Here is a 54736-nt window from a genome sequence, read left to right as displayed (position 1 = left end):
CATATAACTCATATAACCCGAGTTAGGAAATAGTCTTCCAGATTTCGCTTACCTGCCGACTACTACCCACTTTTCGGATAGAGTTTGCGCTCATCATACTTTGCACCGTCACGTCTACCCAATCCCGCTTACCCATAATTATCTCTTCTTCATATTAAGTCTCTAGTCAGCGACAATCAAACGTTTAGCTTGACCAGGATCTCTTAACTATCTATATTCTGCATATGCATCCATGCATATGCAGACAACGACACGTAAACGGAAGGCAACATGCAAATTCAATGCACCTGCTCAAAGCTTCGCCAATTAACCCGCAAAATGACGGTCATCTACGATCATCATCTTGCGGCCAATGCACTGACGATTGGGCAGTATTCATTAATAGCGCGTATCGGCAAATCTGGCCCGATTGGCGTCATTCCACTGGCGATCAATATGGGGATGGATCGCAGCACCATGAGTCGGGCACTGAAGCCGCTTATTAGCGCGGGCTGGGTACAAACGGTCGATTTGCCGCTGGCGATGCTAACTGATAAGCGCTCGTTCGGCGTCACGCTTACCCCCGAAGGAACGAGCAAGTGGAAAGAGTCCATGCAAAGCTGGAACAAAGCGCAGGAAGAAGTCACAGCAATATTAGGCGACGAAAATCATCAGACGTTACTGCGCCTGATCGATGATGCTAATGATAAATTCCAATACTCTTGATATTATATGAACAACACTATACAAGCCATTATGTTACGCACACGCTTTAGCTATGTGTGGATTGTGGTTGGCATCACTTTTTTGGTACTACTTGCTGCCGCAGGAATCCGCGCTACACCTTCGGTCATGATATTGCCGCTCGAACATGAGTTCGGCTGGACCGTTACTACCATTTCTTTTGTTATCTCGGTCAATATTGCGCTATACGGGTTGATCGGCCCGTTTTCTGCAGCAGCGATGCAACGCTATGGCATTCGTCCCATTGTATTGGGCGCTCTGGTATTGCTCGCGGTCGGCACCGCCCTGAGTACCTTTATGACGATGCCGTGGCACATGGTATTGGCGTGGGGTATTTTGGTTGGCGCAGGGAGTGGCGTTGCTGCTAACACGCTAGCCGCAACCATCGTCAGCCGCTGGTTTGAGACCCGGCGCGGTCTGGCGATGGGTTTGTTGACGGCCAGTTCAGCCACCGGGCAAATGGTATTTTTGCCGTTGATGGCGTATATGGTCGAGCATTTCGGCTGGCGTTCGGTCGCGATATTAGTCGCCACGGTTGCCGCCATAGCAATCCCTTTGGTGGCGATATTCTTGCCTGAGCGTCCACAAGATATCGGCCTGAAACGGTATGGTCAGCTTGAAGAACTTCCCCATGAAAACACCGCCACATTAAAAAACCCCCTCTCAATTGCTTTCGATGCATTACGCAAGGTGGTCAAGGTCCGTGATTTCTGGCTATTGTTTTTTAGTTTTTTTATTTGCGGCATGAGCACCAATGGTTATATCGGCTCGCATTTCATTGCGATGTGCGGCGACTACGGTATTACGGCAGTGGGCGGTGCCAGCATACTTGCCATGATGGGATTGCTAGACTTGGTAGGAACCACTATGTCGGGCTGGTTATCGGACCGATTCAATCCTCGCGTGCTGCTGTTCTGGTACTACAGTTTGCGTGGTATAGCGCTGATCTTTTTGCCCCATGCGTTTGGTCTTAGTTATTATGGCTTGCCGATCTTTGCCATATTTTATGGTCTGGACTGGATTGCCACCGTTCCGCCAACTGTCCGTCTGGCCAATGACGTCTTCGGCAGACTCGCCGCGCCTATCGTATTTGGCTGGATCGTCGCCGGACATCAATTGGGTGCGGCGACCGCCACGATGCTTGCCGGGACTTTGCGCAATAGTTTAGGTACTTACACGGCGTCGTCGATGATGATGGGTGCAGCTTGTCTGATAGCCGGAGTGCTGGTGTTAAAAATTAAGGGGCAACGGATTGACGGCGGTTTAATTACACCCACTCCTGCTACAGCGTAAAGCAATCGATAAGCTCATCAAGAAGCTTATTAATTAACGAGCTTATTAATTAACAAGCTTATTAATTAACACGTCAACGATTTTGCTCGCGACTGATCAATGCCAGTAAAGTATCGAGACGATTGTTGTCGCTAGCAATCGCCAGACCCTCGGCAAATAAGGGCGCGGTGAGGTTAGTCAGGACAGTCCCGCTTGGCATCTCAACTGCCAGTCGGGCACCGCGCTCCCAGGCCAGCCTGACGGTTTCTGACCAGTGCACTTGCGTTGCCATATTATTTGCCAGGTCGGTAGCAATCAGTTGGGGGGCGAATAGTGCACGCGTGGCACTGGCACTCAGATACGATCTGACCGGACGCGTGACCGTTATCGTAGAAAACGCGTCTTGCATCTCGAGCGCTGAAGCGTCAAATAGTTCACAGTGTGACGGAACATTAACCGCCAACCGCACGACCTGGGTCGCACCGGAAGCCAATGCGGTTGTCATCACATTCTGCATCGCGTCTTCGGCACCTGAAACGACAATTTGGCGTGGCCCGTTCAAATTTGCCAGATACACCGGTGTGGCCGTTGAATGGACTGTCGCGATAATGGCGGCGAGTTGATACCGATCCAGGCCATTGATCGCCGCCATCCCATAACCTTGCGGATAGGCGTTTTCCATCAATCGCCCGCGCCGCTGCACCAAACGCACCGCATCGGCGTAATCCAGCGCACCAGCAATCACTGCCGCCGGGTACGCACCTATCGATAACCCCGCGACCATGTCCGGCGCGGCGTTACTTGCGATCAGGACTCGCGCCATAGCAACGCCAGCAATCAACAGACAAAGTTGCACCGCATAAGTGGAAGTGAGTGCCGCGGCGGTATCAAGCAGCAACGGGTCGACGCCGAGAATACTGCCGGCTTGCTGCAACGTATGCAGTACTTCAGGCGTTTGTGGCAGCGTATGCAACATGCCCGGACGTTGTGCGCCCTGCCCGGGAAACGTAAATAAAACGCTCATCGGATTGGGCGAAAAGGGGGTTGATGAATTTTGGCCCACGGATCGGCAGTCAGGATCGGACCGGTGTTGGTTTTCAGTAAAACCGAGTTCCGACCGCTGACCCACTCTGCAAACGCAAACCCGCCATTGCCGGTGTCGATCTGCATATCAATCCGACATAAATGAGAAACAAGTAATGTTTTCAATAATTTCACCGTTGCAAGAGGCAGAGGAGAGCTGGCGCGCACAACAAGATCCAAATCGCTCGCATCATGCAAAACCGGCAAGCCACTTGCCAGCGCGAAGCCAACGCTGCCGGTCGGTCCCCAACACAAACCCATCGTGTTAAGCAGCGGTGCAATATTCACCAGTGCCTGAACGGCGGGAAATACATCGTACTGCCCGTGTAATTTCCACGCTTCTGCACTCACCAAAAATTCTGGTGGCACGCAGTGCGCTACGGCGTTGACGGACAACAATGCCTTGAAGCGTTCGCTGCGCGTTTGGCCGCGCAGCCCGACCGGTAACCATTGCGCATCATCAACCTGCTCGCGACGCATCACGACAGGCGCGGCAACCAGCCACTCAGGACTTGCCCAAGCTGGCAATGGCAGTTCTGAAATCAAACTTTCGACGTCCGTAATCCATAATAAGTCATGCGGACGTAGAACCGTTTCTATCGCATCGTGAGGACGGTATTTATACATCAAAGAGCCTTATAGGCGTCTGCGATCAATAAAGAAGGGGAAGCAAAACGCTGCCCCGTCGTCAGATATCCTAACCGCCCATTATCGCTTTTGTAGCAAAATACAATAACGATGGTCCGAGCAGGCAACCGATGCCGGTATGAAATGTCGCTACCAGAGCGCCATAGGGGACGAGTCGCCGATCGGTTGCTGCCAGCCCGGCTGAGACGCCACTGACAGTGCCCGCAAGGCCACCGAATACCATTGCAGATCGCGGTGTTTTAAGGCCGAGAAAGCGCGCGGCGATAGGCGTTCCTACCATGACCATGATGGCCTTGAGTAATCCGGTGGCAATGCTCAAGGCCATCACGTCGGAACTCGCACCGATCGCAGCGCCCGTAACAGGGCCAACGATATAGGTCACCGCGCCTGCACCAATAGTGGTCATGCTGACCGCGTCAGAATAACCGAAAGCATACGCGACGCTGGCACCGACGATGAACGGCACCAGTGTGCCCAGCAACAATGAAACCACACCAATCATTCCTGCCCTGCGGGCCTCAGTGGCCTGGACCTCAAATGCAGTCGCGACGATAGCAAAGTCGCGCAACATGGCGCCACCCATCAAGCCGATTCCACCAAAAAGGGAAATGTCCGCCAGGCCTTTTTGCCCGCCGGTGTGAATACCGCCCCAATAGGCCAGCACCAAGCCAATCAAAATCGCAAACGCCGATCCATGCACGCGTCCGAAAGTCAGCTTGCGGGAGATGAAGCCAGAGAACATGACGATGATGCCAACTACTGCAAACGCTGTAATCAAGCCATTTTGCTGTAAGGCTTTTTGAAAAATTTCTAACATGATGTCCCCTTAAGCCACTGTAACTGGTTCAATTGCAAATGGATCGCTATCGGTCTTAGGTTCCATCCGATTGATCACCGCAATAAAGCATGCACAGAGCGCGACTGCGCCAAATGCAGCGATTAATGCTACCGGACCGCCGCGCAAGGCGGCGACCACATTCTGTTGTGCGGCCATCGCCACTACGACAGGGATGTACATAGCGGCCCAAAATCCTACTCCCGCCTCGGTGGGCTTAGGTAGCAACCCGCGCGGTTGCATATATAGTCGGGCAAAAATCAACAGCAACATGGCGATACCGACGCCCCCGACGTTCGTTTTAACGCCAATCATGTGACCCAGCACATCGCCGAGAAAAATGCCGAGAAGGTGGCAGATGGCCAGTAGAGCAGTTCCATAGATAATCATGTTTGTCTCCTAAATATTTTTAGTAATTTAAATATCAGCTTCAGTATTGATCTGAATTAACTGGACGTATTGACCTGAATTTACAGACAATATTTTTTAATCGAATTTCACTTATGCATACCGGTGTCTGCTCCCAGTTCCGCACGGTCCTCCTTCCATTGGGTGCGCAACATCTCGCGCACTTTTGCTGAGGCTTGTCGGTTTTTTGCACCTAGCCTGCCACTAAGATCACGCGCAGTATCGGTAGCAATGCTGTCGAACGCCGCTTGCAGGCTCTCGCGCACTATCTGGACTTCGCTGGCGGGTGGATTGCCAGGATGTTGCAGCGTCAGGCTTCGCCACAGCAACCCCAGCGATGCATAACTCTTGATGTCATACGCCATCGGCGCAATCCGGGCAGCAAACGCCTCCATCGCCTCCTCGGAGCGCAGAGTAATTCTTGCGGCAGAAGCCTTGCCCATTGCATGCACCATGACCTCTGGATCGTCGATAGCAATTAACCGATTGGCCTGGTAACCGTGCGCCAGAAACGCGCCAGACATGGCCTTGCCAACGATCAAACCGATAACTGGATGTCCTGCAAGTCGGGCGCTGGCGTAAGCGCCTGCCGCACCCGCTAACGCCTGATGTATGCCATAGGCTTCTTCACGTCGACCATAGGCCTGACTGGCCACATCGATCACCGCAACGATGGGCGTTTTGACGTCTCGATCACGGTCGGAATCAATAAGCTCCTGCACCGCACGCGCGAGTTGCCATCCTTCCACTAATCCGACCTCGCCGTTACGCGCCCGAGGAAATCGATTTTGCGGGTCGGGGATGACGGCTATATAGCGCGCGGGCTGTCCGGCAAGTTCAGCATCTGCCACCAACACCGATGCAGCGTAACCGGGATTTACTGGTGCGCTTACCGATCCGTTACTTGTCAGCTTGTTAAACCAGATCGCACCACGGCTCGGTTGCCTTGATTCTCTTTCTGAATCTAAATCTGCGTTCATAGTGACAATCCTTTTTGATAAATAGCGCGTACCGCCTCTGGCGTCGCCTGCACACTGGCATCGACCTCGGCCAGCGCGGCAAGAAATTCCGGATACCGATCACTGCGCTCTTTAACGGGCAATCCACGTTGAATAAATGCGCGCACGGTGTCGCGCATCAGTGCGCTGTCGTCTTCAATGTAAGCATCGGCCAGACCGGTGCGGTGACGTTGCTCACCGCCGGTAAAACTCCAGATAAACGGTCTGTCGCGCGCGTCATATTCGGCGATCCCGGCTTCCTGCTCAATCACAGCGGGGCCATTCAGCCCTATCCGCGCATCTTGTGTCACGACCACGTAGCTGCATAAGGCGGCGGCAATCGACATTCCGCCAAAGCAACCTACTGTACCCGCAGAAATCCCGATTACCGGCTGATAGCGACGCAGATCGACAATGGCTGAATGAATATCGGCAATCGCCGCCAAGCCCAGATTAGCTTCCTGCAAACGCACGCCGCCAGTTTCAAACAGGATCACGGCACCCGTCGGAATACCGTTGCGATTGTCTTCTGCCGCCAACTCCAGCGCACCAGCGATTTTGGCACCGCCTACTTCACCGAGGCTACCACCCTGAAACGCGCCTTCAATAGCCAGCACCAGATAGGGTTGCCCGTCGAAAGTGCCCTTCGCTACTACGACGCCATCGTCCGACTGAGTCACTACGCCTTGCATTGCCAGCCAGGGAGAAATCATGCGATCAAACGGGCCGATCAATTCGCGCATCGATCCGGTATCAAGCAACGCACGCGCCCGGCTGCGCGCTGTCAGCTCGATAAAACTGTCACGCTTAAGTAATTGTTGTATGTTCATTTGAGGCTTACCTTAATTTATGCGCGTTATTCAAACCAGTCGGAGTTCTTCAAACGCTTGCTCAATGCGTAAACGGACGACCCCCGGCGTCGCACCAAAATCGTTAATTTCGATATGCATGGCGGGCAAAACCGTGGCCGTAAAAATACGCCGCAATAGCGCTTCCCAGACATTTTCCATGCCGTCTACCGAAGTGTTGACGTGTATCGTGGTGATGCCGGTGTGATGCGCTGCATGCTGCGGCTCAATTAATACTTCCAGATCGCCCGAACCCACCACTCCCGTCAGTACCCGCGCTGTCGCTGGCGCACCGGCGGCAAATTCATAGGATATTTTTTCCATTTAGTTGTCCTCTTTTTGTGTCAGGTTCACACTTGAATTTCTTTAGTCAATCGATCAAGGAATAGAGCCGCAGCCAGCAAGTCCGCAGCGCCACCGGGAGAAACATGCCGCGCCAACAGATCATCCTCGAACACCTGCAGGGCCGCATTTCCTTGCGCACTTGCTGCACCACCCAGCTTCAATATTTTTTCGGCCCCGGCCTGGACGGCTAACAATGCGGCCATTCCGCCGCGCGACAATATGCACGTATCATCCAGTTCAGCGATGACGCTGAGTAAAGCGTTAAGCTGTGCGGCAAGTTCGCCCTCGCCGTGCTCGCGCCAATGTTTTAAAGCCGGTAGCGCCACACTGATGACATGCGGAAAACCAGCCTGCGCTTGAGCACGAGCCCCGCCGACGCCGTAAACCTGACAAGCGCGTTCGCCGTTATTGCCAGTAATGATCGGTGCAAACTGATCAGGGCATCGCGCCAGAACCGCCGCGCGCGCCGAGACAGCGGTAGCGGTTAATGCAGATTTATCCTGTGCCGCGGCAGTGACCAGCAAACCGAGCGCCCAGATCGCGCCACGATGCGTATTTACGCCTTTCGTGGCTGCCATCATCTGTACCTCACCAGCGCGACCTAAGCGACCGATCTCTTCGCGCAACTGTTGAGTATTCGGGATTGTCTGGCCAGCCTGCGCCATCGCCCAAAAAGTCGGGTGCAATGCCCATGCCGAATGACACATTAACTCCCAGCTAAGATCGTGATGTGCGCCGCGACTACGCAGGTCCACCAGACCGGGCTTTGGGGTCAGAGTAACCTCATCGATCAAGGCGGCTACCACCATGTCTGCAAGGCGTTCAGCGTACGATTTGAGCGCTGTGCCGACTTGGGCAATTGCGTTACTTTCCGCCCGATTCTGCAAACAGTCAAACGCAACATTGGTCGTCATTACCAGCTCCTGAATTTTGCAGGGGGTTCATACAAACCATCGGACCAGGTCACCAGATCGGCCACGCTCTTAGCTGCCAGCAACGAGCGGGTTGCCTCATTACGATTGACGCCCATATCTTCCGGCAGAGCAATCAAACCATCCTTGCGCAATTTTGCGGTGCTGGCAGGATCGTGATGCATGCCTATTGGCGTTACCCCGGCGACCGCAGCGATCATGGCTTTGCGCTCTTCGAGCGAGCGCGCTTTATATAAATAGGCGATACCTTCTTCGGTCAGTACGTGGGTGACATCGTCGCCATAAATCATGATCGGTGCAATCGGCATGCCCGATTCTTTACCTACCGCCACGGCGTCTAATGTTTCCACAATAGTTGGCTGACCGCCGCCTTGAAAGGTCTCTACCATTTGCACGACTAATTTTTTACCACGCGCCAACGGATCATCGGTTTCAATTAAATCCAGCCACGCCGGAGTAGGATGACGGCGACCACCGGGATCATGTCCCATGTTCGGCGCACCACCAAACCCGGTCAGGCGTCCGCGGGTGACGGTGGAGGAATTGCCAAGGCCATCCATTTGCAGAGTTGAGCCGATAAACAGATCGACCGCGTACTGCCCGGCCAACTGGCACAAGGCGCGATTGGATCGCATTGACCCATCCTTGCCGGTAAAAAACACGTCCGGTCGTGCTGCAACATAGTTTTCCATACCCAGCTCACCACCAAAGCAATGCACGCTTTCGACCCAGCCAGACTCAATTGCGGGGATCAGGGTTGGATGCGGGTTCAGGGTCCAGTTCTTGCAAATTTTTCCTTTTAGCCCTAGCTTCTCGCCGTAAGTAGGCAAGATCAGCTCAATCGCCGCAGTGTTGAACCCAATCCCGTGGTTAAGCGATTGCACCTGATGACGTTCATATACACCACGGATCGCCATCATCGCCATCAACACGTGCACGGGCTTGATCAGGCGGGGATCGCGGGTAAATAAAGGTTCGAGAAAAAAAGGCTTATCGGCCTGCACCACAAAATCGATCCACGACCCTGGAATATCGACCCGTGGCAAATCGGCTGGATCATCCACGATCTCGTTAACCTGGGCGATCACGATACCGTCGCGGAAGGCCGCAGCCTCGACCAATGCCGGGGTATCTTCGGTACTCGATCCGGTATACAGGTTGCCTTGCCGATCCGCTTTAAAACCCGCCACCAACACGACGTTAGGACACAGGTCAACATACAGTCGCCCATATAACTCGACGTAGGTATGAATTGCCCCAACTTCCAGAATGCCATCCTGCAATAACTGTGAGATGCGTAAACTCTGCGCACCGGCAAAAGCAAAGTCGAGCTTGCGGGCAATCCCGCGCTCAAACAAATCAAGATGCTCTGGCCGGCTAACACTTGGCATGATCAAGTGCAGGTTATTCACCTTGGACGGATCAATTTGCACCAGTGCACGGGATAAAAAATCTGCCTGTTTCTGGTTATTTCCTTCCAGCACAACTCTGTCGCCGCTGGAGATCAAGGCCTGCAGCGCTGCAACGATATCGGCGGTTCTCAGGACCGGACCGTCGGCCAAATGGGCAATTGATGCCAGGCGCCGGTGCTTTTCAGTACGGCGTTTGCTCCACTGCGGGTCAAGCTTTCTTTGGGCTTGCATTTTTTCTCCGGCATTCAGTCATCGTGACGAGTACATTAAAACCAACTGCGTGCTACTTCAATCAACCTTAACGACAGTTTATTAACTTCAGAGTAATGATTTAGCGTTAATATGCCTGGTGAAGCCACTGCGGCAGCTGTCGCAACATAGAAAATATAAAATAACGCGCAAAAGGGACAAGGGACTTTGTATGGCGATCGACGAGGCGATAACACTCAAAAAGTTAGAGGTTTTTTTAGCTTTTATGAAACTCAATAACATGGCACGGGTCTCCGAACTGCTTGATCAAAGTACAGTCAGCGTGCATCGCTCTTTACATTCATTGGAGCAAGCGATGCGCTGTCCATTGTTCAAGCGGGATGGCCGCAGCCTCATCCCTTTACAGAGTGCCTATATATTAGCTGAATACGCGCAACAGGCCATCAATAAAGTCGAAGAAGGCGTGCGCAAGGTGCATGAAGCGGCGGGCTTTAGCGCCACGCGACTGAAAATAGGATCGCTCTACTCGCTCACATTACGCTGCATTCCTCAGCTAATGATCGGACTAAAATTGCGTAAGCCTGCGCTCGATATAGACCTGACGCTTGGTTCCAATCGCGACTTGATCCAGCAGCTTGCAGATGGTCGGCTCGATGCAATCGTCATCGGTTTGCATGAACAGAGCAAGTTGAACAATCCTGACGATAATCAGGCGCTGGTTGCAGTTCCCTTATTCGATGACGATGTATTTTTGGCCGCACCGCTGCACTCGCCCTATGCGGGCCAACAACGCGTTAATCTAAATGACTTGCGGGACGAAAAATTCGTGACCCTGACTGACGGGTTTGTGACTTCGCAAGACTTTGCGTATTGCTTTGAACGCGCAGGCTTCGCGCCCAATATCAGCATGCGGGTGCAGGATATTTTCTCTTTGATAAATTTGGTCAGCGGCGGGATTGGCTACAGTTTATTACCAGGTCGCGTCGGCACGTTCAGTTCGCACATTGAACTCATTCCGCTGGAACCCAAATTTGGCGCGCGGCAACGGATTACATTATTGCTACCCAAGGCAAGGGAGCGCGACCCTAACCTGTTGGCGTTAACGGCAGAGTGCCGAATGTACGGGCGCAATGGTGGGAAAAGCGCATTTTTTTAAAGTACGAGTATAGGTATCGAATCGCGGCGCGTTGGTGAAGCGGCTCGCGATAAATCAGCCTGAATCAGTGAGATAAACCTCATTGTAAATAATTACACCAGTAAAAATCTAATTACGCAGACTGTAATCCGCCTAATAAATCAGGAAAGTACAAAAATGGACGCCAGCCAGCGTCCATTTTTATGTTGTACTCAATGCGAACTACTCACCAACCCCGTTTAGTCTGTTTGTCGCAACTTGATGATAATGCTCCGACAACTCGCAGCCGATCCAGCCATATCCATCCATGGCCGCAGCCACCAAGGTTGAACCGGAACCGGCGAACGGATCGAGGATAATCCCGGATGGTACGCAAATACGGTTGATTTGGCGCATTAACTCTGTCGGTTTGCCTGTAATGTGATGCTTGTCCGCACTCTTGACAACCTGGCGAATAACGCCGGGCAACACGCCGACACCGCGGTCTAGTGGCATATTGCCCTTGCTACCCCAGACAATATACTCACATTGCGCGCGGAAACGGCCCATAACAGGCCGCGTGCCTTCGGTTTTGTCCCAGACGGCGATACCGCGCCAGGAGAACCCCGCCGCCTGTAACGCATCGGTCGTCGTAGGCAACTGGCGCCAGTCACTAAACAGGCATATCGGCGCGCCTGGTTTCAATATTCGCCAACATTCCGAAAGCCACAAGATGCTCCAGCGTAAGTGGGAGCGTTGATCTCGATGGTCTCCTGCAAAGTCGTAAAAACCGCGCTGGCTATTACTTTGCACATATTTAGAGGTGGTATTGTTTTGCCGCGCGCCGATATGTAAGCCGCCGCTGGCATACGGTGGATCGGTAATGAGGGCGTCGACACTCTCGTCCGGTAGCGACTCAAGAAAAGGCAAACAGTCGCCCTGGTACAACTTATTAACTTTCAATTTGGCTAACTCCAATTTTTAGACGCTCCGAGGCGCTCTGAATAGAAACTCATAGTTCTCAGCTAAAAACCTACATCCCCCGCATCAAACACTCCCCGACCCACCGCGCGACTTGCGGCACGACGGCGTTTCCGGCAGCATGAGATTCTGCAAAGTTGGCCGCATCCAGTCCGGCGCAAAGCCCATGATCGTCAATCGTTCGCTGCCGATTAACCATCTGATCCCGGCGGTTAGCGGTAGCGATGAGGCCCGAACCGCTGATATTGATTTGGCCCGGGGCGCTTCCTGACAGAAGGGTAGGATGAGTCCATCCATCGATTTCGACGGGGTAGTCTGCCGGGCGCGGCGGGCCAGAAAAAGTGCCCACTGGTGCGGTGTCAGCCAGCAGCTCAAAGGGAGGATGTCGGCCACGACCTGCGACCATGAAAACCCGGCGGCGGCGCGTGGGGACTCCGAAATATTGAGCATTAAGCACGCGCCAGTATCCCAGATACCCGCATTCGGCAAGGGTAGCGACGACCGTCTGGAAGTCTTCGCCATCGTTGCTATTGAGCAGCCCCGTGACGTTCTCAAGCACCACCCATTGGGGCCGAAGCTCGTTAAGGATGCGGATAACTTCGAAGAACAGGCCGGTGCGGCTGCCTGCAAGTCCGCGCCGCTTGCCCATGGCGCTGACATCCTGACAGGGGAATCCTCCTGTGATAACGTCGACGTAAGGGAGGTTGTGAGCGCCGCAGAGTCGGACATCGTCGTATTGCGTAGCGTCCGGGAAGCGGCTGGCGAGGACCGCCCGGCAGACCGGGTTGATTTCGACTTGCCACACGGTTTTGAAACCGGCTTGTTCGAATCCGAGATCGAAGCCGCCGATCCCTGCGAACAGACTACCGATGGTGGGTTGTTGTTTGACATACATGAGGGCCTTTAGCATCTGGCGCTCTCTGGCGCTCTGATTCGGAGCTCGTGGCCCTCAAGTCGTTTAACGTGCCGCAGCGCGGACACTTGATACTGAGGTGCAGATAAATCCCTGAACCTAGCTTTTTCTGACAATTTCCACAGCGAATATCCTGCATTTTGTAAAAACCTTACAAAAATATGCTAGCCTTCGGACGCCTCCGGAGGTGGCGCGGCCCTGGCTGAGCTGGCAGGTACTGTCTGCTGGTGCGGGATGTGTACGGTGTTCGATGCACCGGACACGTCGCCGCGTCTTTTACTGAATACGTTACATCGGACCTACGACGCTCATAAACGTATAAATCGGGTCCGCCACAATCTCGCCTGATGCGTTGCCGCAATAGGCAAATAATTCGCAATAATCGGTGGAACCGTTGAAATGCTGCAGCTTCGCGCTACAGGAACCGGCAGAACCGATCGCCGCGTCGTTGCGGTTTCCTGCGATGGCGGCGATACCGTTTTTATACGCCATGCCGATGACCGGATCAGGAACGCCATCCTTATTGACCGTCACTAAAAATGTCACCTGATACCAGCCCGCCATTTTGGGCGTGAGCCGGTGCTCTTCCATCGAAAAACATTTGTCAGTATCGATCTCCACCGTGTCCAGGGCGACTTTGGTAAAGGTTGCAGCAGGCAGCGCCTGCGCCACACTCAACGACGCGCCAGCCTTGACCGCCATCGGGGTAAAGGACCGGATCCAGACTTTGCCGCTATGGATATATAAAGTCGGCCAGCCAGACGCATCCGGCTGATCGACTACGCGCACGCTCCAACCGGCCCGGGCCGTAAAGAACTCCCATCCAGCCACCACCGCCAGCATCGTGCTCCATCGCGCAAGCTGACCGGCCCGACCTTTCCATGCGCCGGTCGATGCGATCGGAATCAGATAGCAATCGCCATTGCGCGGTGACGTTGGCGGTGTAGCGGTCGTCGCGCTCTTCACGGTCGGTTGCACCAGCGCGTCCAGCCCGCGCCATAAGCGCATTAATTCTGCATAATGCTGTTCGCCAAACAATCCATTTTCTATCAGGCCCAGATTCGGCCCATTGGTTAAACTCATCGTGTTGATCCTCCTAATAAATCACCTAGGTCAAGCCCCAAACCATGGCGCTCAATCGTTACATCATGCTGTTGCAAAGACGCGATCCCATCGCGGGACGCGCTCAACACCAGACGGATATTTTGCAGGTAGCCATCAACCGCTACATCGGCCAGTTGATATGTCCATCGCGTCGTCATGAGTCCGGTCACGGTGCGCCGAAGCCTGGTGCCGCTATACAGTTTCAAAATATATGTAGTACCGGTTTCCGGTCCGATATTGCCCTGCAATGTGTCAATGATTTGATCCGCCTGCAGCAAGCGATCACGAAAACTAAACGACACCGTCAGCACACCCGCCACACTCGATGGGAAGCGCAAACCATTGACCAGCAGATTCCCGGGCGGATAGGGACGATACTGGCGCTGCACCAGCGTTAAACTATCGGTCCCGGCCAGCGCTTCCTGCAACACCGCCGACGAGGTGCGCGTCAGCAATCGCGCCTGAATTGTCATACCGGTCGCGTATTCGGTCTGATCCGTGCCTGCGGCATTGTCATAGAACCAGATCAACGCACCCGCCGCATGCGTCGCCGGTACGGTATCGAGACAGCCGCGTGCGATGGTGGCCATGCCAGTGCGCGGGTCAATCGCATCGATTCTGACAATCTCATCATCAATCATCGCCGCCGTTCCTACTTCAACACGGTTCAAATCCACCGCCCCCGTCAGCGAGATACTGGTGATGGATCGGTCCAGCACCGTGACCACCTTAGCCACAGGACAAAAGTCACCATTCCCACGATCAATAAATTTGCCACTTCTCCCTATCCGGTCCCGCAGCAAAAAACCCAGCGACAGCGAAGAAGGACGTTGCGCGAACGCGGCCAGATAACCGGCGCTGGCATCGATACTGGCCAGATTGGCAGGATCAAGCGCGGCGGCCAGTTCGCGATACGGCATTTCGATCAGGCGGCGCGTCACGATTGCCTTGGCACTCGTATCGGGCGCACTCCAGCCACTCGGTTGCACGTCCACATAACTGGTCGCTGGCAACCCAAACACATCCTGCACCGCAGTAATCGTAATGGCCGGATCGGTCAACGTACCGTCTTCCACCCGTCCGGCGCGCAGGATAATGTTTTCAAGTCCACGCGCCACATCACGAATCCGAAACACGCTTCCCGGCGCAATCTGGTAACCGCGGCGATCCAGCCGCACTCTGAACTTTTTGATAAAGCCACTCGCCGCACGCAAGTCGCGCTGCGCCACCCGTAACGCCAGCTCCGCGGTAGGAATGCCGGGATACTCTTTGGTAGCGCTGGCCGTGCCGCCGACAGACTGGATGGCCGCGTTGTTCTTTACCCGCACCTGTCCCGCGCTGTTATCGACAGGATGGGTAAACTTCACGATGACCTCGTTCGTGCCTGCGGTCTGCGCACCCGAATCATCGTCATCAATCGACAGCAGGCCGGAATCGTAATCAAACAGCGGCAACGTCAACGGATCGTAGTCATCGCGTATCAAGGTCAATTTAATCAGGCCGGTCGTGCGGTCGGTGTATAAATTACCGCCGATATGGTTGATGATGATTTGCGTAAAATTGGACAACGTATCTTGCCGCGTCCATTTAATGCACAATCCAAAACCTTCCTTGTATAGACAATCAGCCGCGGTCTTAAACGATGCATCGTCCAGTCGCGCCCGTTCCAGTCCACGCGCCCAGTCCCGGTTGGTCATGCATTCGTACAGAATATGCGCCGGATTCATTGCGCGGATCGTGCCTTTAGACATGCTGATCACCGCCCTGGACGGATACCACGGTTCGCCGTCCCAGCCCTTCAGCGCACGGCGCAAGCGAACGGTCCACGGCTTCGGATATTGCGTCATGCTGGTCACCAGACCATCGTAGAACAGCGAGCAGAATCCACGGAACGCCGGCACCAGCCCACCCAGCATTGTCGCCAACTCCGGATTCACCGCCTGATCGGATGCACCCATCATCACCTCCAGATCGCCGACAATCCCGCCTTCCTTTTCATCGCCGCCAAACAGGTACGGTTCATTCATAAAAATACGCGTGTTGCCGGTAATGCTGCCGCGCCAGGCTGTCCGGTCGGCGACTTTGATCTCGACGATTTCATCGACCGGACCACGGCACATGCCCATATGCAGGCCGAAATAATAGCGATACCCGACCGTCGTCTTTTTACCTTTACCCATGCGATAAATCGTCCGTGAGAACGACGGCTTTCGCGGCATGCGCGATCACCTGCAAGGCCAGCGCGTCGCCAGTCGCTGCCAGCACCGAAGCAGGCAGACCGTTTTTAACAAATTCCTGCCAGTCAAAACCGTAATGCGCAAACCAGCGTCGCGCACCCGATCCACAGTAGCCGGTACCGCCCTTAAAATCCGGCACCGAGTACAGATCGCGTACCGTGATCATCAGCGCGTCCGTCATCGCTTGATCTCCAGCGTCCGGTAGTTCCCAATCCCCAGCACCATCCAGTCGGTACTCCAGCAATCGCCAAAGAAGACCGCCTGTGCCGTGCCTTCATCAAATTGCGGAAAATCAAAATCTTCTACCGCTGCCGCTTTGGGCGTCGCCGGTTTAGGCGTCATCGCATACGTCACGATGAGCGAAATAATCATAATGGCCAGTTGCACGTACATAGTTTGTCCTTAAAAAATGGGGTCGCCCTGAAACGGCGATTTGCCCGGCATATGACGGATGCCGCCGTAGTTGACGCTGTTACCAAAACGGCTGTCGCACACCGCCATCACTTGCGTACAACCGGGAAAAGCGGTCACCGCTTGCCCCAGTGCAATACCGCTGGTGCCGCCCAACAGCATCAACTCGCTACCGGTATGTTTCTCTACACCACGCCGCTCAATCTCCCCCGCGTCGATTGCCCACTCGACAAAGCCACCACTAAAATAATCATTTTCAAAACGTGCAAACGCACCGGCGCTGATAGCGGCTCCGCTGGCGGACTGGACGATGGTGAGGGTTTTATGCAGATCGCGGTTGACCCGGCAGTTGCGATCAAATAGCGAGTGGGTACAACCGCGCTCGAAAGTCAGGTTCAGGCCCGGGCGGTCAAAGCTGGCCGTCAGTGATTGACAGATAATTTCGCAGCGGTCGGGCGCTGGCCACTTGACGCCGCTAATGCTGCCGACCCAGCACACCATCGCGTCGGACTCGCCAAAATGCATATCGCGTATCGTCAGCACAATCTCCGAGGACGGCGGCATGCCTCTGAATTGCTGGGCTACATCGAGGTTCCACGGTCCGGTGAGATTCAGCGCATCGGCGCTGGTTTCGCCAGTTTGCCGGATACCGTCGTCACTGATCGCGACCGCTTTAAAGACTTGATTTTGATAAGAGATATCACGGTCCGCGGTGCAGTACAGCCACCGTAAAGTACCGCGGCTGAAAGCGTAAAGACGGACGGGCTGGCCATCGCAGAGACTGCGTTCGCGTTGATCGAAACTCATAGGGGCGACATGGGCAAGTGCGTGTTTGAATACGCACATGCTACGGATTTGCGTCAGAGCACAATAGTGAACCGGTTCAACATTAGAGGGAAATTACGGGGACGCGAGCGCGCCCCAAAGAGGATTAACTATCTTCGCGAATACCGCGAAACACCGTCTGCACCTTGGCCACGCCATCGCTATCGGTCTCGTGCAATAGCTCGATATCGTCCTGATCCAACCGGCACAGCACCATATATGAGATGCGCGCCACATCCATCGGATGGGTCAGACGACCCAGCGGCGCATCAATCACCAGACGCTCCACGTCGTTACTGATTTCGGTGGCGCTGACGATACGTCGATACAGCACCGTGCCGTCAGACAACGACAGCCGAATGTCACGCCGTCCCGGCTGTCCCTTCGCAAAGCGCGTATAGCCGACGTACTCGATATCGATCGTCGTCGCATCAGGTGTTACGGTGGCCACCAACCGCAAGTCATCCGCATGCGTCGGTAACCACACAATTTTTTGACGGCCACGCAGTGCATACAACAGGCTGCGAAATGCCGCCTGATCGGCACGGCCATGCAATAACCAACGATACGACTGCACAACAAACGCCCTCTGCGCGGTATCGGTCACGTGCACCATGCCCGCGCTATTATCTAACTCCTGCACCAGACGCTGATACCCCGCAGTCAGTTCGTCACTCTCGTCCGGCAGCGCTTCCAACACGGGCACAGTGCGGTACAGCAATGCAGGAAAAATTTCCGGCCAGTCGCACGCCTCGGTCAATCGAAACGCCACCTCCAGCGACCAGGTCTGATCGGTTTGTCGCTTCGGGATAGGTTGCTGCACCAGTTGCGCGTTGCGCACAGGAAATAGACGCGACCCGGCTGGCCATGCTTGCATTGTCGGTCGCGCCAACGTCAGTGCAACGGCGGTAAGCCCAACAACTTCAACCGTCTCATAGATAAAAGCGTTATCCCCCAGCAATAGCGCCAAACCCCGCTCCCTAAAATCCCGATGCGTCGTATCACAACGAATCGTCTGCACACCCAACGCAAGATCAACCTTCAACCATTGCTGATCGTGCCAGACCGGCACCGCAAAAATACGGGCACCCCAGCCATACAGGGTCAAATCCAGCAATGCGCGTTCCCGGCGAGTCGCCAGCATCCTGGCCTCAAACGTACGCCGCGGCGACAGGCGAATGGCGCGGCGTTGTTCCGCGCCCGAAGGACTGGTCTGAATATCGGTCAGCCACGCCAACCGTTCCGTCACACCATCCGCCCAATCGGGCGTCAGCGTCCAGGCGATGATGCGATTCCCGGTAATCGGCAATGACGGCGACGGTACGCCCGAGAAATCCCATGTCAGGCGCATGTCCAGTACCGCCGGGCCGTCTGGCGTGACACTCACGTGCCAGATTTTTTCTTGCAGCGCCCCGAACAGCATCGGCAACGACCCGCTACCCACCGCAGTCACGCCGTCGTCCGTGCCACTGATACCGGTGAGCGTCTGCGGCACAAACCATGCGTTCCATACTTTAACGACGGAGGTCTGGGTAGACACCACATTGCCCAGCGCCAGTGCGGCAGGACGGATATGAATGCGGTGATAAAAATCGTCAACAAAGGAAGTCGTGGCCTGGGAAGCGATCATGCGCGGATTGGCATCAACCGGGAGTTTTCTGGTCAGAACACTTTTACCGATGGTGCCTGATGCAATTGTATAGGCAGGCCAGTAATCGACCGACAGGTCATGCAAGAACGCGCCAAGGTAAGCCGAAAACTCGCCACCTTGCGCCGATATGACGTGTTGCGCCGCGATGATCGCCATCTAAGCCACCACCTTATGATCCGGTGTAGCGGATAGCGTATCCCAGCGTTCCGGTGCCTTGTGCGCCATCGTAATCCGACGACGCGCCATTGCGCGATGTGATGACTTTTTTCATCCAGGGGTAAACCTTCCATCGGTCAGCGCCTAACGTGATGATATCGCCGGGGGCATGGTTATCGATGCGCACATGGCGAATATTGACCAGGTCTGCGACCAGCACAACTTTATTTTCTTCCTTAAATGGCTGATAGATCGGATACGGCAGTAGCACGGTTTCATCGTTCCAGGTGTTAGGGAGTAGCCGCAACAGACAGCGCACCCCAGCACTGCCAGAGGCCGTATTGATGTGGTAGAACGGTCCCGACCAGCCCCTGCCCTCCAAATCGGAATGGATGAAACTATTCCCGTAATTATCCTCATCCGGTTCAGGATCAAGCGGCACTTGAAAACCTTCTTCGATCCAAAATAACCCGGGGCATTGTGCAAATACTCTACCTTGGGCACTGGCATGCATGCTCACCTCACGGTTCCCGTTATAAACTTTGGTCGCTGCCGATGCAGAGAACCAGCCGCCCGTAGCAGAGGCAGGCAAGCTCTGCACATTGGACTTGCCAAACGCCAGATATTGATAGGAATCCACGTTGTAATTAATGACCACATAGACTTCATCAGGATCGTTAAATAAATAGATTTCATAGGTCAACGGGAATACCGGATCCGAGGCCGCATACCCCACACGCCGCATCGCAGCGTAGTTACCCGCCTGTCCGGTCAACGCGTCATGTTGATCAACACCGGTCCCGCCCCGGATCGCCAACGATTGCGGCACGCTCTTCGTATCGGCGACCAGCGAAAAGAACACGCCATTCTTCGACAGCACCGCCTCGCCTTTATGCAGCAACCAGCCATTCGCCACACACAGCGTGCAGATCGCTGCGCGCAATGCCTCCATCGTATTGGCGACACCTTTTATATAAGCCATCAGTGATCCAGTCGCAAAGCGTAATAATCGACAAAGCCGGTACGATGCGCATCCTCAATGACCACATGCTTCACACCATTAACGGTCGTCGTGTTTTCCACCGCATTGTTAAAGCCGCTGATAAAAAAGATCCCGTCCAGTTCGCCGTAAACATTCACGCCGTCAAATAGCACCACCGGCACCAGCGGATAAACGCCGCCCGTGTCCCGCAGCGTCTTATCGCGATCTCCCGCATTACCCAGCCAGTTCGGTGTGCCATTCCACGGATAGGTCCATGGCGTCCTCCATGCACCATCGACAAAGCGCATGTAAAAATTGGCGTTATTTCCCTGAACACCCTTGTAAGGCATCAACATACCGGTCTCAGAAAAGCGCGTCTCCGGTACGCCTTTTAGCATCCCGGCACAAATCACCGGATACGGATATTGCCCCGGCGATGCATACGGCAAAAACTTGCCCACATACGCCGACATATACACCGGCGTGCCAACCTTCAGCGCAAAAGCAATGCGCTGGCCGTTCACCGACAACCAATAATCGATGCGATTATTATGCGCAGGCACGCCAGACAAACGTACGCCAGGCTGGGTATCAAAGGTATTCCCCGGCACATAGCCGGTAAACACCGCCGCGACCAGATTGTAATAATCTTTCCCTTCATTCTGATAGGTACGAAACCCGACAAAAATTTCCTCCGCGCCTGACAAACCAATCCCTTTTAAAATCAGCTCACGATTGGCGGCCTCCGTGTCATAGCGCAATACCTCCCAGCCATGTGCAGAAGCAAAATCATGCAGCACCTGCAGCATGGCGTAGTGCGCCAGCTCCACGCTGTTATCAACAAAACCTACACTATGCGGCATTACTTGACTCCCAGAAGAGAACGAAATTTAGTCGGATTGCGCGTGATGTGCAGTGTGATCAGGCTCTCGCCTTTGGGTCCCCGTAACGCATCGGCAATCAGATCGTCATCCAGAATCGGTAACAAGCGTTGGTTGACCGTAACAGGACCACCTGCCGCAGCGGCGGGTTGCCCCATCTGATAGAGCGGTGCACCGGACCCAGACAAGCCGGGACCGGCACCGACTAGCCCGCCACCGGCATAGCCTCGCAAGCCTTGTAACGCCTTCATCCCGACCCGATTAAAATTGGATAGAAATGCCATCGCCCCGGGCTGGCGCACCACCTCCTGGCGGTTGACGAATTCGCCGCGATGGACGATCCCGGCAGGATCGTACTTGCCCCCGTGACCGGTATAGCCCCCATCAGAAAATCCGCCCGCCATCGATGCCATCCCGCCCACCGCGTTAGCAGTGGCCTGACTGGCTGCCGCAGCCGCCGCAGCAGTCAGGGCCGAAGCCAATACGGTGGCCGCCGCGGTGGTCGACGCCAGCGCACCCGTCGCGGTCGCGCTGGTGGTGGCCGTCGTCGCCATGCCTGCGGCCAGCGCTGTGGCCGCTGTTGTACTGGCCGTTAACGCCGCCGCATTCGCCGTATTGGCCGCGGTAGTGGCCGTATCGGACACCGCATTCATCGCCGAGCCCGCAACGTTGGTCGTCGCCCCCGCGTTACTATTGAACGCGTTCATGACACTGGTCTTGGCCGCACTCGCGATATCCTGCGCGGCCCATTGGGCTAAACCTTTGGCCATGTCTGCCAGTAATCCACGGATCACATCACCCAACGATTGCGTCCGCGTCGCCAGTCCTTCCAAGGCACTGGCAAATGCACCCTCAAAGGTCTTGCCAAACGCATCGCCGAGCGTGTTGGTGGCCACCCGCAATTGCGCGGTTTGCAATCGCAGGTTTACCACGCCATCGGCTAACTTCTGGTCCCGCGTGATGGCGGCTAACTCGGCCATTTTGGGAATCAGCGCATCCACTTCATTCGCGGTCTGTTGATGCAAACCAACCACCTGTCTGCGCGCCTCGATTTCAGAGATAAGGTTGGTCTGTAAATCGAGACGGATAGACTGCTCGCCACGAGCCTGATTGCCAAACACGCGCTGCACCTGTTGCTGCAGGTCGGCCAGCGCGCCTCGGGCGTTCTCGATATTTTCCAGATCGACCAGTTTCGCCATACTGGCGGACTTGTCGATATTCGGATTAGTCGTCTGCGCCAGATCGGATCGCAGTTGCCGGAACCGCTCGGTGATCCTGGCCGCTGTGACCTCGGCGGCGTTACCAGTGGCATGCAACAATTGCGCATCCAGATCGGCCAGTTCTTTCGGCAGACGATCATTGATCAGCTTTTGCTGTTTGGTCCGGCCTAATACTTTATCGAGCGCGTCAGCTTCGTTTGCCAGCGCCTGTAATTGACTGATTTGTGTAGGCAATAACGATGCGCCTTCTTTTCTGAACTTCAGCCACAACGCCAAGGCGGTAGCGCGCTGGTTCTCATTTTCTTTCGCGCCGCGTTCAATATTGTTTAGCTTCGCCTGTTCTGCGGCGATGCCCTGCGACAACGCCAACTTCTGACGCAAGAACGCGGTTTCGGATTTATCGGACCGGTCTTTGCCTTGCTGGTGGCCTTTGGGCGTCAGGCTTGCGGTGGTGCGTGCAATCAGCGCGTTGATGTCGGCCTGCGACTTACCTAGCAATTTCCCTTGGGCACGGATTTTAGCGGTCTCGTCGGTCAGTCTCTCGCGCCAGTTTTTAAGGCTTTCGGTGCGTAATCCCCACGACTTATCGGCATCGAATTGCTGGTCGAAATTAATTGCCCTGGTCTTTTGCGCAGTGGCCGACACTTCCTCAAAGCGCTGCATTTGCTGAAAGTAGAAGCGTCGATTCTCCAGCTTCTTGATCAGCGCGTTGTCTTCGGCCTTCCCACCGTCACCGCGGCCCCATGTATCGCGTGAGGATTCAGCCTGTTGAATCTGCGCATCGACTTGCGCGATCTTGTCGCCGAAGGTCGTATCGCGACCAATGGATTTAACCGTATCCCAGTAAGACGATGCAGCGGTGGTCGCGCTGTGCCAGGCACCTTCCAGATAGCCCAGGTTATTCACCATCGTCACGCCCAGGTGATCGGCCAGACGCAACGACAGTTCGCGCTGGGCCTCATCGGTGCGTCCCTGTTTTTGCGCGGTCTCGATATACCGATATTGCGCCAGCGACAAAAAGTGAAACTGCTGATTCAGCTTAAACGCCGCATCGGTCGGGTCAGCGAACATGCGTGCCAGATCGCCCGCCGCCTGCGTTGTCGTTTGATTAGTCGCCGCCGCATAGGTCTGCAAGCTCCGGGTCAGATTGCCAATCGTCCCGATGCCCAGCCGCCCGGATTGCACCATCGCGGTCGCCGCTTGCCTTGCAGCCGACACGTTAATACCGCTGACTTTACTCGCGCCTTGCGCCAGTGCCGTTACCTGATCGGCAGTCGCACCGGCAAAGTTACCGGTCGTCTGAATCGCCAGATTAAACGCCTTCGATTCTTGCGTGCCATCGTAAAAAGCTTTGGCCAATACAGATGCTGCCGCGCCAACCAACACCAATGGATTGAGCAGTAGACCGACCGCCACGCGGGTCAGACTAGTTTGCTGTGCCAATACCATCATCGACCCCGGCATCCGTGAAAAGTTACCCGTCATCGCTTCACGCGCAATCACCAATAACTCACGTCGTGCACCCACGGTCTGGATGCCCATTTGTTTCATCGCGTCGGACGCCTGCGCGCCGTGGCCGGACATGGCGCGCATGGCCTGATCTTCGGCTTTGGCGGCTGCCTTGGCGGCGGCTTCGTCACGATGCCACGCATCAATTTTGACGCCGATGGCCGCGGCGGCTTTTTGGGCCTCCCTGGTCAGACCGGCTTGTGCTGTGCGCATTGCTTCCAGTTCAGCGCGATTCTTCCCGAGCACGTCATATTGCGCCTGCAACCGCTGCAAATAGGCAGACGACGCATCCGCGGCCTTCGATGATGCGCTGGTTGCCTGAACCTGTACATTCGCCAGCCCGGAGTATTCCGACGCCATTTTGCCTAAAGATCGGCTGGCACCCGCTGCCGAGCGCGCTGAACGATCGGTGGCGGTACCCGATGCGCCGGTGGTCGCCGTCACGCGCTGGGTTGCAGTCACCACCGCATTGGCGGCTTGCTGGCGCTCCCGCGACGCACGCACCATTTCCCGGATACGGTCGGTGGCTTGCTGTTCTGATTCGCCTAATGCGTTGGTCGCTGCGGAAGCGGTCGCAGCACTATTGTTTAACGCATCGGTGCTGCCGCATACTTCGTTGATTTTTTGCTGGAAAGTATCGAACGCGGCGATACCCTGATCAAGATCCACTTTCAGGCGCATGGCGAGTTGAAGATGGGCGTTGTTTGCCATGCGATGTCCCTAATCAGTAGTAAGAAATTCGTGCAGTTGCTTCAGCAATGCATCCGCGTTTTTACCGCCACACAGCGCCGCATTTACATCCTCAATGCGGCGCGTGCGTTGCCGGGTTTCGCGTCGGATCGCTTGGCTAAAGTAGAGGTTTATTTGTCGCTCGGTGTAGTGGCCGATGCACCGGGCGCTGTGGTGGTGGGCGATGAGGGTGGCGTAGACTTCGCCCCATCCGACTGTGCCAAGGTCATTTCCTGCAACGCGTTTTCCTGTAACTCCACCTGGCGCCGCGACAGGTTGCGTTGCATAAAAAAAGAACAGTTCGCGCCCCACCACCACATCAGCAACGCCTGTCCGTCGCTGTCCGACAGCGCCCGGACCCATTCAACCTCTACATCCGCAGCCACCGCCGCCAGTTCGGTCACCGCATCGATATTGGCCGCAATAATCGCCAGCGCTTGCTGATAGTTGGCCGGTTGACCGGCTTTCATGGCTTCAAACAAATCATCGAGAAACGGCTGCATCAGCGGTCGTAACCGCATGCCTTCGACAAAGCCATATTCCCGCACGACGATATTGCGGCCATTGAGCATCGCCGTCCGCTCGGGATGCAGAATATCTATGTCATTGTCTGCGTTCTTTTTACGGCGGACCGGCTTATCGATTTTGCGCGCCATGACGGTCAGCCCTCCGGCAATTCGATACGCCCAAAACCACCCAGCGCAGAATTAGATGCATTGCGGGCATCAAACAACACGCTACCCTTGAACTCCAATGAACCGAAACTATCGTTAATCAGCGGCAACGTCCCGATCGGATCAAATTGGGCGCGGTACAAACTAACGCGAATGCGGCTACCGTCAACGGTATTAATGCCGTCCAGCACCAGATAGCGTTCCGGCGCGCCTTCTGTAAACATTGCCAGATTGACGCTGGCCGCGTAGGAATACGCCGCCTTGAAAGGCTCGACCAACCCGGCTTGCGTGGTGATATCGATTATCTCGACCATACCGTTTGCGGCACTATCAAGGCTATACGTGCTGTCCGGCGTCAGCGTCTTCGGTGCGTTAGGCGTGCTGTCCGTCAGCACCAGGTCGCTGATACTGGTGTGATCCAGCGCCACGACGTCACCGACCGTCAACGACGGCGGCAGCAATTCCCCGGTCACGGTACCGCCTGCAACGTTCGTGACCTGGCCGTACATACCCAGCGCCAGATTCTCGGGTGACACCGTTTCCATCGATAAGGTGATCGATGCTTTTTTAGCCTTCGACAACCGGGCAGCCGTCATGCGATTGCCGCTATAACTTTCGGTCTTTTCATCGGCATCGGTCGATAACGTGATTTCCAGTTTCCCGGCATCGTTGATCCAGCGCAAAGCGCCGGGCTTGCCGGAAGGAAGGCGCAACCCCATGTAAATTTTTCCCTGAAACGAGAAATAACTGTTCATTTATGTGCCTCATTATTGTGACTGGACGGTGCTTTGATTTTCTCGACGGGAAACGGTTGATCGATAATCTGCTGCTGCACCAGCCAGTCGGCGTCGGATGGATTGACCTCAATCTGCGCATTGGCCGCATACGCTACGCCGTCATGTGTATGCGGTTTATTCAGTGTTACTTTTTTCACGGGCTTTCCTAATCGGTAAAATTACGTTTGCGCCGCAGCGCCATCCCACACGGTCGTCACCAGATCCACCGCGTATTGCCAGTTACCTTCCATTTCCCCTAAGAAACGCTCGGCGACAAACTCCAGATCGCTCCGGCAACCACTCGGACGAAAGCCGCGTAACGCATCGCGCACGTCATCCAGCGCATCGACCGCGCCATCTCTGCCATTCAACTGACGCAAGACGACGGTAATCGTTAAGCCTATCGTTCGCGCTTGTGGTCGTGAGCATCCAGCCTTGGCAGGAACGTTCTGGCCGGACCTGACCAATGCATCAAACTGGCTACCGGGAAAGCTCAACAGCAACGCGCCTTTAGGGTGATTGAGGCGATAGGCGGCGGGGTTTTCAGGGAATAATTCCGCTGGCATATCCGGTATTTCTGCAATCAGTTTCGTCACCACGTCGTCCAGGATGGCGACGGTGCGCACACTCGACCTGGTCATAGGTCGAATCCTTTTTGCATCTGACTGAAACGACTTTTGCTAGCGCGCACCTTATATTTACCCGGCTCCTTGATCGCTTCGCCAGTCGGCAAGCCGATATGCAGGCGACCGTCCCGAATCTCCGCCAGTCGCGAGATGGCGCTGGCATAGGTGCTGGTAACCGCCTTGGGTAGCTCCGGTCCCTCGGGACGGCGGCAATACAACCAGTGGCGGGTCAGCGTCACTGCCACCTCGTTGATCATCGTCGGCACCGTGGGAATCGGCAACAAAAAGCGACCGCGCAGATTGGCATCGATCATCTCCTCGGCGGCTTTCACAGCGCGTTCAATGACCGCCAAATCAATCGTGGTCGCACGCGGATCGTCGTTCGATAAGGCAATCAATGTATTCTCCGGCATCGCCAGTTTGATGTCGTCAAGGGTGCAATAGCGCATGGTCATGGCATACGATCAGGTGGCGCTTAACTCGATCAACCCCTCCGGGCAAAGACACATCGCCAGCGGATTGGCCTGCGCTTCCAGGTCCCATCCCTTACCCAGTTTGCGCTCTTCCGCCTTCGCGTAAAACGGCAAGCCCATCGTATTCACGGTCTCGTTGTAATTGGCAGGGGCGTTATAAACCCGGAACATGTTTTGCGCGATCGGAAAAATGCGCGCCACATTAGCTGGCACAAAATCTTTACCAGACACCTTCACGTTATATTCGACAAACTCCATGCCGCCATGCACAAAACCGTTGCGCAGATCGCCACCCAACCGGTCCTGCGCAGCCTGCCAGTTCGCATACGCGGCCTTCACCGATTCATGCCCTGTCAACGCATCAAAGAAATCCGCCCCGCAAAATGCTTTGAAACCGGTAATGATCAGATGTGGTGTCTGTAGTTCGATATAGCGCTTTTGCTTAAGCAGACCGGCGCGTACATCCGTTTTAACGTCGGATAACTTGAGCGTATCGGTTTTTTTACCGATACCGAATTCGCTAAACAGGTCATAAATAACGGAGCCATCATGGTCAAGAATCTGACCAGCGATCGCGCCCATGCGCTGCCACTCGCGTGTGGCCTCCAGGCTTGCCTTCATGCCTTGCAACTTGTCGTTAATCACCGACGCTTGCCCGTTAATCGGTTGATCCGTGCCAAAGGCGGCAATATTCTGAATTTCAGCCGGTAGAATCTGCGCACTCACCGGCAGATGCGGGATAAGAAAGGTGCGACGCGAACGTTTTCCTTTTGCTGCGTGGGTCGGGTCTTCGCTACGGCTGATCGCCGGGACCAGACTGAGCCGACCTTCATACTGTTCAATTATCACTGACGTGGTAGTAACGCCTTTTTCAAGAAACAGGCCAGTCGCCCCGGCTTTACTCGGCACCGATGGCAATTTATTGATGGCATCCGTCAACGAGGTAACGGTAAATAAATCTGCTAAATTCATGTAATTCTCCTGAAGCTTTGATCGTGATGTGGGTAAGTAGGCGGCTTAAATTTCCAGCGTAGAGATAACGCTAATCCCACGGCTATCCAGTTGCGCGACGGCAACCTCGTACAGCACCGATGTCATATCCGACGGCCACAGCAACTTGCGGTTAGCCAGCACAGCGCCCCGCAAAATCGCCATGCCCTTTGCGTCCGCCTCAGCCGTATCGACATCGTCACCGGCGACCCCGACCGCCATTTCAGCGCCATTGGTCGCAGCCACATCAAGCGGCACATACTTGCCGTCAACGTGCGCAATCACCAATCCAGTACGGATCGCCGGACCCTTGGCAAAGGTCACGCGCTGTTTGGTCCAGCCTGTCTTTACCTCTACTAGCAACAGATCGGAGAGGTTATCGGGTTCGATGTAAGTGGTCATAGCGTGTTGCTCCTATTGTTTATTGTTTGCGGCGCTCAGCGTCAGCGAGCAGTGGGTTGATAGTTGAGACACTGGTAGCGCGGTCCTTGGTGGCCTGCTCGCCGAACGCGACGACTGGCGGCAATTCACTGAGGAAAGATTTAAAAGCGGTAGCCAGTGCCTGCTTGTCTTCACCTTCACCGAACGACACCGCGCCGCCATCGGCAAGCGGCTGTTCAGAAAAGTTCAGGAACGCCAAGACCGTTTCCTGGTGCTTCGGTGCAAGTGTCCCAGCGGCAATCTGCGCATCCGCAAAGGCGACGTTACCGGCGTTGCGCATGTCGGCGATACGCTTGGCTTCCCGTGCAGTAGATGCGCTCAGCACGGCCTTGATTTCAAGGTTCTCTTTTTGCATCGCAGCGGCTTGTTCTGGTGTCACGGTGTTCTCCTCGGAATAGGTGAGAGTGATGGCGTCGGTGGGCGCGTCCTCGCGGCCAGCGTCACGCATGTTGATGATGTGGTAGTCGGGGATAATCTGATCGGCCACCTGCAGGCCTTCTTTAGCAATCAGCCAGTCGCGCAACCGACTCCACATCGACGATTGATTCACCAGCGTCCAGTCGGCAAACTCAAAAATACCGTCTTCTTCACCGGCAGCAAAGGAAGCCTGCCGCAAACCCTTAACCGCCGGAGCGGTAGCGCCCAAAAAGCCAACGTGCTTCAGATACCACACACCCGGGACCGGATTGCTGGCGACATGTGGGCCGTAGAAACTGGAACTGATCTTCTTATAGCTGCCCGAATTGACGATTTCCGCGAACGCCGCAGGCACCTGCACCGGTTCAGCATTCAGATCGCCATTGCACTCGGACAACGCTTTGACCCAGCCATACGCCGGTGCATCCAGTGCAGGATGACCGACGACAATTGGCGCTTCGTGGATGGCCGGATCGTAAGCCGCGGCAGAGGCGGCAAGATCGGCAGCGGTCAGCGTCACCTTGTTACCGTTGATATCGGTATGGGTGCCTGCCTTGAAGATGTGGAGTAAGTTCATGCCGCCTATGGTGACGCGGCGGCGGGGGGGCGTCCTTTGAACGGGGGCAGAATTTAGGGGGTGAGACGGGGAAGGAAAGGCTTCACATGCGTACCGCTTGATGATAGTCTAACAACTCCACGGATTGCGATGTTATATCTGAACTCGGATTATTGAGCCGGAATAGACCAACACTTCGTCAATAATTACTCTTCCAAGGACTACCGTATGTCTAGATGCACAGCTCCAGTACGTGGACATAGTTCGTCGGCCGCTGCCGATGCATGCCCTGCATGCCGTTACAGCCGTCGCGGCTATGGCAACAGCAGGTCTTACTCCGCCCCTTCCTATTCCTCGTCGGGCAGCAGCGGTAGCGGCGGTGGCGGTAGCTCGAGCAGCAGTTCACGGCCGCGCTGGTCGAGGGCGGGTTCGTCCCTGTCGTACACCTCTGCCCAAGTGCAATCACTCACGCCAATCCGCGAAACCGTTGAAACGCGAGCAGCGCAGCAACCTGACCTTCGTGACGTGTTCCTGTGCCACGCGTGGGACGACCGACAGGGGGTAGCCAAAGAGCTGCGCGACTTGCTAGTAGCGGCTGGTGTAAAAGTTTGGTTCAGCGAGAGTGACCTCGCGCTTGGCGTGCCGATGATGCGCGCCATTGACAAAGGCTTAGCGAATTCGCGAATCGGGCTTGTGCTGGTGACCCCTGCGCTGCTGGCCAGCCTCCCAAGAGAGGGCGTCGCCGACAAAGAGCTTGCGGTACTGCTGATGCGTAATCAGCTCGTTCCAATTGTGCACAACACGACGTATGGCGCTCTCCTCAATGTCAGTCCTATGCTCGCCTCACGAAGCGGCCTGAGCACTGCAGAAGATTCAATGGCGGTGGTCGCGGCGAAAATCGCCGAGCTGATTGCTGTCTAGCTTTATTGCCCACGCAGGTTCGGCATAATACTTTTACGAATTGTAAAATCCCACAGATGCACGCCTCGAAAGATGGCGGGCATTTTTATTGCAGTTCACGAAAGACCGCTTCGGGCCGTTCTCGGACGGATACTCCCACAGCGAATGTCAGGTCAAGGCCTACTACTAAATATAAAGCCTTTATAAAAGCGTTCAAGATATCCCGCCGCGCTTCTTGGCATATCCGGTGATGTCACCGAAACAAACGTCATGTGGGGCCGCTCAGCCCGCCACCGCATTCCCAATATGATCCAGCCCCAACTGCACCAGTTCCTCCTCATCAGCAACAGACAATCCCAAAAACGGCCTCGCAGGCATATGAATAACATGCGCCCCGATAGTCACGCGTTGCGCAAAGTTGGATTTCTTCTTCTTGACGAACAAATTACCCACGCTGCCATCCGGTGCTTGCCGGAAGAAAGCATATTGCGATCGCGCCGGAATGCTTATATCGCCGCCGAACTGGTGAATCGCAGCATACGGACGATTGCTGCCCATCAGTACATCCGCGCCGTCGAGCTGATAGCGTAGACCTGCACCGCGCAAATAACCGTCCAGCGTCAGTATCTTGTCTTTGTTCTTTCTTTTACGGTTTTTGTACCGGGACGATAGTGCTTCCCACGCCGTGCCATCGGGTGCGGCTTGTTCATTAAAGCGGTTGCGGGTGGACCTGAGCAGGTACTCGCCGATGTCGCGTTGCAACTCCGCGGGGTTGGTTAATGCGCGGTAGGCTTTGCCTAGCGATGCGGTGGCGCGCTGGCTGTCAAACGTAAATTCAAAGGTTGACCCTGCCATGATGTGCCTTTATGGTCTAAAATAATGGTTCGGTGCCAGTATCGATATGTGCATCCGGGCCGCGCCCCTTTGGATACTGTCATTCGCCCACCCTGGCGCAGCGGGGTGAGGTCCCTCTTGTACTACTCCCAACGTACCGCTTCCAAATCTCCTTCTGTTTTATGCGCCGAACCACAGCATGCCTTTGCGCTGTTTGTTGAGGTAGTTGTCAACGCCGGTTGGTATCAGCGTCCAGGATTCAAAAAAGCCACTACGCTGTTGTGCCACCAGTAAAAGACCGCGTCCACGTCCCACGTCATAGGCTTTGACCGCTGAACTGCGCATCTCGTAATAGCCGGTATCTTTGTGCTGAAACAAGTTGGTCCAGATTTCAAACGGGTTGGCCAGCATGTCGAATAACAGTGGCAAATATTCTGCCCGGGCCGGATCGATATGGCGTGACAGCGTTGCTGCATCGACGGCCACTGGCAGACCTTTGACGTTGAATACCCGCGACTCGCCACCGAGATACTTTACCAATTCGGCATGTACCTGCATCGCGCTAGTCAGCGGCTCGCCTAGCATTGATGGTAACGGCGACAGCGGTATTTTTTCAGGTCGGCCCAGGTCTTTGGCGGTGGTATTAATTAGAGAGCGCCACGTACCGGTGTTGTTGGTGGCCGTACTGGACAAATATTCTTCGGCGCGTTGTGTCAGCCATTCTGGCCTCACCGTCGCGCCGGGTGCGTAGCCGAATCCCGGATCAATGCCGTCCGGGACGGTGACCGTGCGCGGGTGCGCGCCTCTGGTGCCGACGGTGACTTCTCGGGTGGAGATGGGCGGTGCCTGATCGGGGCCGGTTTTGCCTAGTCGGGCCAAATCGCGTTGATTGAGCGCGTGCACCGTGCATTGGCAGCCCCAGCCGTTGGGACCGAAGTGGGTTTTCCACCAGGGGTCATCGGCATGCAGTACCAAGCCGTCCCACGCGAGATGGTATTCACGCGGGTGTTCTACTGCGTCGCTATGCACGTATTGCCAATATGGACGACTGTTTTTGACTGCTTGCAACTGGGCGAATCGACCGGCGGCATAACTGGTGCGCAAATTGGTGTCGTAGATGACCTTAGAGCGCCAGTTGCGACCACCGTTGTAGTCCCAGCCGTATTTGGTCACAATCTGATCAAAGTCTTTACGAAACTGTTCCAGCGTAGTCCCTTGGTTGATCGCCTTATCGATGGCAATGCGGAAGTCGGTCACCAGATCATCGCGGTTAGCGCCCGCGACGACAAAGGCGTGATCATGGCCAGACTCAAACAATTGGGTCCAGTCTTCGGTCGATAGATTGATCTTGCGCTGGAAGAAGGCGATTTGCTCGGCGAAAGGGAGCGAACCGTAACTGGCCGAATAAGGCTTAGCCATTGGCTTCATCCATGATTTCAAATCGGCCAGCGGTTGCGGCTGCGTTCAGGGCCAGGCCCATCGCGCTCGTGTATTGATCCAGTGACATAGTCGGCGCTAACGCCAGCAAACCATCGCGCACTTCGTCCAGGGTGGCCGCTTGCTCCACGAGATTCTTGATTTGGCCGATCCAGTCATCCATCACCGGCATCAGGTCCCGGCTAAGTTGGTGTGCCATCATGGACGGTGGATCGGACGGCTTACTGGTGTGTTCTGCAAAAGTCGGATGTTCGGCAACCGGCGACATGGCGAGATTGACGGGCAACGCATCTTCACTCAAATCCGAGGCCTGTAAATCATACGTGCGTTGCCAATAACTATTGGTAAAACGCGCACCAGCCCGCGATAAGGTTTCGTCCCGCGTAGCCAGCGTGACATCGACCGCTTCCTCTTCCCACATTTTATATTCGGGATGCGGCCCTGCAAAATTCAGGTCGCACACCCAGCCGATCAACTCGTTGACCACGCCGGAAATCATGCTTTTGTCTTCGTCGCGGATTTCTGCGGTGACGACCAGGCCGGACGTGGCGCTGGCGTGGGTACTACTGGCTTCGGTCGATTGGTTTTGTCCGAGTAAAGCAATCGTGACTTCGGCACGCATTGCTTGCAGGAAGTTTTCGTGGACATCACCGGATGCCGCTTTGCCGCCTGCTTCCATGATCTCTACCGATGCATCGTCGGGAATCACGGCGACTGCGTCCTGAATCATGTTGGCCAGCATGTCGAGCAGGCGGTCGTTTTCTGCATCGTTGTTGGAGCGCGGCGTTTTGCCGATGACCCATGGCGTGCCGTACTTTTCAATGAACTTGAACCAGAAATCCATTCCGGCTTGCTTAAACTTGGTCGGCCAAAAGCATCGCGCCAGGTCGGGCTGTCCGTAGGGATTTTCGTAGGTGGGATCCTGACGGGCAATTAAAAACTTGCGCGGCAACAGTAGCTCGCCCGGATGCGGTGCATTGTTCGATCGAAAGCGCGGCTGATTCTGATCGTCATAGGCGAACCATTCCGCAGGCTTGCCGATCACGTCTACCGGTACGATCAGGCCATCGAGATTACCCCATATCACTTCAAGCGGTTGATAGCCATAAAATGCAGCATCGTGAATTTCACCGATGATGCGCTGCATCGGCAGCCTGGCAAATATCGCCTGCAATGCACTGGTGACGCGGGCGTTTGCCTGCCCGCGTTCAATATCCCATTTGAGCGCTTTGACCGCGGCCTTGCGGCGCCGGATGCAGCCGCCAATGTGCGCGTCCGAGCGCAAGTCGCGATAGACCTGAATCGATTTGCCCAGTTTGCGTAACACCGGGTCCGGGTTGGGCAATAACATGCCGATGCTGGCCACGCCGGATGCGGTGGCACGCGTGGCAATCTGATCGGCCAGCAAGCCGGTGCGATCACTGAACCTGGCAAACGTGCCGTCCGGAAGGTACAGGCCCTTGGGTGTTGCGCTTGATTTCATAGCCATTGGCTCCGGGTAATGATGGGACGGCGGGCGCGTGAGATGACCTTGACCAGACCGGACGGTGCATCGCTGGCATTCACCGCCAGAAAGCATGCCCACGCACGATCGGCATGACCGGCGCTATCGGAATCAGCGACAAAGCGCGGTGCGCCGGTCGGCCCTGAGATTTTTTTGAGCTTGTGTAGGTCAGACCGCAAATCGCTGTCACCTAAGGGAATGCGGATCTTTTTGTCTTCGAACGCTTCCTTGCCAGCGGTGGCCATGGTCAGTTTGGTCGGCACGGTAAACAGCACGCCTTCGACCCGGCTGGCACCGTAACGCGTCTTCGCATCCTCCACCGGTTTCTCGCCCATGCCGGTTTGATCGATGCAGGCGCGCAAGACGTTGTAACGCACAAACACGTCATCCAGTAGCGCATCCTGTTCCGCAAATTTGGCGCGCTTTCTGGTAATGATCTCGCGGGTCCACAGCACGTCGCCGACCAGCTCCAGCACCCAAATCACGAACAGGTCATTGCGCAGGCCGATATCCACCCCAACAAAACATGGACCACCAGCGTAATGCAACGGGTCACCGGCCTGATCATGTTCGACCCCGTCGATCAGACTGAATGACAGCCAGGCGCTGGCCTCATCTAACCATTTCAATTCAAACTCTTGCGCCCAGGCATCCTCATCGTTTAGGGCCGCGCGCATCGCCGCCACATCACGCGGCAAGCCACCGGCCACCGCATCGTAGATATCCACCAGATGACGCGACCAGACGCCTTCCAGCTTTTTGTCGGTCATCAATTCGTAAAACTTATTGCCCTTGCCGTTGGGCGTGGAGGTCACGCGCAACTTCCACCCGTTGGAGATAACAGGGAAAAGCGCGGTCCAGATTTTGCGACTGTCGGCATGAAAAGCGAACTCATCAAGAAACACATTGGCCGAGAATCCCCGCGCCGTATCGGGATTGGCAGGCAACGCGGTAATGCGCGAACCGCCCGGCAACAGTACGTCCAGCATCGTGTAACGCTCGCCGCTTTCGGCTTTGAACTCGCCTTCGATTTCTTTGATGCCGATACTGTAGGCCTGGCAATGCTTCTTGACGCCTTCCTCTATCGCCTCTTTGGCCTGACGCTCACCGCGTGACAGAATCACCCAACGGGCGCGACCGCCATGGGCTTCCGCCTCAAAGCAATCATCTACCACTTCCAAAGTAGTGGTGAAGGTTTTGCCACTCTGACGACAAAACATACCGATCTTGAAGCGGCTTTTATCGGCCAGCCAGTGCTTCTGGTAATCGTAAAGAGGAACGGCCGGACTCATCAGACGATCCCGTAAATTTCATGACGAATGCGCTGTAATGTCTCCGATGCAATCGCGCCGGTCTTGCCCATTGAGTCGAGCTTTTCACTTTGCTCGCGCAGCAGTTTGGCACGGGCTGACGCCTCAATCGTTTCACGTTCCTTGATGCTCATCGTCCGCGCTTGCATCGCCGCACGGGCGGCGCGGGCCAGTTCACCGACCTCTTTGACCGTGACGTCATCGCGATCATGCGTGCGCAAGGCGACGTTGGTCGCTAACGTGGTGACCGCCTGCGCCAGCAACGCACCGGCCTTGTCGCCCACACCTTCGCCTAGTTCATCAACCAATGCGCCCGCCGCGGTCTCGATCTCGCGCATGCGTCCGACCATCTCATCGAAGCCGGTCCGATAACGGTCCAGACTCGAACGGCTGGGTGTTTGCTGATCAGGGAATTGTTTCCGCACGTCGGCGATCATTTCGTCGAGTGTAAAACGATCCTCGCGCAACAGCTTTTCCAGATACTTGCGCACTGCCGGTTCCAACCGGGTGATACTCGATTTGCGGCCCATCTCAGGCACCCGGCCGGGCGACACCCGGCACTTGCGCACGACCACGCGCAATGTCGGTACCGCGTTCGGTAATAGTCGCCACCAGCACCGCGCCGATATCCTCAATTGTCAGCAAGCCTTGCTCGGCCAGCCAGTGCAATTCGGTTTTCATCTGGTCGCGTGTGGTCGCATGACCGAAACGATCCAGCGCCATCGTCAACACACTGCTATTGGCGCGATAGGCTGGCATGTCGGCCAGCAGACGCAGCACGACCAGCCGGATGTCATATCGCATATATTCTAAAAAACTTTGATGGGTGATGTTCGTCATATGCAGTCCTTTATTTTTTGTTGTTGAGCAGGTAGCCGTTCAATAACTCGATATTGCGCGTCAGCGAACCGGTCGAATCTTTCAGCGCGGATAGTTCGGCGGTCACCGCCCGCATGTCTCCGGCCAGACCATTTACCAACGCCTGATCGGGCAGATGCTTTACCTCGGATTCCAGCGTGGTCACACGCGCGGTCAGCGAGTGTAAATCGATGGCGGCGGCGGATTGCCGGTTGGCGTACCAGGTATAAATGCCGACCGCGCCCATGATCGTCCATTGCGCCAGCGTCACATAAAACCTGAAATCGTCGCTCATTGCACGCCCGATTCATGGCGTTGCTGGCAGTCGATACAGAAGCGGCAACCGGGCATCGCTTCGCGACGGGCTTGCGGAATCGGCGCGGCGCACTCCTCGTTACCGCAGAATAGGGCAGAATCGGCCACCGTTTTGCCGGTTAAATCTGCGCTTCGGCGCTGGCGATTAATCGCAATATCACGGGCTAATTGCTCGTTAGCGCTGGCAATGTCTAAAGGGTCTGTCATGGTGTCCTCCTTATTTCTTCCTGGTAATCCAATCCACACCATCTATCAACCGTCCGGCACATTCGCCGTACAGGTCGTAAAGCTCTTTGAGCGCCACGGCAATATCGTCGGCGTGGTTACCGACTAACTGCCCCGGAACTGGGCACTGCGTTGCGTACGCCACTGGCAGCAGTTGCGGCGGCGCGGCTGCGGGCGGCATTGAGGTTGCGCATGACGCCATCATCAAAACGGCAATCAACGCGATTGCCAGCGTTTTGAGCAAGTGCATTTTTAATCTCCCGCGTGGTGTGGGTATCGTGCGCTGCACGTTTGGTCAACGCCTGACGCATGCTCTTGCTGGCGGCGTTGCTGTCGTTGATTAATTGGTTGCTGGCTGTGATGATCTTGGTCAGATCGATGACCGATTGCGCATTTTGCCTGGCGCGTTCGTTGTCTGCGCCAAAGCCAAAGCCGAATAGGCCGCCAATGGTGCCACCCGACATCAAAGCGATCACAATAAAATAAAAGGAAGCAATCCCGTTACTCATTGCATCCACCTTCACCCCAATGCGCCGCCACATACTGCGACTCATAGCGCTTCAGAATACGTTGCGGATAGGTGCGGTTTTCTCGCCAGTTAGCGGCGGAGCGACCACTGTTAACGGTCGCCACCGCGTCGAACCAGGTCAGGCGATCCAGCCCCTTACGGGTAGCCAGCTTCTTGTCGCGATTGACCCATGACAAGCCACCGTTATAGGCCGACAACGTAAAGGCCAGACGTTCGCAAGGGTTGGCAGCGGCGATCCGATCAAACAACCAACGGTCATATTGCACGAGTGCACGCATCGACCAGGATGGATTAAACGGCTGCGCGCTCCCCACCGATTGCGGATAAAGCCCGGCGATCCATTTTGAGGTGGTCGGCATAAATTGCGTCAGCCCCTGCGCGCCCACCCGCGACATCGCGTCAGACCGCCAACCAGACTCCTGATAAATTTGTGCAGCGAAGGTCGCCACCGGTGCGTCCAGTCCCCACACAGCACGGGCATTACGAATAAGCTCCGCACGATACTGCCGTGCGGCCATCGGAATTTCAACGGCAAAAGCATCGCCGAAACCCAGGCCGCTCAACATCACCAGCAACAATGCCATGCAAGCGCGCGTCATCAAAGACCCAGCGCAACACCGAGCACCACGGCGGCGACAATTACCGCTCGCCGAATCATGGCCGAAGCAAAAATCATCTTGTAGCCATCGACCACCGGATAATCGACACCACCCAACGGCTCATCGGTACCGAAGCGCCAGTCGCGGTGCAAGTAACTATCGGGACGGCTGTAAGGCGCAATGGCGCGATCGATCCAGTAACCGATGACAGCGGCCAGAGAGATCAGGGTAATTTTGTATAAGGCGACGGGGATTTGAATTGGAGCCAGTAGCGCCAATGCGATCAGCAGAATGGCAGCGATAAGGCCCCACGTCGTGCTGCGTGGCAGGCGAAGGAAAAGCGGGATGTGACTGGTGATGCGGGACATGGGCGCTCCTGAATAAGGGTGATGGTGAGAGTGTCACCATCATGCTTAATCAGGGAGTGGGGGTCATTTGAACGGGGGCAACATTTACTGGAACCTGTGTTTCATGGATTATACCGAATCGCCCACACCATTAATCCTTTCAAAGATGTCACGATAAATTTAAAACTCTCCATTATTTGAAAAGGTGAGACCTTTTATAAGACCTGCTTTCTGTTGTTATCGAGAAGCGCGATCGAAGTTGAAATAGTTGTTGGTAATTAAGTTATATTAGCTCACACTCGACTACACATGCGGTTCTGTATCCTTCATCAGAACCTTTCGTTGAACGATAGGAATTGCCCTTAAGAGAACTCATGGTGATAATGGCTTTAATCCCTGCATGGGACATGCGTTACCCATCTTTTATTAGTACCGCTTATAACGGAATAAACACGAATGTATAGCTCGCAACAGGCTCCGTTTTCAGCCCGAAATAAAGGGGCTCATCGTCAAATCGATGCTGAATTTCCCCCGAGCGCTCAAATTGGGCTCTTGCACCTCCTTTTAGATTTAATTGACAGGGACTTTATAGATGGCTGGATTTCTTTGGCACGGGAGCTTCAGCGAATTGCTCGACTTCCACCTATCGAATATAACAATTCGGGTCCAAATAGTTCCCAAAGAGCAAAAAAAGACGCGGAACAGGCGCTAGCGGGACTAAGCTGGGATAAGGCTTATGACTTCTGCGAACGGCTGCACAACTACATGGCCCGGGAAGTTGGAATTCACTATAACAACGACTTCCAAGTAACAATGCAAAAAACTGAGGTACAGGCATTTATCGCTAGCGAACTTCAACGACTATTTTTCGAAGAAGAATTGGCCTTCGAGTTCACAGAAGGCCTAGTTCGTAGGCGCGGCAGAAAACACACGGTGGACATCGCTACTAGGGCACAAGTTGTTCTAGGCGACGTTCGTCTAGCCAGTGCGCGTAAACATTACGATAAAGCGCTACAGTTCTTCCGTAGCCCGTCTAGTCCAGACTACGAAAATTGCGTGAAGGAGGCTGTTTGTGCTGTTGAGGCGGCGGGTAAAGCCCTGTTCCCAGCGGCGAGGGCTGCAACCTTAGGAGACTTGGCCAAGTGGTTTGCTTCGGCGAAAGACATAGCTATGCCTAAAGCATTAGTCCAGACTATTACGGGTATCTATGCTTACCGCAGTGGGGGAGACGGCGTCGGTCATGGCGGTGCAGCAGGCGGTGCAGCAACGCGTGAGGTGGCGGAATATGTACTTGCGGTATGTGCCTCTCAGATTATTTACATGGTCGACCTGTCAAATTCTCATGAAAATGACGTACCTTTCTAGCGCCGTGAATTAAAATGTCAGGTAAGCAAGCTAGCGGTAAAGGAAGTGCAATTTTTCGTGTTCGTACACACGAAAAAGAGGCGTTTGAGAGAGAGCATGAAATGCTCCCTCATAATCGCGTATTAGATGATTTGTACGAAAAAATTTACTTTCATGAGATTGATGGACGCGATAAGGTCGCCCAAAGACTGCAACTTCCACTTGTTACATTTCTTGCGCTTGCTGGTTTCATTGGCCACATGCTTCAGAATGTTCAACGTACCAATGAGGCAGGCGCAGGTTTATGGTTCTGGTCATTTCTATTAATTGCAGTTCTTGGACTCACTAGTGCGGCGATTTATTTTGTAAAATCAGTAATCGGCAAGACATATAGCTACCTACCCGACCCTGAAGAGTGGAGTAAGCATCATAAACAATGTGTCGCACTTTATATTGACTACAGTAATGCCGATGCGCTTGTAGCCGCTGCAGTTAAAAAAAATATTATTGCGATATATATTAAGTGCGGGACTAAAAACGGTGCAATTAATGCAGAAAAAGCTTCTTACGTTTTCATAATCTTAAGGTGTCTCGTTGCAACAGCTCTCTTCACTTTCGCAGCCTTCGGATTTTTTTACTTCGGAAAGCTTGATAAGAATTTGACTCGTTCGATACAAAAAATTGAAATTTCCAGCCCCGTAATTTTCAGAGAAGATGTCATGACCAATCAAAAGCCTCCTCCTCCTCCTCCACCACCGCCCGCTCGGGAGATTAGGGAAGACCGCGGCAGACCTGATCAGCATAAACCACCGCCACCACGACCACCGAGTCCACCTCAACGAGGCAGCAAAAATGGCTAGTAAAAAACCGCCACCTCCGCCGCCACCGCCTCCCGCAACTCGCTCGGTTCTTGGTAGCATTAGTGAGAGAAGCGAAACTACTCGCCAGCCTCCGTCTTCACCCGTAAAGCCAAAAACGGGCAAATAGGTCGTCATGAGATCGGGTAAGGGTAAGTTTTTTCCCCTTACTCGGCATGGAGCGTCTACTTTGGTCCTCACCTAATTTAAGAATTCATGAAGCGAATATCAGTTTAATGGATAAAAAAATACTTTACTCCAAAACCCGACACTGCCGCATCTCGCATTTGACCAACGCTTGCTGCCCGTCCTCGCAATCAACCCGATAATTTTCCACACCGGGCATTTTGCCAATCAATACCGCAGTGCCCAGCGGTACGCAACTGGCTTGCCGCGCTAACCTTTCAGCCGTCGCCGAAGACTCTCCACCTTTTTCTACAACAGTCCCCGGAATAGTCGGTTGACCAGGAGATATAGCAACTGCAACGGTCAGCGCGCCAACACAACGCTCTTTCCGCAAAACCTGTAGCGCAGCCATCCGCTCATCCGCACTATTCACAGCGCCATTCTTTTCGATCACATTACCAATCCCATAATCACCCAAAAACGAGAGCACGGAGCGCCCATCAAATTGGCTTTCGGTATCAACCTTTTGAACAAAGCCTTCGGTCCGCGCGATCTCAATATTTATTTCACGACAGGTCAGTGAGCGCTTTTCATAATCAGTGACGCCGCTGAGACGACCGTAATTTTTGGTGGCGCAACCGGATAAGGTTACGGTCAAGGTTGCCAACAGAGTAATGATTAAAACAGTCTGCATGTTTATCCTAAAAAATTTAATAATCAAAGTATCGACAAATTTTGCGCAGGCGCACGTTACGGTTGTTTTTCGTTTGGTTTTGTTCTTGGATCGAACAAGCTATTTTGTGGCCGTATGTGCGTTAACCTTTCGCGGATTCATTCGCTTCGTACCGCCCGCATTCGCTTTGCGACTACGCGCTAATACCTTTTTGAAGTTGGCCAGCCGCTTTGATGCGGACTACGCCGCGTTAGCGAGTGAAAATAAATAAATAGCGCCAGCGGTCGTTCCCGCGGTGAGGAAAATTACCAGCAAATGCTTGCGGCCATTGGCAGGCGATGCATGAGTAGATTTTCGGCGGCTGTATTCCGATGGCGATCGTTTTAAATCCTCCAATGCCCACTGGAGTTTGATACCCATGTTTCGTACTTCGTCGGTTTTTTCTCTAATCTCGAATTTTAGGTTCGTGACCTTGTCCTTTGAAGTTTTGAGTAAGGCTGCCAGAGTAGTATTCCGATGGGTCTGCGTTCGTAGTGCATCATTTGACTGACGTATTAAAAAACGCAGCGAAGCAGTATTAGTGCCATCGCCTGCATCCCTGCTTGATTGGGCATTTTTTAGTAGTAACCGAAGAATACCTTTTGCCGGAATATAGTGATCAAGGTGCATGTCCTCGATGTTATCGACGCCCAGGATTTGGTGAATAGCTGTCCAGGTTTGTTCCCCGGAGTTTCCAAAATTTATGGCCAGTTCTTTAACCATATCATTCAGGGAGCGCCGTTCCTCACGGGTGAGACGACGGCTATTTCTGGGCTGAATGTAATTGGTGGCGTGGTATTGATTGCCACCGACGTAATCCCCGCCAGTATGTACTTCGTAATGTCTGCCAACCCCGTCCCCCGTCTCCTCCGGCATCAAATCTTCTAAAAAATCTTTTATCTGATTTCGTTCTTCTTTTGCCATACCTGCTGTTACCTCCTATTGTCGTTACACGGTAGTCATCACCGCATCCATAAAATCATTGAATCGGGTCTGGTCGAGATTCTTGTCGTCTGAAAATTTGGCATACAAGACGCGGATCAGACCCGCCTTTTTTTCCGGCTTCAGTTTGGCTTTACGTTCAGTCAGAAATTCCTCTACGCCGACAATGACTTGCTCCAGCAACGTCCAGTTGACGATAGTGCCTTGCGCAATCTTGGCGTCACTATGCCTGCCAGTGACGATGTATCCAATGTCCGCACCAGATTGCGCGATCGCCGCCAGGTAGTTGGCATCCGGTGATCTCTCGTCGCTCTCGTAGTTAAATTGTGTTTTTCGGCCTACATCGCACAGCGCTGCGAATTCGGTTTGACTCATGCCGAGTCGCTCGCGCTCTTCTTTAAGTCGTAATCCAATGCCCATATTTGTACTCATAATTTAAAATATTATGTTGACTATGGGTACTTTTGTACCCATACTTATATCCATCAATTCACGTAATACCAACTTAATGCAAATAAGCGCACACAAAAAAGGACACAGCACGATGACAAAAACACGTATAAAAATCCGTGAAGAATTTGCCTTCAAAGGTTTGTCTTACACCGCATGGGCCAAGAAGAATGGCTACAGCGCCAACATGGTGATCGATATCGTTAACGATAACGACACCAACCCAAAACGAAAATGCCTACGTGGCGAGTGTCACAACATTGCCGTCGCGCTTGGCCTCAAAGAAGGCGAAGTGTGTCGGCAGTCGGTAGTTGCGTGACATAGACCATGGCGACCTTTGATAAGTTCGGTTTCCCGCTAGCTACTGCGATTTGCGACGTTCTCTCGCTGCATCCATTGCATTTGCCATTTCATTCATCGTGCGCTGCGTCGGTAACAGATGCTCCCCGTCAAACCGGAGCGCTGTCGCCACCTGGCGCAAGTCCTTCGAATACTGCTGACCATCCAGCCTCCCCGCAAGCTCAAGTTTTGCAGCTAACAACATCAAAGCCCGAACCGTCCCTTCAAGACGGCCCGCCAGTTCATGAAAATCGGTTTCGTTCGTCATCTGTGCCTCACAAGTGATTGAGGCTTAAAGGTTAATTTAACCGAGAGATATTGGATAGTACCAGAGCAATTTTTTGTTTGGAATGCCAAAAATCAAAGGATTACATATGAAGGCAAGTCACAGCCGGAATTGGAAGCGTGTGCAACCGACGAGTCTTCGCCACGCATTGGAACTTTGCAAGGAGTATGCGCGAGAGCGCCGCAACGTGTCCATAGAGGGAATCGCTGTCAGAATGGGCGTCACCGACCACTGGACGATCTATAAATGGATTCAGAATGGTCGTATCCCTGCAAACATGGTTCACCCCTACGAAATGGCGTGCGGTATCAATTTTGTCACCCGCTTTATGGCCGCCAGCGATAACAAATTATTAATCGAAATACCTACCGGACGGGCCTTGGTTGACGCTGATGTGGTGGAACTGCATAACGGCTTTGGCTTTGCATTGCAGCTTTTGACGGACTTTTATAGCGGTAAGGCGGACGCTGGTGCGACCACCGATGCATTAATGACCCATTTGAACCAAGTAGCTTTTCATCACGCAAACGTGATTAAGCATGCCGCCCCGGAATTTCAATTTGACGGGCCGGTGATATGACGACCAGTTATACCAATGTCGGCCAGCAACGCATATTGAAACTGCTTCTCCTTCTTTTTGGCCACGAAATGAACGGCGTCACTTTAACCGACGTTGCCAAGTGGATGGACACTGCACCTCCTGTCGCATTGCGCGATTTACATAATTTGCAGGATGCTGGTATGGCCGAACAGATAGTCGATACCAATCGCTGGCGCTTGACGCCACGCCTACCGCAGAAGGCGCTGGCGATGCTGGAAGCAATGGATCGTGCTCAGCAACGCGTTACAGAAACTCGCAATCGTTATTCCCGCACCCCTGATTAATGGAGAACAGCATGGCACGTAAACCAACTAATACTACTGTTATCGAAGAGCTTGAAGCAAATATCGACACTGAACAATTGAACAGTGATGCCGATGCAGTCGCAATGCTTGGCAAACAAACTGCGACAGTTGCCAAGCAGCTTGGTTATAAGCTGGAATATAACCGCGAACGCGTTGTGCAGGAAGCCAGATTCTTTATGTCCCAAAGTGCCGAGGCAATGCTAGATGCGGGTCAACGTTTGATTCTGTTAAAAGAAAATGAACCACATGGCATTTTTACAGAAATTGTAGAACAACAACTTGGCCTAAACGAACGTGCTGCGAGACGCATGATGTCGGCAGCAGTCAAGTTTATGAATCCGGCATTGCAATCAAAACGGACAACGTTGTCCGTTTTGGGGAAGGCAAAACTTTATGAGTTGATGCTTGAGGATGACGGCGATTTAATGGCGTTAGCAGAAGGCGGCACGATTGCCGGATTAAAGTTGGATGCTCTTGATCGCATGTCTTGCCGTGAGCTTAAGGCTGCTCTGCGTGAGGAACGCGCCGAACACAAAGCCACCAATGATGTGTTAGACGATACTACAAAAAAATACATCAAACTAGACACCAAACAAGCCCGTATCGCACCACCGACACAAGACGATATCGGCTTACAGCTACGCAGCGAAAGCAGCAAATTTTCCCTTGAGGCGGAAGGCTTGGTGCGCGGCTCCATCCGTGACGGCTTTAAGCAATTACAAACACACGCCTTGGAAAATGACGCCAATCACGACGAATACATGTCCGGCATTCTGGCGCAACTGGAACGCTGCATTGTTGAGGTGCGCGGTGAGTTGGGTATCAAACAGGTCGCCAATGGCAATCAACTCCCAGCGTGGATGCATGACGCGGACGTCAGCTTGTCAACTGCGGCAGAGTAGATATGAGTGCGGCCATGACAGAGCGTCTGGTAGATATCGCGCAACGCGCACGTATTGCGCCGCAGGGCACCAAGGGTGCGATCTATGCCGCCGCATGTGCTGAACTGCGTATTTCATTGGGTACTTTACACAGAAAAATCAAGGATGTGGCAGTAACTTCCCCGCGCAAACGCCGTAGTGATGCGGGTAAAACTGCATTAACCCGGGACGAAGCCATGTTGATATCCGCAGTATTAATTGAGCATATGCGCAAGAACAATAAACGCTTGAAATCGGTAGAAGAGGCTATTGATATGTTACGCGCCAATGATTTGATTAAAGCGGCACGAACTGATCCGGCGACGGGCGAGTTACGCATGCTATCGACTACAGCAGTCGCCACCGGATTGCGAACTTATAAGCTGCATCCCGATCAGTTACTACAACCAGACCCAGCGATTCGGCTGGCTTCAAAGCACCCTAACCACGTCTGGCAAATAGACGCTTCGCGTTGCGTTCTGTATTACCTGAAGGTTACACCGGGGAGCAAGAATGATGGTTTGCAGATAATGCATAAAGAGGAGTATTACCCTAACAAACCGGCTAATCTAAAACGTGCGTTAGATGAAGCCTGTTGGCGTTACGTGATCACTGACCACACCAGCGGCACCATTTTTGTCATGTATGTGCCGGGTGGTGAAACCGGCGGGAATCTGGCCGATGTATTAATCACTGCGATGGTGGCGCGCGGTGCTGATCCTTTCCATGGTGTGCCGTATATGCTGATGCTTGATCCAGGATCAGCCAATACTGGTGCGGTGTTTAAGAATCTATGTCACTCCCTGCAAATACGGGTGCAGATTAATAAACCGCACGCACCACGCGCTAAAGGGCAAGTCGAAAAAGCACAGGACATGGTCGAACGATCATTTGAATCTGGCTTGAAATTATGGGCAGTGAATTCTTATGCAGAGTTGAATGCGCTGGCCTGGAAATGGATGCGCTATTACAACGCGACGGCGATCCATTCACGTACGGGTAAAACGCGTTATGCATCTTGGATGCAAATCACTGCCGATCAACTGCGTATTGCACCGCCGACAGAGGTGTTGCGAGAGTTGGCAATATCAGCGCCAGTAACGCGTATCGTCTCTGATTTTTTGACCGTGCAATACGACGGTGCCGAATGGGATGTATCGGGTGTACCGGATGTGATGGTGCGCCAGAAGATTTTAATTTGCTGCAATCCCTGGCGTGAAAACAGCATACAAGCTATTGGCGTCGGTGCAGATGGTCATGAACTGTATTTCGTCCTTGAACGCATAGAGAAGAACGAGCATGGCTTTGCCGTCAATGCGGCAATAATCAGTGAGAACTATAAGCGTCACGCTGATACGCCAGCACAGACCGCTCGTAAAGAAATCGAAATGCTGGCGACCGGCACGACTAGCTTGAGCGATGCAGCGGCGTCGCGTAAGGCGAAAAAACTAGCGTTCGGTGGACGCATAAATCCTTATAAACGTATTGAAGATACACCCTTGCCAGCGTATATCCCGCGTAAAGGTGAGCAATTGGAAATCGCTAATCCGGTGCAGGTTGACGTCCCGATGTTGACGGCGCCTGCCGCAATGTTGCGCATTGTTCGCGGTATTGATCGCTATCTATCGGATGAAGAAAATGCCTTCTTTAGCGCACGTTATGCCGGGGGCGTTCCAGAGGATCAGATCGCCGCACTGATCGCACAATTTAGCAATGTCGAGCAAGACGTCCCGCGCCTCGCGGTTGGTGGCTTGCGGGCTGTGTAAATTTTATAGGAATTGATATGTCATGCAAGATTAAACGTAAAGCACTCAGCCATGTACGTGGTGCTGTGATCAGAAAAATAAATCTCAGAGGACGCACGCAATTCTCTTCGATGTTGTTTCCGACTGGTCACGTACACGGTGCGTTTTTACGCGGTGATTACCTTACGGTAAAGCGGATCGTAGCGTCGGTTTTAACGCATCAGGACAGCTATCAATGCCTGCCAGCGCGTCTGCGGTCTGATATAGCGCGGTATGCACACGCTCTGGGAGAGTGCCGTGTCGTTGCGCTGCATCAAGCATTGTGTAGAGCTGATTAGCGATTAGAGCACGTTGTTTTGGCTCGTCTAGTAGCTGTCCCCAGAGAATCGCATCCAGCAAAGTTTCGTTAAAAAGCAAGCGTTCTTCAATACTTAAATTTTTTCTCATAGGTGCCTTGATGTATCTCAAATTAAAACGCGTACTGGTTGAGTTGCGTCTGCCTCAGGCCGCGCTTGCCGTGAAGTTGCAGTTATCCAACGGCAAGATGATGAGCCAGCCGACATTGGCGCAAATCATTAATCACGACGACTGGCCGAAGTTGACTGACCGCAAAGTGATCGAGGCGCAAATCATCGCTTTTGTATTTGGTCATGGCGGGAATGACGGACACATCCTTAACATTTTTAAAAATGATGATTCTGCTACCGGACTTTGTACCAGGACAGAAAACGAGCAACCCCAATCCACTAACCTAAAGGAGTCTGCCGATATGCTATTACGCAAACATACGCTGACCAGTGCTGCAAAAAAGAGGTTCCATATTCCACGTGACCCATTCACAGATGAAATGCAATGTGATGCCGATGTGTTTTTGTCGGACGACATCCGCTATGTCCGGGCAACGATTCGCCAGACGGCTAAACACGGAGGGATGCTGGCCGTTATCGGCGAGTCGGGCGCGGGTAAATCGACGTTGCGGCATGACCTGATCGAATGGATCAACGTTAATAAGGAACCGATTACGGTCATTGAGCCTTACGTGCTGGGACTGGAGGACAACGACGCCAAGGGTAAGGCACTCAAATCCATCGATATCGCCGCAGCCGTGATTCAGACGATTGATCCTAACGCCAAGCCCCGCCGCGGGAGCGAAGCGCGTGCGCGGCAGATGCATGACATGTTGCGGGCGTCGGCTCAGACGGGTCGTAAGCATGTGCTGGTAATTGAAGAGGCGCACGGGTTGCCTATTCCTACGCTGAAACATTTGAAGCGCTTCTTTGAGTTACAGGAAGGGTTTAAAAAACTGTTGGCGATTGTGCTGATCGGCCAGACCGAATTGGAGTGGAAGCTTTCTGAGCATAATCCCGAAGTCCGGGAGGTCGTGCAGCGCTGCGAGTTGGTGAAATTGCCGCCGCTGGATAACCATGTCGAGGCTTACTTGCGGCATAAATTTGTGCGCATTGAGGTCGATTTTGATGCGCTGTTTGATGTCAGCGCGGTAGATGAAATCCGTAATCGCTTACGCATTTCCAGCACTGAGGGCAGTAAGACCAATCGTTCGGTGCGCACGCAATCGTTGTGCTATCCGCTGGCCGTGAACAATCTGGTTGCCGGGGCGATGAATGAGGCGGTCAAGATCGGCGCTTCCCGCATTACCGGCGAGCTGGTGGCCGCGGCGGTGAGGGCTTGATGATGACGAATTTATCGGATTTGCCTGAAGGCTACAGGAAGGATGCGCGGGGCCACTTGATTCCGGTGTCATTGATCAAACCGATCGATCTTACGCGGGACAAATTGGTGCAGGAGTTGATGGTCAAGGCCAAGGTTTTGAATCGCGCAATCGCTGATTTTAAAAATACGGTATTCGGCGATGTGGCCGCTTTTGTTGATCTTTCCAGCGAAGAGTATGGCGTCAAGCTTGGCGGCAAAAAGGGCAACGTGACGCTGTTCACCTTTGATGGTGGTGCAAAATTGTCGGTGGCGAGTGCCGACAAGATTACTTTCGATGAACGGTTGCAGGCGGCGAAGGCGTTGGTCGATGAATGTATCGCCGACTGGAGTCAGGGTAGTTCGCCGGAGATCAAGACGCTGGTGCAGGAGGCGTTTAATACCGATAAGGAGGGCAATCTGAACACGGGCCGCATCCTTGCGTTGCGCCGTCTGGAGATCGCCGACGACCGCTGGCAGCGTGCGATGAAGGCGATTGCGGAATCTATTCAGATTATCGGCAGTAAACAATACGTGCGGTTTTATGAGCGCGTTGGGGAGACTGATCAGTATGTGGCGGTCAGTCTGGATATTGCTGCGGTTTGATTAAAACGTATTGGTAATACAGTTAGTCCAGCGCCCAGCTACCGGTGGCGCAGTATCGAAGATAACAGTAGCAGGTCGCATGGGCTTACACCTTTCACTCAGGAGCGATCCGAATACCCCACGTTACGGGGAACTTTTAAACTTTTAGGAAAACACGATGAATCAAGTAGAACTAGTCGCAGCAATCTCCGATCGGACCGATATCAGCAAGAGCGATATCGATAGCATTCTTAAAACTGTGGGCGCAATCGTCCAGGAACAATTGCCTTTGGGCGGCGACATCGCTTTGCCGGGGATCGGCAAGTTGAAGACCAGACAGAGTGCAGCCCGTACAGGCCGCAATCCTAAGACCGGTGACGTGCTCGACATTCCAGCCAAAACTAAAGCGATCTTTGTGGTGGCGAAATCCTTGAAAGACGCTCTCCAGTAAATCGCTTGTGAAACCGCGCCGCGGACCTTCTTAATTAGAGGGTTAGTAGCGCGGTCTGTCGGATGTGGCGGTCCGGCACTGATGAGCAGCTAACCATGATGGATATCACCCTATGAAAAATCGCCAGCAGTTTATTCAGCTGATCCATATTGCCAAGTCCCAACTGGGTTTGGACGATCCCACGTACCGCGCCATGCTGGCCGGTTTGGAACTGCCGGACTCAACGACAAAAATGGGCATTCCACAACTGGGTAAGGTTTTGGAACACCTCAAGCGTTCGGGCTTCAAGGTGCGTTCCAAAGCGGGAGACAGGAGCCAAGCGGACGACGATCAGTCAAAAATGCTGCGTGGTCTTTGGTTGGAGTTATTTAACCTGGGACATATTCGCGATGCCAGCGAGGCGGCGTTGACCGCTTGGGTCAAGCGCGAGACCGGCGCGGATGCGCTGCAATGGCTGAATGGTCAGCAAGCGCAGTCTACCATCGAAAAATTGAAGCGCTGGCGCAAACGCGTGGTGAAAGTGGGAGTACCTCCATTATGAAATCGGATCGTATGGAATCTCGGCGTCATGAACTATTGCTGGATATGACCGCGCATGCCTCGGGCATATTGACGGACCACGGTATACCGGAAGAGGTCGCCAATCAGGCTGCCTCCGCCATCGCGGATCATATGGCGGATCATTGGGGCGGGCAGCATTTTAGTTTTCCGAAGGATTATCTGTTTAAGTTGTCGGAGCGGGACTTGCTTATTTATGAGGAGTTTACTGGGTTTAACTATGACACTTTGGCGAGGAAATTTCGGATGACTGAGCGTGGGATGCGGAAGTTGATTGAGCGGGTGCATAAGCGGGAGGTAAATCGGCGGCAGGAGCGGTTGTTTGATTGATTGATTTTAAGTGTTGCCAAATAGTGAGAATGCCTAGTTAAAACGGAACCCAGTTCTAATCTCCCCCATTGATTAAGCATAAGCTCTTAAAGCCTAAAGAGGCCGTCAGCTTATCTGTCTCAATTAAAAATATCTTCTCACGTGGCGGAACGAACGAAGAGTCTATTTTTGTAAAATGTCGCATACACAACTACTAGTGCAACTTTTTTCGAAAATAAGCTACTTCGCCATGTATTTGCTTTATATTAATGAAACTGTCATAAAAATAACTAAATATCTCATAGGCTTGGCCTCGTCAAGCTGAACCCATTATTTAAACTTGGTTACCAAAAAATGTATATCAAAACGATGCATCTGAAGGGGTTCCGCAATTTCTCTGATGCGCAAATTGTTTTTGCGAAACAAACCTTAATAATTGGTTCAAATGATATAGGAAAGACAAATCTCATTTACGCGATGCGCCTGTTGCTAGATAAATCACTTTCAGAAGTCGACATTGAGCCTTCTGAACTTGATTTTCATATCGATTCGACCGGTGCTCAGGCCAATGAATTCGAAATAATCATACATTTTTCTGAAGTTCAGCAGGATGCTATTATTTCGCAACTACCAGGGCGAATCAGCGACGCTGAAGAAACTTATTTCAAATTCTCTGCCGTTAGAGAAACGCTTCAGCACAAGATTTTTGTAGGTTCCAGTCTTGCAAATCTCGAAGAGATACCGGCTCGCTACTATCTAAAATATTTGAATCTTCGATTTGTCAATTCACAAAGGGATTTAACCAAATATATACAGACCGAGAAGCGTCACCTTCTCCGCTTAGCTCAGGACAACCGCACAGAAGCTGTTATGCAAGCTGATAACAAGATTCTTAAAAAGATCGGGAGAGGGTTAAATGGAATAAATCAACGGGTTCGCAATCTCAACTATGTGTCGGCAGCGACAGGAGATTTGAATACCGAATTGAAGGCGCTAGCGCATCAAAATGCTAACTACTCTGTTCAACTCGACACTGGCTCTATTGAAGTTAGCCAATTCATTGAGAAACTTGAGCTTGCAGCAAGTTCGAGTGGTGCCAAAATGATGCTAGGTGGCGATGGTCGCAATAACCAGATTTTACTGGCGCTTTGGAAAGCCAAGAGTACTCGTGACCATGACATGGATAATGAGGTGGTAATTTTTTGCGTTGAAGAACCAGAGGCGCATCTTCATCCCCACCAACAGCGAAAACTGGCGACCTACCTTATTTCTAAATTGCCGGGCCAGTCTATTGTTACCACGCACTCCCCGCAGATCGTCGCAAATTATCAGCCCGACTCGATTATTCGTCTTTTGACTAAAAATGGTGCAACTCAAGCTGCCAGCGGAGGGTGTTCGTCTTGCATCGATGCAGCATGGGGCGACATGGGTTATCGGATGAGCATTCTTCCTGCCGAATCATTTTTTTCAAGTGCCGTGTTACTTGTAGAAGGTCCTTCAGAGATGCTTTTTTATCGCATGTTGGCAGCGCATTTGGACATTGACCTTGATTATTACAATATATCCATCTTGTCCGTAGATGGCGCTCAGTTTGAAGTTTATATCAAAATCCTTGATGCAATGGACATACCTTGGTCCATGAGAACAGATAATGATATCTCTGATATTTCGACTGGTCCCGCTACGGCTAAAATCATTTTAAGGCAACTGGCTGGAATTAATCGGTGTAGGAATCTGGTTGGTGAACCTCCCTTAGCCCATCAGCCTATGCCTTATACTCATTCCGACTCATTAACCGACGGCGCGTGGTCTAGCACATCGGCGGTAATTAATCGGCTTGGGATATTTTTATCAAAGACTGACCTAGAACACGATCTAGCAGAGGAGCTACCGGCTGAGTTTGCTTTGTTTAAGGGCACCTCTGAACTTGCAATCAAATACCTTCAAGGTAAAAAAGCGATTCGGATGCGGGAGTTTTTATCGGACCCAGGTGTATCACTGACGGGACTCGGCGGAGGGGAAGTCGCCAAACCTCTTAATTTCTGTGTTGCTTTAACCCTTATTTAATTATGAGCGAATTCACTCCTACCGCCGAACAAGTATTAGCAATAGATTATCTCGGCCATATGGTGGTCACTGCGTGTCCTGGGAGCGGCAAGACCGAGGTGATTTCCAGAAAAATCCGTACACTTACTGCCAGTCTTCCTTCTTACAAAGGTGTTATCGCGATATCGTTCACCAATAAAGCCAGCGATGAATTACGTGATAGATGCAAGGCGGGAAATCTCGACGTAAAAGGTAGTTTTTTTGGGACTATTGATAAATTTTGTATTGGCAGAATCATTTTGCCGTTTATAAAACACATGGTAATAATTTCTAATAGTCTTGAAATTAGTGTGTCCCGATTTGCTGACCTTTCGTCAAGTCAACAAGCCTTGTTTCCGGACTTTGAAAGCAGGCTGCCTCTAAAAACAAGCGACACAGCAGAAATTATTGGAGCTATATACCACCTCCTTCAAGATGGAATTATTTTATTAGAAGCAGTGGGTATTTTGGCGGTTCATGTTTTAAATACATCACTATCATGTCAGCGATACATAAAATCCGCCTATACGCACGTTTTCATAGATGAATACCAAGATTCCGGGGAGGCTCAACATGGCTTATTCCTAAAATTGCGTGACTTAGGGTTGATTGCGGTGGCTGTGGGTGATGGAGATCAATCCATCTATCGATTTACTGGTAAATTTCCAGAGTTTCTTGCAGAATTATCAGCCAGTAGAAGCGGATTTGAGGCATTCACAATAAGCGTTAATCATAGGTGCCACCCATCTATAGCCAATTATGCCAATCGTTTGCTTTCACAAGATCATCCGCTACTCCCGTCAACCGAAGTCGCAATAATAAGAAGACATTTGCCTGGAAGCCAAATTGAGATTGCGAGTTGGATAGCAAACCAATTAAATGCTACCAAAGCGCGATATCAAGTTATCAATAATAGGGACGTCGGTATTTTGGTTCGAAGTGAAAATACGGCGAAATTAATTAGCCAAAATATTGGGATTCCTCATAGAGTTTTTTTTAGTAATCCATTCACTAACTCTACCTCCCTGAGTTCCCGAATCATTGAGAGTTTGTTAACCTATCGGTTTAATACTAGACTTACGGCCCAATCCCTAATTAGCGAGTTTTCCCCTCTAGAGTTTACCGTCGATGTCAGAAATGCCCTTCGTATAGCAATTCAACTCTGTCGGCTATGTAGCCAAGACGAATTTGAGAGTAGTACTTTACCGGTAATTTTGGCGCTAACAGGTAAACCGCCTTCGGAAGAGTCAATAACGTTACTTCGGCAAGTATTTGAAAGTACCACTCACTTGGCGTCATTCGCACCTATCGCAGATAACGAAGTACAAATTCTCACTTTACACAAGTCTAAGGGTCTTGAATTTAAAATCGTTTTTCATTTAGATTTATATGACTGGATATTGCCTCGTCGAATAGTCCTCGAAGGTAATTGGGATGTCCACTATCATGACGAACAGCAGTGTCTAAATCTGCATTATGTTGGGATTACTCGTGCTCGCAAATTCTGTTGCTTAGTGACCTCGAGCAAACGATTCAATAGTTATAACCAAGTCAAAAATGGTGCCCCCTCACAATTTTTCGCAAGGCCAGGTCTAGACAATCTATTCGGATAAATGGCAGCTTCTGTAGATTGCCGTTCGAAAGGTGAAGAGCGCGCAAGTTCAACTTCAAGTTGAAAGCTACGAATGAAATGTGGGGCAACTTTTGTAACGCTTTTACAAATCGACGCCTCTATATTTCGATATGTCTCGCCTTGTTTCGGTAATATCTCAACCCTGCTCACCTATTTATATTAATCCCCCTCACGTTGGTCGTGGCAATTAGTGCGCTGCTTTACGTCACGCCTTCCCTGCTGTTACTGCAAATTTTCCAGCAACGCCGGACCGAATACTTCCTGCTGAATTTGATGGGCCGCGACTCCCCTAGCGAGAAGCGCCTGACGCTGGATTTGCATAAAAACGGTGGGGCCACACAAATAGTAATCGCCATTTTTTGGCAATAGCGCCTGATCCACCTGATTAAGCTCCAGATAACCCGCGTGGTCGAAATCATTGGCGGCCCGATCTGCGTCTGTCGGTGTCGCGTAGGCAAAATAAGTGGTAAGCATCGCTTCTTGTTGCGGCAAGCGCGATGCTGATTTCAACGCATTCAGCTCAGTTTTTAGTGGATGATGATG

Annotated in this window: 65 protein-coding genes, 1 other RNA gene and 1 pseudogene (1 of these 67 running past the window's edge); 20 read left to right on the top strand and 47 right to left on the bottom strand. The window is 53.1% G+C overall.

Annotation, left to right across the window (positions count from 1 at the left end; genetic code table 11):
* The first annotated feature begins 270 nt into the window (after positions 1 to 270).
* Positions 271 to 705: a MarR family winged helix-turn-helix transcriptional regulator gene (locus HAV38_RS03850; RefSeq protein WP_168052561.1), complete on the top strand. Its 435-nt coding sequence runs from the start codon at positions 271 to 273 to the stop codon at positions 703 to 705.
* Between the two features lie 6 nt (positions 706 to 711).
* On the top strand, positions 712 to 2016 hold the full coding sequence (locus tag HAV38_RS03845; RefSeq protein ID WP_168052559.1) for an MFS transporter: 1305 nt from the start codon (positions 712 to 714) through the stop codon (positions 2014 to 2016).
* 73 nt (positions 2017 to 2089) lie between these two features.
* Here HAV38_RS03845 and mdcH read toward each other — a convergent pair whose 3' ends face one another.
* From mdcH to mdcA, 9 genes are all read right to left on the bottom strand, one after another.
* Positions 2090 to 3019, bottom strand: coding sequence for a malonate decarboxylase subunit epsilon (gene mdcH / locus HAV38_RS03840; protein WP_168052557.1), 930 nt, complete (start codon positions 3017 to 3019; stop codon positions 2090 to 2092).
* A complete protein-coding gene (locus tag HAV38_RS03835) occupies positions 3016 to 3705 on the bottom strand; it encodes a malonate decarboxylase holo-ACP synthase (RefSeq protein WP_168052555.1) in 690 nt (229 codons plus the stop codon). Before HAV38_RS03835 ends, mdcH begins: the two co-directional genes overlap by 4 nt.
* 70 nt (positions 3706 to 3775) lie before the next feature.
* Positions 3776 to 4543 carry a malonate transporter subunit MadM gene (gene madM, locus HAV38_RS03830; protein ID WP_168052553.1) on the bottom strand — a complete coding sequence of 256 codons (768 nt, stop codon included), beginning with the start codon at positions 4541 to 4543 and terminating at the stop codon, positions 3776 to 3778.
* Between the two features lie 9 nt (positions 4544 to 4552).
* Positions 4553 to 4951: a malonate transporter subunit MadL gene (gene madL, locus HAV38_RS03825; protein ID WP_168052551.1), complete on the bottom strand. Its 399-nt coding sequence runs from the start codon at positions 4949 to 4951 to the stop codon at positions 4553 to 4555.
* 107 nt (positions 4952 to 5058) lie between these two features.
* Positions 5059 to 5949 (bottom strand): biotin-independent malonate decarboxylase subunit gamma, encoded by an 891-nt coding sequence (mdcE, locus tag HAV38_RS03820; protein WP_168052549.1) that lies wholly within the window; start codon positions 5947 to 5949, stop codon positions 5059 to 5061.
* Positions 5946 to 6797: a biotin-independent malonate decarboxylase subunit beta gene (locus HAV38_RS03815; protein WP_168052548.1), complete on the bottom strand. Its 852-nt coding sequence runs from the start codon at positions 6795 to 6797 to the stop codon at positions 5946 to 5948. The genes mdcE and HAV38_RS03815 overlap by 4 nt, the downstream gene beginning before the upstream one ends.
* Before the next feature lie 30 nt (positions 6798 to 6827).
* Positions 6828 to 7139, bottom strand: coding sequence for a malonate decarboxylase subunit delta (locus HAV38_RS03810; protein WP_168052546.1), 312 nt, complete (start codon positions 7137 to 7139; stop codon positions 6828 to 6830).
* 26 nt (positions 7140 to 7165) lie between these two features.
* A complete protein-coding gene (locus tag HAV38_RS03805; RefSeq protein WP_168052545.1) occupies positions 7166 to 8074 on the bottom strand; it encodes a triphosphoribosyl-dephospho-CoA synthase in 909 nt (302 codons plus the stop codon).
* Positions 8074 to 9735 (bottom strand): malonate decarboxylase subunit alpha, encoded by a 1662-nt coding sequence (gene mdcA, locus HAV38_RS03800; RefSeq protein WP_168052543.1) that lies wholly within the window; start codon positions 9733 to 9735, stop codon positions 8074 to 8076. Before mdcA ends, HAV38_RS03805 begins: the two co-directional genes overlap by 1 nt.
* 190 nt (positions 9736 to 9925) lie before the next feature.
* Here mdcA and HAV38_RS03795 point away from each other — a divergent pair, with 190 nt between their 5' ends.
* Complete coding sequence (locus tag HAV38_RS03795) at positions 9926 to 10870, top strand: LysR family transcriptional regulator (protein ID WP_168052541.1); 945 nt, start codon at positions 9926 to 9928, stop codon at positions 10868 to 10870.
* A 201-nt stretch (positions 10871 to 11071) separates the two neighbouring features.
* Here HAV38_RS03795 and HAV38_RS03790 read toward each other — a convergent pair whose 3' ends face one another.
* The 21 genes and pseudogenes from HAV38_RS03790 to HAV38_RS03695 all read right to left on the bottom strand — a co-directional run bounded on the left by HAV38_RS03790 (position 11072) and on the right by HAV38_RS03695 (position 29401).
* Positions 11072 to 11791, bottom strand: a complete 720-nt coding sequence (locus tag HAV38_RS03790; protein ID WP_168052539.1) for a DNA-methyltransferase — start codon at positions 11789 to 11791, stop codon at positions 11072 to 11074.
* A gap of 70 nt (positions 11792 to 11861) precedes the next feature.
* Positions 11862 to 12215: a hypothetical protein gene (locus HAV38_RS21815; protein WP_245182180.1), complete on the bottom strand. Its 354-nt coding sequence runs from the start codon at positions 12213 to 12215 to the stop codon at positions 11862 to 11864.
* Between the two features lie 42 nt (positions 12216 to 12257).
* Positions 12258 to 12704 (bottom strand): annotated as a pseudogene (locus HAV38_RS22235) (DNA cytosine methyltransferase); the annotation flags it as partial.
* Complete coding sequence (locus HAV38_RS03780; RefSeq protein ID WP_168052535.1) at positions 12673 to 12861, bottom strand: Com family DNA-binding transcriptional regulator; 189 nt, start codon at positions 12859 to 12861, stop codon at positions 12673 to 12675. The pseudogene HAV38_RS22235 and the gene HAV38_RS03780, both read right to left, overlap by 32 nt.
* Positions 12862 to 13010: 149 nt before the next feature.
* Positions 13011 to 13805: a DUF2793 domain-containing protein gene (locus HAV38_RS03775; protein ID WP_168052533.1), complete on the bottom strand. Its 795-nt coding sequence runs from the start codon at positions 13803 to 13805 to the stop codon at positions 13011 to 13013.
* Positions 13802 to 16006 (bottom strand): phage tail protein, encoded by a 2205-nt coding sequence (locus tag HAV38_RS03770; protein ID WP_168053533.1) that lies wholly within the window; start codon positions 16004 to 16006, stop codon positions 13802 to 13804. The genes HAV38_RS03775 and HAV38_RS03770 overlap by 4 nt, the downstream gene beginning before the upstream one ends.
* Positions 15999 to 16244: a hypothetical protein gene (locus HAV38_RS03765; RefSeq protein ID WP_168052531.1), complete on the bottom strand. Its 246-nt coding sequence runs from the start codon at positions 16242 to 16244 to the stop codon at positions 15999 to 16001. Before HAV38_RS03765 ends, HAV38_RS03770 begins: the two co-directional genes overlap by 8 nt.
* Positions 16241 to 16456, bottom strand: coding sequence for a hypothetical protein (locus HAV38_RS03760; protein ID WP_168052530.1), 216 nt, complete (start codon positions 16454 to 16456; stop codon positions 16241 to 16243). The genes HAV38_RS03765 and HAV38_RS03760 overlap by 4 nt, the downstream gene beginning before the upstream one ends.
* Before the next feature lie 9 nt (positions 16457 to 16465).
* A complete protein-coding gene (locus tag HAV38_RS03755) occupies positions 16466 to 17281 on the bottom strand; it encodes a phage BR0599 family protein (protein WP_168052528.1) in 816 nt (271 codons plus the stop codon).
* A 124-nt stretch (positions 17282 to 17405) separates the two neighbouring features.
* Positions 17406 to 19106, bottom strand: a complete 1701-nt coding sequence (locus HAV38_RS03750) for a hypothetical protein (protein WP_168052526.1) — start codon at positions 19104 to 19106, stop codon at positions 17406 to 17408.
* Positions 19107 to 19119: 13 nt separating this feature from the next.
* On the bottom strand, positions 19120 to 20088 hold the full coding sequence (locus HAV38_RS03745; protein WP_168052524.1) for a hypothetical protein: 969 nt from the start codon (positions 20086 to 20088) through the stop codon (positions 19120 to 19122).
* On the bottom strand, positions 20088 to 20951 hold the full coding sequence (locus HAV38_RS03740; RefSeq protein WP_168052522.1) for a hypothetical protein: 864 nt from the start codon (positions 20949 to 20951) through the stop codon (positions 20088 to 20090). The genes HAV38_RS03745 and HAV38_RS03740 overlap by 1 nt, the downstream gene beginning before the upstream one ends.
* Positions 20951 to 24409: a phage tail length tape measure family protein gene (locus HAV38_RS03735; protein WP_168052520.1), complete on the bottom strand. Its 3459-nt coding sequence runs from the start codon at positions 24407 to 24409 to the stop codon at positions 20951 to 20953. The genes HAV38_RS03740 and HAV38_RS03735 overlap by 1 nt, the downstream gene beginning before the upstream one ends.
* 149 nt (positions 24410 to 24558) lie before the next feature.
* Positions 24559 to 25083, bottom strand: coding sequence for a DUF6631 family protein (locus HAV38_RS03730; RefSeq protein WP_168052518.1), 525 nt, complete (start codon positions 25081 to 25083; stop codon positions 24559 to 24561).
* A 5-nt stretch (positions 25084 to 25088) separates the two neighbouring features.
* Complete coding sequence (locus tag HAV38_RS03725) at positions 25089 to 25856, bottom strand: phage tail tube protein (RefSeq protein ID WP_168052516.1); 768 nt, start codon at positions 25854 to 25856, stop codon at positions 25089 to 25091.
* Complete coding sequence (locus tag HAV38_RS03720) at positions 25853 to 26035, bottom strand: DUF7210 family protein (RefSeq protein ID WP_168052514.1); 183 nt, start codon at positions 26033 to 26035, stop codon at positions 25853 to 25855. The genes HAV38_RS03725 and HAV38_RS03720 overlap by 4 nt, the downstream gene beginning before the upstream one ends.
* 21 nt (positions 26036 to 26056) lie before the next feature.
* Positions 26057 to 26518 (bottom strand): Gp37 family protein, encoded by a 462-nt coding sequence (locus tag HAV38_RS03715; RefSeq protein WP_168052512.1) that lies wholly within the window; start codon positions 26516 to 26518, stop codon positions 26057 to 26059.
* Positions 26515 to 26958: a gp436 family protein gene (locus tag HAV38_RS03710; protein ID WP_245182178.1), complete on the bottom strand. Its 444-nt coding sequence runs from the start codon at positions 26956 to 26958 to the stop codon at positions 26515 to 26517. Before HAV38_RS03710 ends, HAV38_RS03715 begins: the two co-directional genes overlap by 4 nt.
* Before the next feature lie 9 nt (positions 26959 to 26967).
* The gene (locus HAV38_RS03705; protein ID WP_168052511.1) at positions 26968 to 27948 is read right to left on the bottom strand and encodes a major capsid protein; all 981 of its coding nucleotides are present in this window, start codon (positions 27946 to 27948) and stop codon (positions 26968 to 26970) included.
* Positions 27949 to 27993: 45 nt separating this feature from the next.
* A complete protein-coding gene (locus HAV38_RS03700) occupies positions 27994 to 28368 on the bottom strand; it encodes a head decoration protein (RefSeq protein WP_168052509.1) in 375 nt (124 codons plus the stop codon).
* 19 nt (positions 28369 to 28387) lie between these two features.
* Entirely contained in the window at positions 28388 to 29401 is a 1014-nt protein-coding gene (locus tag HAV38_RS03695) for a peptidase (RefSeq protein WP_168052507.1), read from the bottom strand.
* A 435-nt stretch (positions 29402 to 29836) separates the two neighbouring features.
* On the opposite strand from HAV38_RS03695, the gene HAV38_RS03690 reads away from it, so the two are divergent.
* On the top strand, positions 29837 to 30301 hold the full coding sequence (locus HAV38_RS03690) for a toll/interleukin-1 receptor domain-containing protein (RefSeq protein WP_245182177.1): 465 nt from the start codon (positions 29837 to 29839) through the stop codon (positions 30299 to 30301).
* A 261-nt stretch (positions 30302 to 30562) separates the two neighbouring features.
* Here the strand turns inward: HAV38_RS03690 and HAV38_RS03685 are convergent, their stop codons facing one another.
* The 8 genes from HAV38_RS03685 to HAV38_RS22075 all read right to left on the bottom strand — a co-directional run bounded on the left by HAV38_RS03685 (position 30563) and on the right by HAV38_RS22075 (position 36745).
* Positions 30563 to 31135, bottom strand: coding sequence for a phage virion morphogenesis protein (locus tag HAV38_RS03685; protein ID WP_168052503.1), 573 nt, complete (start codon positions 31133 to 31135; stop codon positions 30563 to 30565).
* Positions 31136 to 31294: 159 nt separating this feature from the next.
* Positions 31295 to 32533: a PBECR2 nuclease fold domain-containing protein gene (locus HAV38_RS03680; RefSeq protein WP_168052501.1), complete on the bottom strand. Its 1239-nt coding sequence runs from the start codon at positions 32531 to 32533 to the stop codon at positions 31295 to 31297.
* The gene (locus HAV38_RS03675) at positions 32526 to 34034 is read right to left on the bottom strand and encodes a DUF935 domain-containing protein (protein ID WP_168052498.1); all 1509 of its coding nucleotides are present in this window, start codon (positions 34032 to 34034) and stop codon (positions 32526 to 32528) included. Before HAV38_RS03675 ends, HAV38_RS03680 begins: the two co-directional genes overlap by 8 nt.
* On the bottom strand, positions 34031 to 35347 hold the full coding sequence (locus HAV38_RS03670) for a terminase large subunit domain-containing protein (protein WP_168052497.1): 1317 nt from the start codon (positions 35345 to 35347) through the stop codon (positions 34031 to 34033). Before HAV38_RS03670 ends, HAV38_RS03675 begins: the two co-directional genes overlap by 4 nt.
* Positions 35347 to 35895, bottom strand: coding sequence for a phage protein Gp27 family protein (locus HAV38_RS03665; RefSeq protein WP_168052495.1), 549 nt, complete (start codon positions 35893 to 35895; stop codon positions 35347 to 35349). The genes HAV38_RS03670 and HAV38_RS03665 overlap by 1 nt, the downstream gene beginning before the upstream one ends.
* A 1-nt stretch (position 35896) precedes the next feature.
* Positions 35897 to 36205, bottom strand: a complete 309-nt coding sequence (locus HAV38_RS03660) for a VpaChn25_0724 family phage protein (RefSeq protein WP_168052493.1) — start codon at positions 36203 to 36205, stop codon at positions 35897 to 35899.
* Positions 36206 to 36215: 10 nt separating this feature from the next.
* Positions 36216 to 36518 (bottom strand): DUF2730 family protein, encoded by a 303-nt coding sequence (locus tag HAV38_RS03655; RefSeq protein ID WP_168052491.1) that lies wholly within the window; start codon positions 36516 to 36518, stop codon positions 36216 to 36218.
* A complete protein-coding gene (locus HAV38_RS22075) occupies positions 36515 to 36745 on the bottom strand; it encodes a TraR/DksA C4-type zinc finger protein (protein WP_168052489.1) in 231 nt (76 codons plus the stop codon). Before HAV38_RS22075 ends, HAV38_RS03655 begins: the two co-directional genes overlap by 4 nt.
* Between HAV38_RS22075 and HAV38_RS22070 the strand changes: the two genes are divergently transcribed.
* Positions 36744 to 36872, top strand: coding sequence for a hypothetical protein (locus HAV38_RS22070; protein WP_260326288.1), 129 nt, complete (start codon positions 36744 to 36746; stop codon positions 36870 to 36872). The genes HAV38_RS22075 and HAV38_RS22070 overlap by 2 nt on opposite strands.
* Here HAV38_RS22070 and HAV38_RS03645 read toward each other — a convergent pair.
* Genes HAV38_RS03645 through HAV38_RS03635 form a run of 3 tightly spaced genes read right to left on the bottom strand, consistent with a single transcriptional unit; the run spans position 36862 to position 38259 of the window.
* On the bottom strand, positions 36862 to 37272 hold the full coding sequence (locus tag HAV38_RS03645; protein WP_168052487.1) for a hypothetical protein: 411 nt from the start codon (positions 37270 to 37272) through the stop codon (positions 36862 to 36864). The genes HAV38_RS22070 and HAV38_RS03645 overlap by 11 nt on opposite strands.
* Positions 37265 to 37891: a transglycosylase SLT domain-containing protein gene (locus tag HAV38_RS03640; protein ID WP_168052485.1), complete on the bottom strand. Its 627-nt coding sequence runs from the start codon at positions 37889 to 37891 to the stop codon at positions 37265 to 37267. The genes HAV38_RS03645 and HAV38_RS03640 overlap by 8 nt, the downstream gene beginning before the upstream one ends.
* Positions 37891 to 38259, bottom strand: a complete 369-nt coding sequence (locus HAV38_RS03635; RefSeq protein WP_221313752.1) for a putative holin — start codon at positions 38257 to 38259, stop codon at positions 37891 to 37893. Before HAV38_RS03635 ends, HAV38_RS03640 begins: the two co-directional genes overlap by 1 nt.
* A gap of 435 nt (positions 38260 to 38694) precedes the next feature.
* Here HAV38_RS03635 and HAV38_RS03630 point away from each other — a divergent pair, with 435 nt between their 5' ends.
* Positions 38695 to 39603: a hypothetical protein gene (locus tag HAV38_RS03630; RefSeq protein WP_168052483.1), complete on the top strand. Its 909-nt coding sequence runs from the start codon at positions 38695 to 38697 to the stop codon at positions 39601 to 39603.
* A 14-nt stretch (positions 39604 to 39617) separates the two neighbouring features.
* Positions 39618 to 40442, top strand: a complete 825-nt coding sequence (locus HAV38_RS03625) for a hypothetical protein (RefSeq protein ID WP_168052481.1) — start codon at positions 39618 to 39620, stop codon at positions 40440 to 40442.
* A gap of 250 nt (positions 40443 to 40692) precedes the next feature.
* Here HAV38_RS03625 and HAV38_RS21800 read toward each other — a convergent pair whose 3' ends face one another.
* From HAV38_RS21800 to HAV38_RS03610, 3 genes are all read right to left on the bottom strand, one after another.
* The gene (locus HAV38_RS21800; RefSeq protein WP_245182176.1) at positions 40693 to 41259 is read right to left on the bottom strand and encodes a hypothetical protein; all 567 of its coding nucleotides are present in this window, start codon (positions 41257 to 41259) and stop codon (positions 40693 to 40695) included.
* A 219-nt stretch (positions 41260 to 41478) separates the two neighbouring features.
* Positions 41479 to 42201: a hypothetical protein gene (locus tag HAV38_RS03615; RefSeq protein ID WP_168052480.1), complete on the bottom strand. Its 723-nt coding sequence runs from the start codon at positions 42199 to 42201 to the stop codon at positions 41479 to 41481.
* Positions 42202 to 42225: 24 nt separating this feature from the next.
* Positions 42226 to 42639, bottom strand: coding sequence for a helix-turn-helix domain-containing protein (locus HAV38_RS03610; protein ID WP_168052478.1), 414 nt, complete (start codon positions 42637 to 42639; stop codon positions 42226 to 42228).
* Positions 42640 to 42763: 124 nt separating this feature from the next.
* Here HAV38_RS03610 and HAV38_RS03605 point away from each other — a divergent pair, with 124 nt between their 5' ends.
* Positions 42764 to 42988 (top strand): helix-turn-helix domain-containing protein, encoded by a 225-nt coding sequence (locus HAV38_RS03605; RefSeq protein WP_168052476.1) that lies wholly within the window; start codon positions 42764 to 42766, stop codon positions 42986 to 42988.
* A 42-nt stretch (positions 42989 to 43030) separates the two neighbouring features.
* Here HAV38_RS03605 and HAV38_RS03600 read toward each other — a convergent pair whose 3' ends face one another.
* Positions 43031 to 43276 carry a hypothetical protein gene (locus HAV38_RS03600; protein WP_168052474.1) on the bottom strand — a complete coding sequence of 82 codons (246 nt, stop codon included), beginning with the start codon at positions 43274 to 43276 and terminating at the stop codon, positions 43031 to 43033.
* Positions 43277 to 43382: 106 nt separating this feature from the next.
* Between HAV38_RS03600 and HAV38_RS03595 the strand changes: the two genes are divergently transcribed.
* Genes HAV38_RS03595 through HAV38_RS03580 form a run of 4 tightly spaced genes read left to right on the top strand, consistent with a single transcriptional unit; the run spans position 43383 to position 46886 of the window.
* The gene (locus HAV38_RS03595; protein ID WP_168052472.1) at positions 43383 to 43874 is read left to right on the top strand and encodes a hypothetical protein; all 492 of its coding nucleotides are present in this window, start codon (positions 43383 to 43385) and stop codon (positions 43872 to 43874) included.
* Positions 43871 to 44179 (top strand): IclR family transcriptional regulator, encoded by a 309-nt coding sequence (locus HAV38_RS03590; protein ID WP_168052470.1) that lies wholly within the window; start codon positions 43871 to 43873, stop codon positions 44177 to 44179. Before HAV38_RS03595 ends, HAV38_RS03590 begins: the two co-directional genes overlap by 4 nt.
* A gap of 11 nt (positions 44180 to 44190) precedes the next feature.
* Complete coding sequence (locus HAV38_RS03585) at positions 44191 to 45102, top strand: DUF3102 domain-containing protein (protein ID WP_168052468.1); 912 nt, start codon at positions 44191 to 44193, stop codon at positions 45100 to 45102.
* Positions 45103 to 45116: 14 nt separating this feature from the next.
* A complete protein-coding gene (locus HAV38_RS03580; RefSeq protein WP_245182175.1) occupies positions 45117 to 46886 on the top strand; it encodes an integrase in 1770 nt (589 codons plus the stop codon).
* A 162-nt stretch (positions 46887 to 47048) separates the two neighbouring features.
* Here HAV38_RS03580 and HAV38_RS03575 read toward each other — a convergent pair whose 3' ends face one another.
* Entirely contained in the window at positions 47049 to 47312 is a 264-nt protein-coding gene (locus tag HAV38_RS03575; protein WP_168052465.1) for a hypothetical protein, read from the bottom strand.
* A 10-nt stretch (positions 47313 to 47322) separates the two neighbouring features.
* Here HAV38_RS03575 and HAV38_RS03570 point away from each other — a divergent pair, with 10 nt between their 5' ends.
* The 8 genes from HAV38_RS03570 (at position 47323) to HAV38_RS03535 (ending at position 54173) form a co-directional block, all read left to right on the top strand.
* Positions 47323 to 48555 carry an ExeA family protein gene (locus tag HAV38_RS03570; protein WP_168052463.1) on the top strand — a complete coding sequence of 411 codons (1233 nt, stop codon included), beginning with the start codon at positions 47323 to 47325 and terminating at the stop codon, positions 48553 to 48555.
* Positions 48555 to 49178: a DUF3164 family protein gene (locus tag HAV38_RS03565; RefSeq protein WP_168052461.1), complete on the top strand. Its 624-nt coding sequence runs from the start codon at positions 48555 to 48557 to the stop codon at positions 49176 to 49178. Before HAV38_RS03570 ends, HAV38_RS03565 begins: the two co-directional genes overlap by 1 nt.
* A gap of 157 nt (positions 49179 to 49335) precedes the next feature.
* Complete coding sequence (locus HAV38_RS03560) at positions 49336 to 49608, top strand: HU family DNA-binding protein (protein WP_168052459.1); 273 nt, start codon at positions 49336 to 49338, stop codon at positions 49606 to 49608.
* Positions 49609 to 49613: 5 nt separating this feature from the next.
* An RNA gene (locus HAV38_RS03555) (hammerhead ribozyme type II) lies at positions 49614 to 49703 on the top strand.
* Positions 49704 to 49720: 17 nt separating this feature from the next.
* Positions 49721 to 50149 (top strand): gp16 family protein, encoded by a 429-nt coding sequence (locus HAV38_RS03550; RefSeq protein ID WP_168052457.1) that lies wholly within the window; start codon positions 49721 to 49723, stop codon positions 50147 to 50149.
* Positions 50146 to 50496, top strand: coding sequence for a Mor transcription activator family protein (locus HAV38_RS03545; RefSeq protein ID WP_209216600.1), 351 nt, complete (start codon positions 50146 to 50148; stop codon positions 50494 to 50496). Before HAV38_RS03550 ends, HAV38_RS03545 begins: the two co-directional genes overlap by 4 nt.
* Positions 50497 to 50829: 333 nt before the next feature.
* On the top strand, positions 50830 to 52542 hold the full coding sequence (locus HAV38_RS03540; RefSeq protein WP_168052455.1) for an ATP-dependent nuclease: 1713 nt from the start codon (positions 50830 to 50832) through the stop codon (positions 52540 to 52542).
* A 2-nt stretch (positions 52543 to 52544) separates the two neighbouring features.
* Positions 52545 to 54173 carry a UvrD-helicase domain-containing protein gene (locus tag HAV38_RS03535; protein ID WP_168052453.1) on the top strand — a complete coding sequence of 543 codons (1629 nt, stop codon included), beginning with the start codon at positions 52545 to 52547 and terminating at the stop codon, positions 54171 to 54173.
* Positions 54174 to 54415: 242 nt separating this feature from the next.
* Here the strand turns inward: HAV38_RS03535 and hmpA are convergent, their stop codons facing one another.
* On the bottom strand, positions 54416 to 54736 hold the end of the coding sequence (gene hmpA / locus HAV38_RS03530) for an NO-inducible flavohemoprotein (protein WP_168052451.1). 915 nt of this gene lie beyond the right edge of the window; the window shows 321 of its 1236 coding nt (coding positions 916–1236); its start codon lies beyond the right edge, outside the window; it ends in the stop codon at positions 54416 to 54418.

Source organism: Glaciimonas immobilis, assembly GCF_011947285.1.
Classification (GTDB): Bacteria; Pseudomonadota; Gammaproteobacteria; order Burkholderiales; family Burkholderiaceae_D; genus Glaciimonas; species Glaciimonas immobilis.
Note: the sequence above shows the minus strand (reverse complement) of the source record. Positions and strands in the feature narration are given on the sequence as shown.

What these genes read in the sequence shown, in the direction of transcription:
- HAV38_RS03850 (WP_168052561.1), top strand. Translation starts at nt 271, where the DNA reads ATGCAAATTCAATGCACCTGCTCAAAGCTTCGCCAATTAACCCGCAAA.
- HAV38_RS03610 (WP_168052478.1), bottom strand. Translation starts at nt 42,639, where the DNA reads ATGGGCATTGGATTACGACTTAAAGAAGAGCGCGAGCGACTCGGCATG.
- madL (WP_168052551.1), bottom strand. Translation starts at nt 4,951, where the DNA reads ATGATTATCTATGGAACTGCTCTACTGGCCATCTGCCACCTTCTCGGC.
- HAV38_RS22075 (WP_168052489.1), bottom strand. Translation starts at nt 36,745, where the DNA reads ATGACAGACCCTTTAGACATTGCCAGCGCTAACGAGCAATTAGCCCGT.
- HAV38_RS03765 (WP_168052531.1), bottom strand. Translation starts at nt 16,244, where the DNA reads ATGACGGACGCGCTGATGATCACGGTACGCGATCTGTACTCGGTGCCG.
- HAV38_RS03550 (WP_168052457.1), top strand. Translation starts at nt 49,721, where the DNA reads ATGAAAAATCGCCAGCAGTTTATTCAGCTGATCCATATTGCCAAGTCC.
- HAV38_RS22070 (WP_260326288.1), top strand. Translation starts at nt 36,744, where the DNA reads ATGGTGTCCTCCTTATTTCTTCCTGGTAATCCAATCCACACCATCTAT.
- HAV38_RS03660 (WP_168052493.1), bottom strand. Translation starts at nt 36,205, where the DNA reads ATGACGAACATCACCCATCAAAGTTTTTTAGAATATATGCGATATGAC.
- HAV38_RS03590 (WP_168052470.1), top strand. Translation starts at nt 43,871, where the DNA reads ATGACGACCAGTTATACCAATGTCGGCCAGCAACGCATATTGAAACTG.
- HAV38_RS03635 (WP_221313752.1), bottom strand. Translation starts at nt 38,259, where the DNA reads ATGTCCCGCATCACCAGTCACATCCCGCTTTTCCTTCGCCTGCCACGC.
- HAV38_RS03645 (WP_168052487.1), bottom strand. Translation starts at nt 37,272, where the DNA reads ATGAGTAACGGGATTGCTTCCTTTTATTTTATTGTGATCGCTTTGATG.
- HAV38_RS03700 (WP_168052509.1), bottom strand. Translation starts at nt 28,368, where the DNA reads ATGACCACTTACATCGAACCCGATAACCTCTCCGATCTGTTGCTAGTA.
- HAV38_RS03770 (WP_168053533.1), bottom strand. Translation starts at nt 16,006, where the DNA reads ATGGGTAAAGGTAAAAAGACGACGGTCGGGTATCGCTATTATTTCGGC.
- HAV38_RS03755 (WP_168052528.1), bottom strand. Translation starts at nt 17,281, where the DNA reads ATGAGTTTCGATCAACGCGAACGCAGTCTCTGCGATGGCCAGCCCGTC.
- HAV38_RS03745 (WP_168052524.1), bottom strand. Translation starts at nt 20,088, where the DNA reads ATGGCTTATATAAAAGGTGTCGCCAATACGATGGAGGCATTGCGCGCA.
- HAV38_RS03575 (WP_168052465.1), bottom strand. Translation starts at nt 47,312, where the DNA reads ATGAGAAAAAATTTAAGTATTGAAGAACGCTTGCTTTTTAACGAAACT.
- HAV38_RS03685 (WP_168052503.1), bottom strand. Translation starts at nt 31,135, where the DNA reads ATGGCAGGGTCAACCTTTGAATTTACGTTTGACAGCCAGCGCGCCACC.
- mdcH (WP_168052557.1), bottom strand. Translation starts at nt 3,019, where the DNA reads ATGAGCGTTTTATTTACGTTTCCCGGGCAGGGCGCACAACGTCCGGGC.
- HAV38_RS03560 (WP_168052459.1), top strand. Translation starts at nt 49,336, where the DNA reads ATGAATCAAGTAGAACTAGTCGCAGCAATCTCCGATCGGACCGATATC.
- HAV38_RS03680 (WP_168052501.1), bottom strand. Translation starts at nt 32,533, where the DNA reads ATGGCTAAGCCTTATTCGGCCAGTTACGGTTCGCTCCCTTTCGCCGAG.
- HAV38_RS03540 (WP_168052455.1), top strand. Translation starts at nt 50,830, where the DNA reads ATGTATATCAAAACGATGCATCTGAAGGGGTTCCGCAATTTCTCTGAT.
- HAV38_RS03705 (WP_168052511.1), bottom strand. Translation starts at nt 27,948, where the DNA reads ATGAATTTAGCAGATTTATTTACCGTTACCTCGTTGACGGATGCCATC.
- HAV38_RS03710 (WP_245182178.1), bottom strand. Translation starts at nt 26,958, where the DNA reads ATGACCATGCGCTATTGCACCCTTGACGACATCAAACTGGCGATGCCG.
- HAV38_RS03805 (WP_168052545.1), bottom strand. Translation starts at nt 8,074, where the DNA reads ATGACGACCAATGTTGCGTTTGACTGTTTGCAGAATCGGGCGGAAAGT.
- HAV38_RS03815 (WP_168052548.1), bottom strand. Translation starts at nt 6,797, where the DNA reads ATGAACATACAACAATTACTTAAGCGTGACAGTTTTATCGAGCTGACA.
- HAV38_RS03740 (WP_168052522.1), bottom strand. Translation starts at nt 20,951, where the DNA reads ATGCCGCATAGTGTAGGTTTTGTTGATAACAGCGTGGAGCTGGCGCAC.
- HAV38_RS03535 (WP_168052453.1), top strand. Translation starts at nt 52,545, where the DNA reads ATGAGCGAATTCACTCCTACCGCCGAACAAGTATTAGCAATAGATTAT.
- HAV38_RS03715 (WP_168052512.1), bottom strand. Translation starts at nt 26,518, where the DNA reads ATGACCAGGTCGAGTGTGCGCACCGTCGCCATCCTGGACGACGTGGTG.
- HAV38_RS03725 (WP_168052516.1), bottom strand. Translation starts at nt 25,856, where the DNA reads ATGAACAGTTATTTCTCGTTTCAGGGAAAAATTTACATGGGGTTGCGC.
- HAV38_RS03810 (WP_168052546.1), bottom strand. Translation starts at nt 7,139, where the DNA reads ATGGAAAAAATATCCTATGAATTTGCCGCCGGTGCGCCAGCGACAGCG.
- HAV38_RS03835 (WP_168052555.1), bottom strand. Translation starts at nt 3,705, where the DNA reads ATGTATAAATACCGTCCTCACGATGCGATAGAAACGGTTCTACGTCCG.
- HAV38_RS03600 (WP_168052474.1), bottom strand. Translation starts at nt 43,276, where the DNA reads ATGACGAACGAAACCGATTTTCATGAACTGGCGGGCCGTCTTGAAGGG.
- mdcE (WP_168052549.1), bottom strand. Translation starts at nt 5,949, where the DNA reads ATGAACGCAGATTTAGATTCAGAAAGAGAATCAAGGCAACCGAGCCGT.
- mdcA (WP_168052543.1), bottom strand. Translation starts at nt 9,735, where the DNA reads ATGCAAGCCCAAAGAAAGCTTGACCCGCAGTGGAGCAAACGCCGTACT.
- HAV38_RS03615 (WP_168052480.1), bottom strand. Translation starts at nt 42,201, where the DNA reads ATGGCAAAAGAAGAACGAAATCAGATAAAAGATTTTTTAGAAGATTTG.
- HAV38_RS03730 (WP_168052518.1), bottom strand. Translation starts at nt 25,083, where the DNA reads ATGGCGCGCAAAATCGATAAGCCGGTCCGCCGTAAAAAGAACGCAGAC.
- HAV38_RS03585 (WP_168052468.1), top strand. Translation starts at nt 44,191, where the DNA reads ATGGCACGTAAACCAACTAATACTACTGTTATCGAAGAGCTTGAAGCA.
- HAV38_RS03780 (WP_168052535.1), bottom strand. Translation starts at nt 12,861, where the DNA reads ATGCAGGATATTCGCTGTGGAAATTGTCAGAAAAAGCTAGGTTCAGGG.
- HAV38_RS03545 (WP_209216600.1), top strand. Translation starts at nt 50,146, where the DNA reads ATGAAATCGGATCGTATGGAATCTCGGCGTCATGAACTATTGCTGGAT.
- HAV38_RS03795 (WP_168052541.1), top strand. Translation starts at nt 9,926, where the DNA reads ATGGCGATCGACGAGGCGATAACACTCAAAAAGTTAGAGGTTTTTTTA.
- HAV38_RS03735 (WP_168052520.1), bottom strand. Translation starts at nt 24,409, where the DNA reads ATGGCAAACAACGCCCATCTTCAACTCGCCATGCGCCTGAAAGTGGAT.
- HAV38_RS03845 (WP_168052559.1), top strand. Translation starts at nt 712, where the DNA reads ATGAACAACACTATACAAGCCATTATGTTACGCACACGCTTTAGCTAT.
- HAV38_RS03695 (WP_168052507.1), bottom strand. Translation starts at nt 29,401, where the DNA reads ATGAACTTACTCCACATCTTCAAGGCAGGCACCCATACCGATATCAAC.
- HAV38_RS03760 (WP_168052530.1), bottom strand. Translation starts at nt 16,456, where the DNA reads ATGTACGTGCAACTGGCCATTATGATTATTTCGCTCATCGTGACGTAT.
- HAV38_RS03605 (WP_168052476.1), top strand. Translation starts at nt 42,764, where the DNA reads ATGACAAAAACACGTATAAAAATCCGTGAAGAATTTGCCTTCAAAGGT.
- HAV38_RS03665 (WP_168052495.1), bottom strand. Translation starts at nt 35,895, where the DNA reads ATGGGCCGCAAATCGAGTATCACCCGGTTGGAACCGGCAGTGCGCAAG.
- madM (WP_168052553.1), bottom strand. Translation starts at nt 4,543, where the DNA reads ATGTTAGAAATTTTTCAAAAAGCCTTACAGCAAAATGGCTTGATTACA.
- HAV38_RS03775 (WP_168052533.1), bottom strand. Translation starts at nt 13,805, where the DNA reads ATGAGTTTAACCAATGGGCCGAATCTGGGCCTGATAGAAAATGGATTG.
- HAV38_RS03750 (WP_168052526.1), bottom strand. Translation starts at nt 19,106, where the DNA reads ATGGCGATCATCGCGGCGCAACACGTCATATCGGCGCAAGGTGGCGAG.
- HAV38_RS03630 (WP_168052483.1), top strand. Translation starts at nt 38,695, where the DNA reads ATGTATAGCTCGCAACAGGCTCCGTTTTCAGCCCGAAATAAAGGGGCT.
- HAV38_RS03595 (WP_168052472.1), top strand. Translation starts at nt 43,383, where the DNA reads ATGAAGGCAAGTCACAGCCGGAATTGGAAGCGTGTGCAACCGACGAGT.
- HAV38_RS21815 (WP_245182180.1), bottom strand. Translation starts at nt 12,215, where the DNA reads ATGGTCGCAGGTCGTGGCCGACATCCTCCCTTTGAGCTGCTGGCTGAC.
- HAV38_RS03655 (WP_168052491.1), bottom strand. Translation starts at nt 36,518, where the DNA reads ATGAGCGACGATTTCAGGTTTTATGTGACGCTGGCGCAATGGACGATC.
- HAV38_RS03625 (WP_168052481.1), top strand. Translation starts at nt 39,618, where the DNA reads ATGTCAGGTAAGCAAGCTAGCGGTAAAGGAAGTGCAATTTTTCGTGTT.
- HAV38_RS03565 (WP_168052461.1), top strand. Translation starts at nt 48,555, where the DNA reads ATGATGACGAATTTATCGGATTTGCCTGAAGGCTACAGGAAGGATGCG.
- HAV38_RS03670 (WP_168052497.1), bottom strand. Translation starts at nt 35,347, where the DNA reads ATGAGTCCGGCCGTTCCTCTTTACGATTACCAGAAGCACTGGCTGGCC.
- HAV38_RS21800 (WP_245182176.1), bottom strand. Translation starts at nt 41,259, where the DNA reads ATGCAGACTGTTTTAATCATTACTCTGTTGGCAACCTTGACCGTAACC.
- HAV38_RS03580 (WP_245182175.1), top strand. Translation starts at nt 45,117, where the DNA reads ATGACAGAGCGTCTGGTAGATATCGCGCAACGCGCACGTATTGCGCCG.
- HAV38_RS03570 (WP_168052463.1), top strand. Translation starts at nt 47,323, where the DNA reads ATGTATCTCAAATTAAAACGCGTACTGGTTGAGTTGCGTCTGCCTCAG.
- HAV38_RS03675 (WP_168052498.1), bottom strand. Translation starts at nt 34,034, where the DNA reads ATGAAATCAAGCGCAACACCCAAGGGCCTGTACCTTCCGGACGGCACG.
- HAV38_RS03640 (WP_168052485.1), bottom strand. Translation starts at nt 37,891, where the DNA reads ATGACGCGCGCTTGCATGGCATTGTTGCTGGTGATGTTGAGCGGCCTG.